This is a genomic window from Streptantibioticus ferralitis (genome assembly GCF_029223525.1).
Taxonomy (GTDB): Bacteria; Actinomycetota; Actinomycetes; order Streptomycetales; family Streptomycetaceae; genus Streptantibioticus_A; species Streptantibioticus_A ferralitis.
Genome location: NZ_JARHTQ010000047.1, coordinates 1 through 45,268, shown reverse-complemented (window position 1 = coordinate 45,268; position 45,268 = coordinate 1). Strand labels below are relative to the sequence as shown.

Genomic DNA, 45,268 nt, shown 5'->3' with positions numbered 1-45,268 from the left:
GAGGCGATGAACGCCTTCGACATCGCCTTCGACGGCCGCCTCTCGGCCGGACGGGTATAGGCCAATCAGATCAACGAGAAACCTCTACGCCAACCGAGTGGTGAACACCGCTTTCGTGATACTCCCTATCGGATGGCGGTCTTCTCGTCGATGCCGAAGACGAGGGCGAGGTGGAGCGGGTCGGCGCCGCGTCAGGCGCGGACGCGGAAGGCGGTGGCGAGGCCGGAGGTGATCGTGGTGACGAGGTGGTCGTGGGAGGTGTCGATGCTGTCCGGGAGGCCGAAGGCGCCTGCCGTCTCCAGGGCGGCGAAGCCGTGCGCCGCTGCCCGCAGGCAGCGGGTGGCGTGCACCAGGTCGGCGTCGGCCAGGCCGTAGCCGCGCAGCGCAGCGAAGATCACCTTCACGACCTCGGCGCCGAGTTCGGCCGCCTGCGGGCCCGCGCCCTGCGGCAGCAGCGCGTAGCGCTCGGGGTGCGCACGGGCGTAGTCGCGGTACGCGTGCAGCACGGCGGCGACCGCGTCGTCGCCGCTGCGCCCCAGCACCGCGTCCCGCAGTTGCTCCGCCAGCTCGCCGAACACCCGCCTCACCAGCATCCACCGCAGCTCCGGCAGCCCCTTGACGTGCTTGTAGAGGGAGGGCACGGCGACCCCGGTGCGGGCGGCGACGGCGGCGAGGGTGAGCGCCGCCGGGCCCTGTTCGTCGACCGTGGCCAGCGCCGCGTCCACGACCGCGGCCGGGCTCAGCCCCGCCCTGGTCCCGGCCTTCCCGGCCCCCGTCCTACTGCGCGGCACCGGCGACCCCTGCCAGGAAGGGCAGCACCGCGTCGGCGGTGGCCCGCGGATCCTCGGCGGCCGGGTAGTGGCCCGAGCCATCGATCATCACCACGTCCCCGCCGGACCGTTCGGCGATCCAGTCGGCCTCGGCACGCGGGTCCGGCTTGAAGTCCGGGTCCTTGCTGCCCATCACGATCCGCACCGGCGGCCCGGCGGCGAGTTCGGCCAGCCGTCGCTCGCTCGCGTCGTGCCCGCCTGCGGACATGGCGCGCAGCGCGGCCATCCGCCCCGGTTCGCGCAGCTGCCCGAGCAACCGGGCGCGGGCCGCGGCGAAGTCGTCCGGCTTTGCACTGGCGAACAGCGTTCCCCAGAAGGCCGTCCAAGCGCGCGGGAAGCGCCCGACGACGGCGATGGCCAGCCGGGCCGCGGCGCCCAGCTGCTTCGGGCTGCGCACGAACGGGCCGGTGAGGACGAGGCCAGCGAACGCCGATGACTCGTCGGCCGCCGCGATCACGGCGGCGCCGGCGGAGTAGGAGTTGGCCACCACGACGGCCGGCCCGGCGTCCAGGTGCCGGACCAGGGCGCGCAGGTCGGCGGCGACCGCGGTGGTGGAGTAGTCGGCGAACGCGGCGTCGGACTCGCCGGCGCCACGCAGGTCGGCGGTGACGACCCGGTAGCCGCGCTCGGCGAGGACCGGGGCAAGGAAGCGATAGGTGGCGCGGTTGTCGCCCATCCCGGGCAGGCAGACCACCAGCGGCCCGTCGCCTCGGGTGTCGTCGTAGGCGATCCGGCCGCCGTCGACGGCGAGGAACTGGGTGGAGTGTGCGGTCCCAACCATGGTGCGAGCCTCCTTGGTTTAGTTCAGTAGCCAATAAGCTAATGTCATTAGCCATTTACCGCAAGAGGGTCTGCGTGGATGGCGAGCCCGTCAGGGCATCAGGGGGTCCGGCCGAGGCAGGCCAGGCCTGGGAAACATCGGGGCCCCAAGGAGAGAGAACGCCCTGGCCAACAGGCCAGCCGATCGTCGGATGCGCCTGCGATCGGCCCTACCGCGATCGGCGTCGCCGCACCCGGCAGCCTGCGGCTGCCATCCCCCGCCATCGCCCCCTTCGCCTGGTCGGCCGCCTCCTCCAGCCCGGCCAGGACGTCCTCGCGCACACCCATCCCGGCCGCGTCGTGGTGCGCGCGAGCCACCGTCGACTCGAAGCGATCGAATCCATGCTCGACGCCCCGAACTCCGGCGGCATCTCCCGCCACTGGCCGCCGGCGCGGAACAGCCAGATCCCCTTCTGACTTCTCGCGCAGGCGCTCCGGGTAGGGACCGGACTGCCCCTGCCACCAGCCATAGCCAGCCGAGAGCCAGTCGTCCGAAACGCCGAACGCCCAGTTCGCAGGTCGTGCAACGTTTTGGAGCGCCATGACCTCAACTCCGTGGCAGCTCAACACTCTTGACCAGCCTCTCAACGCTCATTATCTTTACGTTCATAGAAATCGAGAGAGGGAGTGACGTGATGACAATGGACGTCATCGTGGTCGGCGGCGGTCCGGTGGGGTTGATGACGGCCGCACTGTTGGACGCGGCCGGGGTTCGCGTCGAGGTGTACGAGCGCAACGTGGAACCCAGCGGGGAGTCCCGGGGGACCACCATGCATCCGCGCACCCTGGAGGTGCTCACCATGCTGGACATCGGTGATGGCAGGCGGGTCAGCGATGTCCTTATGGCGCAGGGGAAACGGGTTCGGCACGCGCACTTCGCCACGCTGCGGGACATGCTCGACTACCACGACCTGGACACGCCGTTTCCGTTCGTGCTGATGGTCCCTCAGTGGCGAACCGAACGGGCGCTCGTCGAGTACCTGCGCGCCCGTGCGGTGCCGGTGCACTACGGCGCTGAGGTGACCGACGTCGAGCAGTCCGCGGACGAGGTGCGAATACGTGCCGGCGGGACGCCTCGGGCGGCCCGGTACCTCGTCGGCGCCGACGGCGCGCACAGTATGGTGCGCAGGGCCGCCGGCATCGACTTCCCGGGCGGTGTCCCGACCGTGGTCGGTTTCGTCGCCGACGTGCAACTGGCCGAGCCGGTGCACAGCGCCCAGTACTTCTGGAACCACGTGGCCGGTCACGCCAGCGTGGTGCCCCTCACCGAGACCACGACGCGAGTCTTCGGCGTCGAGGTGACCGACACCGGGCTGACCGCCGACCAGGTGCGGCGCAGGCAAGCCGAACCGCTCACCCCGGAGGATCTGAGCAGGGCGCTGAAAGCGATCTGCGGCACCGACTTCGGTGTGCACAGCCCGTCCTGGATGTCCAGGTCGAGCAACACCAGCAGGCATGCCGCGTGCTACCGCAAAGGTCGGATACTGCTCGCCGGCGATGCCGCGCACGTGCACCTGCCTGCCGGTGGCCAGGGCCTCAACGTGGGCCTCCAGGATGCCACCAACTTGGCCTGGAAACTGGCCGCCGAGGTACACGGCTGGGCGCCCGAGCGGTTGATCACCGGAGAGGCAGGTTACGACAGCGAGCGCCGCCCGGTCGCGGAACGGCTGGTCGCCAGCACACTGGCGCAGGACGCGCTGATGCACAACTTCAGCCGTGCCGGCGAGGCGTTGCGCGAGATGTTCTGCGGATTCATCGAGCGACGCGGTGAGTTGGCCGCGGACCTGTCCGGCTGGCTGTCGGGACTTGCCGTCGGCTACCGGCGGCCGGAAGGAGCCCATTCGCTGGTGGGGACGAGGGCACCGGACCTGGCACTCACACAGGGCACCCTGCTGCGCGCGCTGCGCCCTGACCGGTTCCTGCTCCTGGACTTCGCCGACGAGGCGCCCCTCGCCGGCCTCGGGTCCACGCGGGTGGAGGTGGCGGCCGCGCAACGGCCCACCGGTATGCCGGACCCCGGATGGGACACCGTGTGCGCCGCGCTGATCCGACCGGACGGGCACGTCGCGTACGCCACCGAGTCGGGCTCCGGACTTGCCGACGCGATCGCCGCGTGGACCGGATTCGACCACGAGCCTGTGCCCGCACGGGAGTTGTGATGCCGGTCGCACTGCTCGCGCTGGCCATCGGCGCGTTCGGGATCGGCGCGACCGAGTTCGCCATGATGGGCCTGTTGCCTGCCGTCGCGCACGGCATGCACGTGTCCATACCGCGGGCCGGGTACCTGATCACCGGGTACGCACTCGGTGTCGTGGTCGGCGCCCCGCTGCTCACAGCCGTGTCGGGGCGGTTCACCCGCAAGCGCCTGTTGCTGGCCATGATGGTCGTCTTCACCGTCGGCAACCTGGCGGCGGCGGGCGCGCCCGACTACGGATTCCTGCTGGTCGCACGAGTGTTGACCGCGTTGCCGCACGGCGCGTTCTTCGGGGTCGGCTCGGTGGTCGCGGCCGAGCTGGTCGACGAGCGGCGCAGCGCCCAGGCGATCTCACTGATGTTCACCGGGCTGAGCGTGGCGAACATCATCGGTGTGCCCGCGGCCACCGCGCTGGGCACCGCGTTCGGCTGGCGGCTGGCCTTCGCGCTGATCGGTGCGGCCGGACTGCTGGCAGTGCTCGGAATCGCGGTACTGGTGCCCACCGACCGGACGCACACCCCGGTCCGGCTGCGCACGGAGCTGCGCGCGTTCACCCGGCCGCAGGTCTGGCTCGCGCTCGCCGTGGGCACCCTGGGGTTCGCTGGCGTGTTCGGCACGTACACCTACATCGCGCCCATGCTGAGCACCCTGGCAGGCGCCGGGCCGGCCGGACTGACGGCGGCACTGGCCCTGTTCGGTATCGGCTCGGCGGTGGGCAACCTGCTGGGCGGTCGGCTGGCCGACCGCGCTGTGATGCCCGCGATCTACCTGGCCCTCGGCTTCCTCGCCGCGGTCCTCGCCCTGTTCGCGCTGACCGTGCATGACGAGGCCACCGCGCTGGTGACCGTGTTCGCCATCGGCACGGCCGCTGGGCTGGTGATCCCTCCGGTGCAGTTGCGGACCATGCGAGCGGCCGAGGAGGCCCCGACCATGGCGGCCGCATCGGTGCAGTCGAGTCTCAACATCGCCAACGCCGGAGGCGCCGCGCTCGGCGGCATGGTCATCAGCGCCGGATTCGGTTACGCCGCAGCGAGTCTGGCCGGGGCGGTGCTGGCGCTGGCCGGGCTCGGTCTCGCGCTGGTGTCCGGTCGTCTCGATGGCGTCCCGGCATCCTCCCCCGCCGTGCATGAACGTCAAGATTCTTAACGTTCGTTGTTAGCATGGGAAGATGGCGAACCGTCCGGAGAAACAGGACTACGTGGACAGGCTGATCGAAGTCGTTCCCGATCAGCACGGTCAGGATGTGGTGCAGGCCAAGGCGCTCGCCTACCGGCTGCGTAGGCTGGCCCACCGGCTGGAGACCGAGATCAAACGCGAGCTGGCGCCACACGGCATCGAGTTGTGGGAGCTGGAGCTGCTGGCCTGTCTGATCCGGACCAGGCCGGAACACCGGCTCAGCGCGGGGCAATTGATGGCGCAACTGCAACTCACTTCGGGTGCGGTCACCAACCGGGTCCGCAGGCTGGAGCACAACGGATGGGTGACCAGGGACTTCGACCCGGACGATCGCCGTTCCGTGCTCGTCACCCTGACCCCTGCGGGCGAGGAGCGCGCGCTTGAGGTGTTCGCCGTGAAGACCGAGGCGGAGTACGCACTGCTGTCGGCGCTGTCCTCGACCGCCCAACGCCGTATCAACGGCGATCTCCGCACCGTGCTGCTCTCCCTGGAGGGCCAGGCGTGATCCGGCACCGGCCCCGCGGGCTGTACTTCCTCGACGGCCTCAGCCGAGACGGTCGCGTCTGTCATCAGGCGTCACTTCCTGTTTGAAGATCCACCGTTGACCGTAGGGACCCGGCCGACACGCGCGTCCGGTCCGGGCCATGGCCCCAGGACAGCGGGAGGGCGGTCATGCCGTCGCCGCGTCCTGGGGCGGGTTCACCGGTTCGGATCGGGTCTACCGCCGAGAGGCGGCAGAGTCGTTCAGCGGGTGTACCCCCGTTCGCTGAGCCAGTCGGTGATATGGGCGGCGGCCGTGGAGACGTGCTGGTTGATGAGAGTGAAGTGGTTGCCCGGCGTGGTGCGGGTGGTGGTGATGTGCGGAAGATCGCTCTGCCAGGCGTGCACTCCCGTGTCCGTCCCCGGCGGGACCGGGAGGGGCTCCGATGCCTGTAGGAGCAGAGTCGGGAAGGGGGCGGGGGCCGGGGTCCAGGTGCGCAGGAGTTGTTCGGTCCAGGCGTAGGCGGACAGGGCGGTGGCGGTGTAGCCGCCGGTGAGGTCCCCGCGCTCGTACAGGCCGTGCCACAGGTGGGGAAGGAGCGCGCGGGCGGTGGGAGTTTGCAGGTCGTAGGTGTCCAGGAGGACGACGGCCTGCACGGGGGTGCCGTGGTCGGCGAGGTAGCGGGCGGTTGCGTGGGCGAGGATGCCGCCGGATGAAGTGCCCAGGAGGACCACCGGCTCGGCGGCCACGCTGCCGGTCCCGGCGGTGCTGTCGCTGCTGGTTTCGGCGATCACGGCCTGTGCCAGCCCTGCCACGAGTGCTTCGCGGGTGGCGGGCAGGGCCTCGTCCGTGCCGAAGCCGGGGGGCGTCAGGCAGGATATGACCCAGTGTTCGGGGAGGGCTTGGGCGAGTGCGAAGTAGGTGTCCGGGCCGGTCAGGGGCACGACCGGGGCCACGCAGATCAGGCGGGGGCCCGAGGTGCTGGCGGTGAGCCGGTCCACGGTGGGCGCGAGGGGCCCGGTGCTCTTGGGCCTCAGGGTGGCGAGACTGGACAGCAGGGTGTCGGCGTCGTCCAGGCGGCTGGTCTGTACGGCCTCGCGGTGGAGGCGGGCGACGAGGTCCGTCGGGGCGGTGCCGTGGTCGGGCGTCGGCGGGGTGGCGAGGTGGTCGAGGAGGTGGTCGGCCAGGTGGGCCGGGGTGGGGTGGGTTAGGACGACGGTGCTGGGCAGGGCGGTGCCGGTCGCCATGGCGAGCCGGTTGCGCAGGTCGACCGCCGCGAGGGAATCCATGCCGTTGTCGCGGAATACCGCGTGCTCGGCGACCGCGTCGCCGGATGCGTGGCCGAGGGCTGCCGCGGCCTCGTTGCGTATCAGGTCCAGGAGCAGTCGCCGCTGCTCGGTGGCCGGAAGGCTCCGCAGCCGCGTCGTGAACTCGCCGTCGCCAGCGGTGGCTTCGGGCTCGGTGAGGTCTTGTGCCTCGGGAAGTTCGCTGAAGAAGGGCTTGGGGCCGGCTGTGGTGACGACGGGGAGGTAGCGCTTCCAGTCGACGTCGGCGACCGTCAGCGCGCTCTCCTCCTCGTGGAGTGCTTGGGCGAGGCCGGCCAGGGCCAGGTCGCCATCAAGGAAGGACAGCCCGGTGCGGAGGAGCCGCTCGCTGGCGCGTTCGCCCAGTTGCTCGCGGGCTTCCTCCCAGGGGCCGAAGAAGATCGACGTCGCGCAGGCGCCGCGAGCGCGGCGCTGCGCCGCCAGCGCCTCCAGGTACGCGCCGGCCGCCGCCTGAGCGGCGTGGTCGCCCACGCCCCAGACTCCGGCGACCGACGAGGGCAGGACGAAGGCGTCCAGTTCGCTGGGGTCCAGGAGTTCGTCGAGGTGCGCGGCACCGGTCACCTTGGCGTGCACCGCGTCGGCGACATGGTCGAGACCGGCCGTGGCGAGCGGGCCGAGGGCACGGGTACCGGCCAGGTGGACCACCGAGCGCACCGGGGTGCCCTTTGCTGACAGCTCGTCGAGTACGGCGGCCACCGCGTCCTTGTCGGTCAGGTCGCAGGGCACCGCCTCGGCGGTCGTCCGCTGGGCGTTCAGCTCCGCCAACAGCTCGGCGGCGCCGGGTGCGGCGGGGCCGCGGCGGCTGAGCAGTACCAGGTGTTCGGCACCCTGCCGGGCGAGCCAGCGGGCGGTCCTGCTGCCCAGGGCTCCGGTGCCGCCGGTGATCAAAGTCGTGCCGCGGGGTGTCCAGTCGGCGGGCGAGTCGGCTCGTGCGGGTGCCCTCACCAGGCGCCGGACGAGGACGCCCGAGGAGCGCACCGCCGCCTGGTCCTCCCCCGGGCCCTGCGAGAGCAGCGAGGCGAACCGGTCGGCCGCCTGGGCATCGAGCCGCTCGGGGAGGTCGGCCAGTCCGCCGCGCAGCGAGGGTGCTTCCAGGGTGGCGGTGCGTGCCAGTCCGAGGGTCATGGCCTGGCGCGGGTTGCGTACCGGGTCGGCCGGGCCGGTGGAGACCGCGCCGCGGGTCACCGTCCACAGCGGCACCCGGGTGCCGGAGGTCATGAGGGCCTGGGTCAGGGAGACGGTCAGGGCCAGGCCGGCGGGCAGTGCGGGCTGGTCGGCGTCGGCTTCTTCGGCCGTGCCGAGGAGCGAGAGCACTCCGGCCGTGCGGTCGAGGTCGCCGAGTCGTGCCGTGAGCGTCTCGGGGTCGGTACAGGTCTTGTCGAGGACCACGCGGCGGAATCGGGCGCCGTGTGCGGTCAGGGCGTCCAGTACGTCCGTGTCGTCGGCACCGCTGGTGGTGACGACCAGCCAGGTGCCGGTCAGGGACGGGTCGGCGGGGACGCGCAGGGGTGTCCAGGCCGTCCGGTAGCGGCGGTTGCTGACCAGGGCGTGCTGGTCCTGGCGCTTGCGCCAGGCCGACAGCGCGGGGAGTACCGCGTCGAGGGCGTCCTTGTGTTCGACTTCAAGACCGATGAGCGTGCCGAGGACAGCGGCGTCCTGCTGGTCCACCGCCTCCCACAGCGGCCCGTCGGCGGAGCCGGGCGTGCGGGGCGTCGGGGTGGGCGGGGCGGTCCAGTAGGACTCGTGCTGGAAGGCGTAGGTCGGCAGGTCCACCGCGCGGCCACCGGTCAGCACCGTGGGCCAGTCGACGGGCACGCCGTGGGCGTGGGCCTCCCCCAGCGAGCGCAGGACGCGGTCCCATCCGCCGTCGTCCCGGCGCAGGGTGCCCAGGGTGACCGCGGGGCTGTCCGCGTTCTCGATGATCTCGGTGGTGCCGACCGCGAGCACCGGATGCGGGCTGACCTCGATCATGACGCCGTGCCCCGCGCGCACCAGGCCCGTCATCGTCTCGGCGAAGGACACGGTCTGGCGCAGGTTACGGCACCAGTAGCGGGCGTCCAGCTCCTTCGTGTCCAGGCGGCCTCCGGTCACCGTGGAGTAGAACGGCACCTGGGACGCGCGGGGCCGTACGTCGGCCAGCAGCTCCAGCAGTTCGGGCTCGATCTGGTCGATGTGCGCGGAGTGGGCGGCGAAGTCCACCCCGGGCAGCCGCCAGCGCATGAGCCCGGCAGCGGACAGGCCGCGCTCGACCTCGTTCAGAGCGGCCGGGTCGCCGGAGATCGTCACGATCCGCGGGCCATTGACCGCTGCGATCGACACCGCGCCGCAGACCTGGTCCAGCACCGCCTGGACCTGTTCGCGCGAGGCCATCACCGACATCATCGCGCCGCTCCCGGACAACCGTTCACGGATCAGGCGGCTGCGCAGCGCCACCACCCGGGCACCGTCCTCCAGAGACAGACCGCCGCTGACACAGGCGGCAGCGACCTCACCCTGGGAATGACCGACCACCGCGGCCGGCTCGACCCCCAGCGAACGCCACACGGCGGCGAGCGAGACCATGACCGCCCACAGCACGGGCTGCTGCACGTCGGGCCGCCCCTCCAGCGCAGGCGCACCAGGTTCACCACGCATCACGCCGGTGAGCGACCAGTCGATGTACGGGTCCAGGGCCGCCTGGCACTCGTCGACGCGGGCGGCGAAGACCGGCGAGGCGTCCAGGAGTTCGGCCGCCATTCCCGACCAGGCCGCGTCCTGGCCTGGGAAGACGAAGACCACCGGGCCGCGTTCGGGCGCGGTTCCCCGCAGCACACCGGGATGCGCGGTGCCCTGGGCCAGGGCGGTCAGGCTCTCGTGCAGCGCCGCGCGGTCGTCGCCGACCAGCACCGCCCGGTGCTCGAAGGCGGTACGGGTCGTCGCCAGCGAGTGCCCGACGTCGATGGGCCGCAGCTCGGGGTGGTTCTCCAGGTGGGTGAGGAGTTTGCGGGCTTGGGCGCGTAGTGCGGCGGCGGACTTGCCCGACAGCGGCCAGGCCACCGGGCCGCCCGATGCCTGAGCCACCGTCAGGGGGTGGTCGGCGGGCGCCAGCGCGTCGGTCCCGCGCACGGGCTGGTCGGCGGGCGTGGGGGCCTGTTCCAGGACGGCGTGCGCGTTGGTGCCGCTCATGCTGAATGCCGAGACCGCGCACCGCCGCGGACGCCCGAGAAGGGGCCACGGCACGGTCTCGGTCAGCAGACGGAGCGCGCCCGCATCCCAGTCGATGCGCGAGGACGGTTCGGTGACGTGGAGAGTCTTGGGCAGCAGGCCGTGCTGCATCGCCATCACCATCTTGATGACACCCGCGACACCGGCGGCGGTCTGGGTGTGCCCGATGTTGGATTTGACCGAGCCGACCAGCAGCGGCGGGTTGCCGCCCCGCTCCTGGCCGTAGGTGGCCAGCAGGGCGTGCGCCTCGATCGGATCGCCCAGCGCGGTGCCGGTCCCATGTGCCTCGACGGCATCGACGTCGGACGCGGTCAGTCCGCTGTTGGCCAGGGCCTGCCGGATGACCCGCTGCTGCGCCGGACCGCTGGGCGCGGTCAGCCCGTTGGAGGCACCGTCGGAGTTCACCGCCGACCCGCGGACGACGGCCAGCACCCGGTGACCGTGCCGCACGGCGTCCGAGAGCCTCTCCAGCACCAGCAGGCCCGCGCCTTCGGCGATGCCCATGCCGTCCGCCGACTCGTCGAACGCCTTGCACCGACCGTCCGGCGCCATGACCCGGTGCCGACTCAGCGAGACCAGCACGTCCGGGCCTGCCAGCACCGTCGCACCGCCGGTCAGGGCCAGGCTGCTTTCCCCCGAGCGCAGCGACTGGCACGCCGTGTGGAGCGCGACCAGGGAGGCGGAACAGGCCGTGTCCACCGTCACCGTCGGCCCGGCCAAGTCGAAGAAATAGGCCAGACGGCCCGACAGCACGCTGGGGAGCGTCCCGGTGAGCTGGTATCCGTCGGCGTCCGCCGATGCTCCTGCGCCGTAGGTCTGGGAGAGTGCGGAGACGAACGTGCCGGTCGTGCTTCCCCGCAGGGAGGCCGGGTCGAGCCCGGCGCGTTCGAACGCCTCCCAGGCGAGCTCCAGCAGCATCCGCTGCTGCGGGTCCATCGCAGCCGCCTCACGCGGGGAGATCCCGAAGAATCCCGCATCGAACTCGGCAGCCCCTTCGAGGAAGCCCCCCGCCCTCGCGGAGGTCTTGCCGGCCCGCTCCGGGTCGGGGTGGTACACATCCGGGTCCCAGCCGCGGTCGGCGGGCAGCGGGGAGACGGCGTCCGTGCCCGCCACCAGCAGCTCCCACAGCTCCTCGGGCGAACCCACCCGGCCGGGGAACCGGCAGCTCATTCCGATGATCGCGATCGGCTCGGCGTCGGGCGTCCCGGCCGCCAAGCCGCGCGTCGTGGCCGGGGTCGGCGCGGCGCCCTGGTGTTGCTCGCCGGTCCCGCCGTCCAGCTCGGTCCACAGGTGGGCGGCCAGTGCTTCGGGGGTCGGGTGGTCGTAGACCAGGGTCGACGGCAGGCGCAGGCCCGTGCGTTTCCGCAGTGCGTTCCGCAACTGACTGGCGGCCAGGGAGTCGAAGCCCAGGTCCTTGAACGATCGCCCGGCCCCGACCGCCGCCGTGCCCGCCAGCCCCAGCACCGCGGCTACCTGCTCGCGCAGCAACTCCAGCAGACGGGCACGGGCCTGGTCGCCCGTCAGCCCGGCCAGCAGGCTGGAGGCCCGGTCGGTGGCGGCGGTGCGACGGGCGGGTGCGGCGGGGACCAGGCTCCGGAAGACGGCGGGGACCTCGTCGCGCGCCCGCAGAGCGGCCCGGTCGACCCGTGTCGCCACCACCGACGCCCCGCGGGCCGCGCTCGCGGCGTCGAACCAGGCCAGTCCCTGCTCGACGGAGGACACCGGCAACCCGGCCCGCGCTGTCCTCCCCATCTCTGCGGCGCTCAGCCCGGCGGACGCACCGGCGTCCTGGGGCCACGGCCCCCACCCGATGGACAGGCCCACGAGGCCTTCCGCGGCACGCCGCTGTGCCAGCGCGTCCAGGAACGTGTTCGCCGCGGTGCAGGCGGCCTGTCCTGCGTTGCCCAGGATGCCGAAGGCCGAGGAGCACAGCACGAACGCCGTCAGGTCGTGATTGCGGGTCAGTTCGTGCAGGTGCCAGGCGCCGTCCAGCTTCGGCCGGAAGACCGTCTCCAGCCGATCCGGGGTCAGCGCCGGGATGAGGCCGTCGTCGAGCACGCCGGCGGCGTGCACGATGCCGGTCAGCGGGTGCTCGGCCGGGACATCCGTCAGCAGGGCGGCCAGGGCCGCGCGGTCGGAGACGTCGCAGGCAGCGGCGGTCACCCGCGCCCCCCGCGCGGTCAGCTCGGCCACCAGTTCGCCGGCGCCCTCGGTGTCGGCGCCCCGGCGTCCGGCCAGCAGGAGGTGACGGACCCCGTGTTCGGTGACCAGGTGCCGGGCAACCAGCGCGCCCAGGCCGCCCAGACCACCGGTGACCAGCACGGTGCCCTCGCCGCCCCACACCGGGTGCGGCACTGCCGGGTCCGCCGCCGACGAGCCCGGAGGGTCGACGGGGGCTAGGCGCGGCACGAGCAACTCACCGCCTCGCAGGGCCAGTTGGGGCTCGTCGCAGCCCAGCACAGCGCGTCGCACCTCCGCGGCGGCCGATACCGGATCCCCGCCATCCGCGGGGTCCACATCGAGCAGCACGAAACTGCCGGGGCTCTCCTGCTGGGCCGAACGCACCAGCCCCCACACCGCAGCCGCCACCACATCCGGCACCGTTCCAGGCGCGGTGGCCACCGCCCCGCGGGTCACGAACACCAGCCGGGAAGGCCGCCCGACACCACTCCCGTCGCCGTCCTCGTCGGCCAGGTGCTGCCGTAGTACGTCGAGGACGGAGGTGGTGACGGTACGAACCGCCTCCGGCACCGGCACACCAGCAGGCACGTCGACCGGGACCAGCACCGCTTCCCCGGCCGCAGCAGGGTCGTGCCCGCCGGTTTCCGGCACCGGGGCGGTGTCGAGCACCGGGGCGGTGTCGAGCACCGGGGCGGGCAGCCAGTCCAGGCGCAGCAGCGGCTGACCCCCCACCGGCCGCGGGGTGTCGACGGCCGACGGGCGCAGCGTCAACGAGCGTACGGAGAGCACCGGATCGCCCGCGGCGTCCGCCGCGGTCAGCGTGACGGTGTCCTCACCCGTCCTGCGCAGCCGCACCCGCAGCACCGACGCGCCCACGGCGTGCAGGCTCACTCCGGACCAGGCCGTCGGCGACAGACCGCGGAGTGAGTCGTCGAGACCGCTCAGCGACACCACGTTCAGCGCCGCGTCCAGGAGCGCGGGATGCAGGCCGAAGGCGTCGGCGTCCTCGGCGAGTTGCTCGGGGAGCCCGACCTCGGCCAGCACCTCCTCTCCCACTCGCCAAGCCGTCCGAACAGCCTGCGGCGCCGTCCCATGCACGGATCCGGCAGCGGGCCGGGACTCGTGGAAGGCATCCAGGTCGACCGGTACCGCGCCCTCCGGCGGCCACGCCCGCCCGTCTTCAAGCTCGGCCGCGGGCGCGCCGGGTGCGAGGACGCCGGTGGCGTGCAGCGTCCAGGGCGCGTCGGAGGTGTCGGCGGGCCGCGCGTGAACGCCCAGCGTGCGCCGACCACCGTCGCCGGGGCCGCCGATCGCCACCTGGATCCGCACACCGCTCTCGCCCGCCCCGGACAGCACCAGCGGGGCGGCCAGGGTGAGTTCCTCGACCACGTCGCAGCCGACCTCGCCGCCCGCCCGTACCGCCAGCTCCACGAACCCGGCCCCGGGGAAGACCACATGGTCGGCCAGCCACGGCTGCTCCGTGGCCGACAGCCGCCCGGTGCACAACAGGCCACCGCTGTCGGGCAGTTCCACGACCGCGCCGAGCAGCGGGTGGTCCGCGCGGTCCAGCCCTGCCGAGACGACCCCGGCCGCCGAGCCCGTGGAAGCGATCCAGTACCGGTCGCGCTGGAAGGCGTAGGTCGGCAGCGCGATGCGGCGCGCGCCGGTCCCGGCGAACAACTCGGCCCACCGCACCGGCACACCGCGGACGTACAGCCGGGCAGCCGCCGTCACCGCCGTGGACTCCTCGCCACGGTCCCGGCCCAGCAGCGGCACCGTCTCGACGTCCGCCCCGTCGATCAGGATGTCCTGGGCCAGCGCGGACAGCGTCGCGTCCGGTCCCAGTTCCAGGAAGGTACGGGCTCCGGCCGCGGCCGCCGCGGCGACCGCGTCGGCGAACCGCACGGTCCGCCCGACATGCTCCACCCAGTAGCCGGGGGTGCGGATCCGCTCCGCGTCGATCTCCTCCCCGGTGACGGTCGAGACGATCGGGATACGCGGCTCGCCCAGAGCCAGGCTCTCGACGACCGTGCGGAAGTCGTCCAGCATCGGCGTCATCAGCGGGGAATGGAACGCGTGACTGACCTGCAACCGCGTCGCCTTGCGCCCGTCGGCCGCGAATCGGTCCGCGATCGCCTCGACCACGGCGGTCTCTCCGGAGACCACCACCGACTGCGGGCCGTTGACCGCGGCCAGCCCCACCCGGCCCCCGGAAGCGGCGAGCAGCGGCGCCACCTCGTCCTCGGTGGCCCGCAGCGCGACCATGGCGCCGCCTTCCGGCAGCGCCTGCATCAGGCGTCCGCGGGCGGCGACGAGCGTGCACGCATCCGGCAGGGACAGCACCCCGGCCACGTGTGCCGCCGCAATCTCCCCGACCGAGTGCCCGACCAGCACATCGGGCACCGCCCCCCAGGACTCCACCAGCCGGAAGAGGGCCACCTCCAGCGCGAACAGCGCGGGCTGGGCGTACTCGGTACGGTTCAGCAGCTCCGCGTCGTCGCCGAACACCACCTCGCGCAGCGACCGCTCCAACTGCCCGTCCAGCAGCGTGCAGACCTCGTCCCACGCCGCCGCGAACACCGGGAACCGGGCGTACAGGTCGCGGCCCATGCCCAGCCGCTGCGCGCCCTGGCCCGCGAACAGCAGCGCCACGGAGTCGGCGGCGCCGACCACGGTGCCCTCGGCCACCCGCGCGGCCTGCCAGTCACCGTCCTCCGTGCCGTCCGTGCCGTCCATGCCGTCCATGGCGTCCGTGCCGTCCATGGCGGCGCTGCCCGTCGTGACCAGCAGGACCGCTCGGCACTCCAGCTCGGAGCGTGTCGTCGCCAGCGAGTAGCCGACGTCCGGCGCCGCCGCGCCGGTCTCGGCCACGAAAGCGGCCAGCCGGTCCAGCCCGGCCTCAAGCGCCGCGTCGGTACGGGCCGACACCGGCCACGGCACCACCGCGGGCCCGGCCTGTGCCGGGAGCGCGGCCGGTGCAGGCGCGGCGGGACGACCGGGCCGGTCCTGCGGCGGCTGCTCGATGATCACGTGCGCGTTCGTGCCGCTGATCCCGAACGACGACACACCCGCACGGCGGGGCCGCTCGACCTGCGGCCACGGAACGGACCCGGTGAGCAGCTCCACCGCGCCGGCCGACCAGTCCACCTGCGACGACGGCGCGTCCACGTGCAGCGTCCGAGGCAGCACACCGTGCCGCATCGCCAGGATCATCTTGATGACGCCCGCGACACCAGAGGCGGCCTGGGTGTGCCCGATGTTGGACTTCAGCGACCCCAGCAGCAGCGGACGGTACCGGTCCTGCCCATAGGTGGCCAGCAGCGCCTGGGCCTCGATCGGGTCACCCAGCCGGGTGCCGGTGCCGTGCCCCTCCACCGCGTCCACGTCCGAGGGCACCAGGCCCGCACCGCCCAGGGCCTGGCTGATCAGCTGCCGCTGCGCGATCCCGCTCGGCGCGGTCAGGCCGTTCGACGCCCCGTCGGAGTTGACCGCGGAGCCGCGCAGGACCGCGAGCACATGGTGGCCGTCCCGGATCGCGTCCGAGAGCCGTTGCAGCACCAGGATGCCCACGCCCTCGGACCATCCGGTGCCGTCCGCGGCCTCCGCATACGCCTTGCAGCGGCCGTCGGGCGACAGACCGCCCTGCCGGGCGAACTCCACGAAGATCCCCGGCTCGGACATCACGGTGACACCACCGGCCAGCGCCAGGGAGCACTCGCCGGCCCGCAGCGCCTGCGCTGCGAGATGCAACGCCACCAGCGACGAGGAGCAGGCCGTGTCCACGGTCAGCGCCGGCCCCCGCAACCCCAGGGCGTAGGCGATCCGGCCGGAAAGGACGCTCGGCGAGGTGCCGGTCAGCAGATACCCTTCCACGTCACCGGAGCTGTCCTTCAGCCGCGGACCGTAGTCCTGGGCCATCGCCCCCACGAACACCCCGGTCCGGCTGCCGTGCAGGGACGACGGAGCGATCTCGGCCCGCTCCACCGCCTCCCAGCTCACCTCCAGCGCCAGCCGCTGCTGCGGGTCCATCGCCTGCGCCTCACGCGGCGAGATCCCGAACAACGCCGCATCGAAACGGTCCGCGTCGTGCAGGAACCCGCCCGGCCTGCCGGTCGCCGCCATCTGAGATGTCCACCCACGGCCGGTGGGCAGCTCGGAGATGGCGTCCGTCTCGGCCGAGATCAGGTCCCACAGCTCCTCCGGCGAGGTCACCCCGCCCGGGAAGCGGCAGGCCATGCCCACGATCACCACCGGTTCGTCCGCCTCGACGGCACCAGGCTCCGGCGACACGCCGCCGGTTGCCGGGCCGGTGAACCGAGCGGCCAGATGATCCGCGAACCGGTCCGGCGTGGGGTGGTCGAACAGCACGGTGTTGGCCATCCGCAGTCCGGTCGCGGCCTTCAGACGGGTCACCAGCTCCACCGCCATGGCCGAGTCGAAGCCCAGCTCCCGGAAGGAGTGCGCCGGGTTCATCCGGTCCGCGGAGGAGTGACCGAGCACCACCGCCGTCTCCGTACGCACCAGCCGCGCCAGACCGGCGCGCGTCCACGCGGCGTCGGATCCCACGCGAACCGGCTCCGGACCGGCAGCGTGCCCGTCCACGACGACGGCCGGCCCGGTCCCGGCCACCGCAGCGGCCGCGCCCGCCTCCTGCACCGCGGCACCGTCGGCCGCCTCCGGGAGCCAGTAGCGCTCCCGCTGGAACGCGTACGTCGGCAGGGCCACCCGCCGGGCGCCGGTACCGGCGAACGACCGCGACCAGTCGACCGGCACACCACGGACGTACAACTCCGCCAGACAGGTCAGGAACCGGTCCCTCCCGCCCAGGTCCCGGCGCAGCGTGCCGACGGCCACCGCCCGGGTGTCGGCCGCATCGATGGCCTCCTGGATTCCGCCGGTCAGCACGGGGTGGGAGCTGACCTCGACGAAGAACCGGTAGTCCTGCCCCAGCAACGCCCGTACCGCCGGTTCGAATCCGACGGTCTGCCGCAGGTTGCGGTACCAGTACCCGGCGTCCATACCGGTGGTGTCCAGCCACCCGCCGGTCACCGTGGAGAGGAACGGCACCTGCGTACGGCGCGGACCGATACCCTCCAGCGCGGCCGTCAACTCCTCACGCACCTGCTCGACCTGTGCCGAGTGCGAGGCGTAGTCCACCGCGATACGGCGTACCCGTACGTCGGCGCCCGCGAGTTCCTCGAACAACGCGTCCAGCGCCGCCAGTTCGCCGGAGACCACGACCGAGCCGGGCCCGTTGACCGCGGCGACCGAGATCCGGCCGTCCCAGCGGTCCAGTCGCGCCTCGACCTCGGCCTGCGGCAACGGCACCGACAGCATGCCGCCCTCCCCCGCCAGTCGGCGGGCGATGATCCGGCTGCGCAGCGCCACGACCCGCGCCGCGTCCCGAAGTGACAGCGCACCGGACACGCACGCCGCCGCGATCTCCCCCTGCGAATGCCCCACCACCGCGTCCGGGACCACCCCGTGCGCCTGCCACAGCGCCGCAAGGGACACCATCACCGCCCAGGAGACGGGCTGGACCACATCCACTCGCTCCAGCGACGGCGCCCCCTCGGCCTGCTGCAACACCTCCAGCAGCGACCAGTCCACATGGGGCGCCAGCGCGGCAGCGCACTCGGCCAGCCGCTCGGCGAACACCGGGGACTCCGCCATCAACCGGACACCCATGCCCGCCCACTGCGAACCCTGGCCGGGGAAGACGAACACCGTCTTGCCCTCGACGTCGGCGACTCCCCGCACCACGCCGGGCGCTGACTCACCGTCGGCCAGCGCCGCCAGCGCGCCCAGTCCACCCGTCCGGTCCGGCGCGAGGACGACGGCACGCTGGTCGAAAGCGGTCCGGGTGGTCGACAGGGAGTAACCCACGTCGACCGGTTCGAGGTGCTGGTTCTCCGCCATGTGGCGGGCCAGGTCGGCGGCCTGCGCGCGGAGGGCGTCCCGGGTCCGCCCCGACAGCGGCCACGGCGCAGTGCCGCTGACGGCATCGGCACCCGCGGCCGCAGGCGCGTTCCCGGGCGCCGACTCGGCGGCGGACAGGATCAGGTGACAGTTGGTGCCGCCCATGCCGAACGAGGACACCCCGGCCAGGGCCCGGCCGTCGCGGTAGGGCCAGGGGCGGGTCGCCGTCACCACGTCCAGGCGCCACTCGTCGAAGCGGATCCGCGGGTTGGGCCGTTCGAAGTTCAGGCTCGCCGGCAACTCGCCGTTGCGCAGCGACAGCACGACCTTCACCAGGCCGGTGATGCCCGCGGCGCCCTCCAGGTGCCCCACGTTCGTCTTCGCCGAACCGACCAGCAGCGGGCTGTCCCCGGGGCGGCCCGCCCCGTAGACGGCACCGAGCGCCGCCGCCTCCACCGGGTCACCCACCCGGGTACCGGTCCCGTGCAGCTCCACGTACTGCACCTCGGCCGGGTCCACGCCCGCACGCCGGCACGCCGCCTGCAACACCGCCCGCTGCCCGCGCGGATCGGGCGTCGTCAGACCCTCGGCCGTGCCGTCGTTGTTGACCGCGCTCCCCTCGATGACGCAGTAGATCTCATCGCCGTCAGCCAGTGCCCTGGCCAGCGGCTTGAGCAGCACCATCCCCGCGCCCTCGCCGCGGACGTACCCGTTGGCGCGCTCGTCGAAGGTGAAGCAGCGGCCGTCCGCGGACAGGGCGCCGAGCTGGTCCGCCGCCACCGCGCTGTCCTGTACCAGGTTGAGGTGTACACCGCCGGCCAGCGCCGTCGCCGACTCCCCGCGCCGCAAGCTCTCGCACGCCAGGTGCACCGCCACGAGCGACGACGACTGCCCGGTGTCCACCACCAGGCTCGGCCCTCGCAATCCCAGGAAGTAGGAGATTCGATTCGCGATCACGCTGCGGTTCAGGCCGGTGAGGGTGTGGTGCCCGACCGCTGCCGGTCCCCTGCGCCGGTCCAGTGCGCTGTAGTCGTCCGCGGTCACGCCGACGAACACCCCGGTGTCGCTGCCCCGTACCGCGGCGGGCAGGACGCCCGCGTCCTCCAGGACCTCCCAGCCCAGCTCCAGCGCGAGACGCTGCTGCGGGTCCATCGACCGCGCCTCACGCGGAGAGATCCCGAAGAACTCGGCGTCGAAACGGTCGACTTCGCGCAGGAAGGCACCACGGCCGGTCCTGCCGGAGGCCGCCGCCTCGTTGCTCCACCGACCCGGCGGCACCTGCGCCACCGCGCTCCCCCCGCCTGTCAGCAGCCGCCAGAACCGCTCGGGATCCTCCGCGGACGGCAGCCGGCAGGCCACCCCCACCACCGCGATGGCGTTGTCCGTCGCACGGATGCGCTCAGCAGACATGGGCTCGGATCGGCTCACGGTACCGCTCCCCTAACTCTTCGTCTCAGCAGGCTCGGCAGTGAGAGAGCACGTGCCGCTACACGCCCGTTCTCCAAGAATCCGGCGGCACCGGACCGCCGTTCGAGTCGTGATCAACAAAGCGCGATATTACAGGGGCACCCGCGCCACGCCAATCACTCTCGCTTTGCTCTTCGGGGCGCTCGTTCAACATCTCGCGCTTTGCTAATGCAAACAACCCCTACTCGACCCGACAAGGAATACCCCTATACCCGAGCCCCGATGCATGAAAACCCTTCCCGTTGCATTATCGTTGGGGCCTCGTCGGCCGAATAGGGCCTCCGCAGCCGAGTCGCCCGCCCATGAGACGCCGACAGACACTAGCGAGTTTGAGGGTGAGGAAATGCGGCCCAGGATCGATCCGCAGGACGTGGACGAATTCGCCGTCACACCTGCCGGTCAGGCCTATGCCCGGATGGCGAAAGAGGCGCTGAACGGGCTCCTCGCGGACCGACCCCCGCCGAACGTCCAGCGGACCATCGCCAACCACCCGACGCTGCTGCCCGCGATCCAGCCGCTGATAGCGCACGTGGCCGGTGAAGTCCTCCCGGCACGCGAGCGCGAACTCGTCATCCTGCGCACGGCATGGCGTTCCCAGGCCCCGTACGTCTGGGCCCACCACCACGCCGCGGGACTCCTCGTCGGGCTGAGCGAAACGGAGATCGCCCGGGTCGCCTCGGAGGACACCTCCGAGTGGACACTCTTCGAGGCCGCCCTCCTCGTAGCCGTCGACGAGCTCCACACCAGATCCGTGATCTCGGACAGCACCTGGAAGCAACTCGCCGAGCGCTACGCCGAGGAGGAGTTCCTCGAACTGCTGGCCCTCACCGGGACGTACAAGACGCTGGCCTTCATCCTGAACTCCTCCGTCGCCCCGATCGACCCCTGGCTGGAGCGCCCGGCGGTGCTGCCCGCGGACCCGGGGCAGATGACGTCGGGCAGGCATGCGCGCCCGCAGGGGTCGCGTCCGCCGACGCCGCGCACCGAGGCGTGGAACCGGCGCATCGTGCTGCAGAACGGCGCGGGGCTCTCCCTCCTGACACCGACGACGGCCCACCCCGAACCGCCGCTGCACGAGATCCTCGTCCGTTACCCGGACCTGCTGTCCACGGCCGCGAACGCGCACGACGCGGGCTCCCGGCTGCTGCTGATCCGCAGGAATCCCGCGGATATCATGCCGGACACCGACGGCTACACCTTCAGCGCCACCCATCTGTTCGCCGATTCCAAAGGCGTGCCGACCGTCGTCGAGGTGGTGGAGCCGCACGACACGTGGAATGCGAACGACGCCCTCGGCAAAACACTCGACTATGCGGGCAGCGGGGCTCGGCACTGGCCGCTACACATACTCCAGCGGTCACTCGAGTACACCGCGCAGCTGTATAGCAGCACTGGCGAGCATTTGCTAATGGAAATGGGTTATTCTCTCGACGAGAGCTCGTTTCTTCGCACCCTCGAAGCGAATCTCGCCGTCGGCAGACTCCGTATGGTCATCGTGGCCAGTAAATTTCCGCCGGAATTCAACCGGGTCATCGAGTTCCTCGGCCAGCAGCTCTACCCCGCCGAGGTGTACGGCGTCGAACTGTGCCGCTACTCCGACGGGGCGCACGCCGCGTACGTGCCGACGGTGGTCGGCTGAGCGCGGCCCCCGCGGCGAGCGGAGGAGGAGGCGGCGGTCCGGCAGACCGGGACGGCCCCGGCCGGCCGTTCACTCCTCCGTCCGCTGCTTCTTCCGGATCAGCGTGATGCCGTCCGCCATGGGGACCAGGGACATCTCCACCCGCGGGTCGTCGCGGACCAGCGTGTTGAACGCGCGGATCGCGGTGGTGTCCGGGTCCTGGGCGTCGGGGTCCACGACCTTGCCGAAGAACAGGGTGTTGTCGACCACGATCAGGCCGTGGTCGCCGACGAGAGTCAGCGCCGACTCGTAGTAGTCCGGGTAGCGCTGCTTGTCGGCGTCGATGAAGACGAAGTCGAACGTGCCGGGGCCCTCGTCCGCGACGAGGGCCTTGAGGGTGTCCGCCGCGTCACCGATGCGCAGATCGATCTGCCCGTCGACGCCCGCCTTGGTCCAGTACTCGGCGCCGATCTGCGGCCAGCGGTCGGTGATGTCGCAGGTGACCAGCCGTCCGCCGGGCGCGAGCGCGCGGGCCAGGCACAGGGTGCTGTACCCGGTGTACGTACCGATCTCGAGGATCCTGCGGGCCGGGGTGAGACCGGCCAGCAGCGTCAGCAACTGCCCCTCCTCGGGCATGACCTGCAATGCGCTGCCCGCGGGGAGTTCCGACGTCGTCTCGCGCAGCTGCCGCAGGATCTCGTCCTCACGCAGGGAGGACTCCCGGATGTACTCCGAGAGCCCGGCCGACAGGCCTAGCTGGTTCGCCATGCGTCATCCATCTTCTCTGATCGGACCGGGTCAGGGGCGCGCCCGCGCTCAGGCGCCCTGAAGACTGACGGTGTGCAGCTTCATCGTGGGCGGCGGGGCGCAAGGCGCCGGAAGCAGATGCAGCCGCTGGATGTCTTCCTGAGCGGGCGCGGGCAGCCCGGCCCGGCAGTCGCAGGGCTCGTCGGTGAAGCCGGCGAGGCGGTAGGCGATCTCCATCATCCGGTTGCGCTCGGTGCGCCGGAAGTCGGCGACCAGGTGGACGCCCGCGTGGGCGGCCTGGTCGGCAAGCCAGCCGAGGATCACCGAACCGGCGCCGAACGACACCACGCGGCACGACGTGGCCAGCAGCTTCAGATTCCAGACGCCCGCGTGCTTCTCCAGCAGTTGGAGGCCGACCGCGCCGTGCGGCCCGAACCGGTCGGTGAGCATGGTCACCAGGACCTCGTGCCGTGGATCGGCCAGCAGCGTGCGCAGATCGGAGATGGAGTAGTGCACTCCTGTGGCGTTCATCTGGCTGGTGCGCAGCGTCAGCTCCTCCACGCGGGACAACTCGTCCTCGGTGGCGCGTCCGATGTGCATCTCCAGTTCCAGGGAACGCAGGAAGTCGTCGCTCGGCCCCTGGAACTCCGCCTCGGCCGACTTCCGCAGGAATCCGGCCTGGTACATCTGCCGGCGGCGGCGCGAGTCCACCGTCACCGTCGCCGGGCTGAACTCCGGCAGAGCGGCGAACTCGGGCAACCGCTCGGCGTCGTAGCAGCGGACCTCCGGCAGATGGAACTCGACTTCTGCCCGCTCCGCCGGCTGGTCGTCGACGAAGGCGATGGTGTCGAGCGCGAAGTTGAGCTCGTCGGCGATCTCCCGCACCGAGTCCGACTTCGGGCCCCAGCCGATGCGCGGCAGGACGAAGTACTCGGCGACGCCCAGCGCCTCCAGCTGCTTCCACGCCTGGTCGTGGTCGTTCTTGCTGGCGACCGACTGGAGGATGCCGCGGCTGTCCAGCTCGGTGATGAGCTCGCTGACGGAGTCGGGGAGCTTCACATCGCCGTCCTCCAGCAGCGTGCCCTGCCAGAGGGTGTTGTCGAGGTCCCACACCAGGCACTTCACGATCGAGGTCTGTTCAGCCACTGCTTCTCCTTGACTCATGTCGCCGTCTCATCTCGCCGTCATGGACACCGCGTGGTCGGAAAGGATCAGCTGGCAGATCTCCGTACTGCCCTCGATGAGCTCCATGAGTTTCGCGTCGCGGTACGCGCGCTCGACCGCATGGCCCTCGTGGGCGGCCGCCGAACCCAGGACCTGCACGGCCGCGGCAGCGCCCTGCGCGGCCTGGACGGCGCTCACCTGCTTGGCGAGGACGGAGGCGACGACCATGTCGGGAGAGCCGCTGTCCCAGCACCGGCTGGCGTGTTCGCACATCCGGGTGGCGATCTGCTCACCGGTCAGCAGGTTCGCCAAGTGGCGGCCGACGAGCTGGTGTTGGGCGAGGGGTCTGCCGAACTGCTGCCGGGCCCGGGCGTGATGACGGGCGGCGTCGAGACAGGCCCGGAGGATGCCCACGCAGCCCCAGGCGACCGAGAGACGCCCGTACGCCAGCGCGGTCGTCACCAGGAGCATCAACGGCTGCCCGCCGCCGAGTACCGCACTGGCCGGCAGCCGCACGTCGTCGAGTCGTACGTCCGCGTGGCCCGCCGCCCGGCAGCCGGACGGCCGCGGGACCCTGGTCACGGTGACGCCCGGAGCCGACGCCGGCACCACGACAGCGGCCGCCCCGGAGCCGTAGCGCCCGACGACGACGATCATGTCGGCGTAGTGGGCGGCGGTCGTCCAGACCTTCTGTCCGCGGACTACGACGGCGTCACCGTCGGGTTCGATGGTGGTGGTCATCGCCGACAGATCGCTGCCCGCCGCCGGCTCGCTGAACGCGACGGCGGCGAGTTGGCCACCGGCCAGTTTCGGCAGGTACTCCGCGTGCTGCTGCGGATTGCCCAGGCGCTGGATCGTCCACGCGGCCATGCCCTGCGAGGTCATCACGCTCCGCAGCGAGCTGCACCGGCTGCCGACGTACGCGGTGAACTCGCCGTTCGCCGCGCTGCTCACCCCGAGGCCACCGGAGGCCTGCGGCACCTCCGCGCACAGCAGGCCGCGGGTCGCCAGTGAGCGCAGGACGTCGTCGGGAATCAGGCCTGCCAGGTCCCACTCGGCGGCCCGGTCACCGACCAGGTCGTCGACGAACTCACGGGCGTCTGCGGGCAGTTCAGGCATCGGCGGGCTGCTCGGCACCGTTCAACCGCAGCACGAGGGCGGTCATGGCCTGGACGGAGCGGAAGTTGTCCCGCTTGAGGTCGTCCCCCAGGATCTGCACGGAGAACGCCTGCTCCAGGTGGACGACGAGCTCCATCGCGAACAGCGAGGACACCAGCCCGGACTCGAAGAGGTCCTGGTCGGCGGGGACGTCCGCGCCGACCCGCTTCGAGACGAATGCCGTGACCGCCTGCTCGATCCCCTCGGCGGTTGTTGCCAGGTCCTGGCTCACGAAAGCACCTCTCCGTAATCGTAGAAACCGCGCCCTGTCTTGCGCCCCAGATCACCGCGGCGCACCTTTTCCACAAGGAGTTCGCAGGGCTCGAAGGTGGAATTTCCGGTCCGCTCGGCGAGAAGCCGAAGAGCGTCCGCGAGATTGTCGAGTCCGATCAGATCGGCGGTGCGCAGCGGACCGGTCGGATGACCGAGGCATCCGTGCATCAGCCGGTCCACGGACTCGACGCTCGCGGTGCCCTCGGCCACGATTCTCGCCGCTTCGTTGATCATGGGATGCAGCAGCCTGCTGGTGACGAATCCCGGCGCGTCGCGAACGACGACCGTTTTCTTTCCCAGCCGCTCCAGAAAGGAAAGGACGGCGGCCATGGCGTCGTCGCCGGTCTGCGGGCCGCGGACCACCTCGACCATCTCGATGAGATAGGCCGGATTCATGAAGTGCACCCCGGCCAGTTCCGCGGGTCGTTGCACCGACTTCGCCAGTTCGGCGATGGGGATACCGGATGTGTTGGTGATCAGCGGGATGCCGGCGGGAACCGCGCCGGAGATCTCCGCCATGACCTGCGCCTTGAGCGAGGCGTCCTCGGTAATCGCCTCGATCACCACGGCGGCATCCGCAGCGTCCTTACTCAACAGCGTTGTCGTCAACGTTCCGGGGGTCTGGCCGGCCGGGAAGGCGCCCATGAGTTGCCCGTGCCGCATTTGCTGCGTGATTTCCGCTCGGGCGTCCCGCAGTACATCGTCCGAGACGTCAACCAGTACGACGTCCACCCCGCGGCCCAGCGCCAGTGCGGTGATGCTGCGGCCCATGACCCCTGCACCGAACACAGCAATCGAATCCGATTGCATATTCGCTAACACCTGCCACCAGTCTTCATCTGATTGAGCACGCCCTGCACGAGGACGGCGCCGACGGCTGCGGCCTCCGATCTCGCAGCATCTGACAGGAAAACACTTTACGGATCCCCAACGGGAGAGCCGGTATCCGTCGACCGAATTGGTCAACCTCTCCGGAGAGATTATGGGCGGTCCACCTTCGGGCCAACCCCTAGCCGCCCCAGTAGGCAATTGGGGTCCCCCGCGGCACCAACCTGTGCACGGCCGTTTTGGGGGTGTGGCCACAGACCGCAGGTGGCGACAGTCGCTGAGACCTCTCGGCGCGCCAGCTACCCCACCACCAGCCGCGTCTGCCGCGCCAACAGGTCGGCGTAGTGGTCGTGTCGGACCTCGGACACTTTCTTACGTACACGTCAGGCGCGGGTTGTGACTCAACGGTCACTACCCGCGTTTGCCGTGGTACTCCAGTTGGAATCCGAACTCTTCATAGATCGGGCCCTTCCGCTGTGGCTCGGCAGCCAGCAGCCGGTCGGTCATGTCGCCCAGGGCCGTGATCATGTCGTGGATCTGTTGTGCGGTGAGCACGGCGTGGGTGGCGGAGGCGAGGGCGGCGAGTTGCTGCTGGGCGGCGGTTATCTCGGCGGTTGTCTGAGTGAACCAGCCGGTGACGAGGGTGGGGTCGGATCCGGCGTCGAGGGCGGCGCTGGTGGTGCAGGGGCTTCGTTCGGCGGGCTGGGTCTGGCGGCGGGTGTGGATCCCGGCTTGGGCGGCGGTGAACTCCTCGTGGCTGATGAGGGGTTCGTGGACAGGGGTGGCGGACCAGATCCACTGGTCGGGTTGTTCCGGGTCAGTTTTGGTGCGGTGGCCGAGGGTGACGTCCTCGATGTCGAGGAGGACTTCTTCTTTGCGTTGTTTGTTCCACACTTCGTGGCCGGTGTAGCGGGGGTTGGTCACGATGGCGCGTACCGCGCGCTTGGACCAGGCGGTGGCGTCGCGGTGCCGGTTGCGGGCCGGGGCGTGGGCGGTCCTGGCTGAGCCAGCCTGGTCTGGCCTGCTCGTCCCGGCCGACCGGCGCGGCCTGACCCCGCTGTTCTGGACCCACGTCCGGCCCTACTGTGAGCTGGGCCTGGACAATGCTCAGGCCGACCAACACAACGGTCGACGGCCCAAATTACAAAACGATCGCGAAGAAGCCGAGAAGGTAGGCGACGGCGAAGATGACGGGTACCCACTGCTCGACGTGGGTCAAGGGAAGGTAGCGACGCCAGTCGCGCCCTTCTCCGAGCGCCTTCCATTCCGCGAGGGAGTAGGCGTAGGCGGGAAGCCGTTCCTCAAGTGCGCCGATGACGGCGAATTTGGCCCCGTTGAGCTGACGGTACGAGCGAACGAGGACGTACCAGGCAGCGCACATGGAGATGATGATCACGAGCCCGGGAAGCAACAGCCAGACGGACACTGGGCTGCGCACGTCATGCAGCGTGGTGGTCAGGACGGTGACGATGGCGCTGTTGAGGGTGAGGAAGAACGTGTTCGACAAGTTCCGCCGGGCGCTCACCCGGTCAGCCATCTCGACGCAGAGCTTGTACTGCTCGAACACCGCGCTCTGGTAGTTGGCAGTGTTTCCGTAGTCGGACTGGTCGACGGCGCGGTTCCAAAGCGATTCCCGGATGTCATCCATGCGGGCATCATGCCGGGACAGTCCTCACACCGACATCCCAGGGGGCGTTTCGCGCTCCAAGGTCAGCAGGACCCGCAGGGCTGCACTGGGCGCTGGGCGAGGGCCGACGCGGCCTACGTCACTGGGTTCGCCGCGCTGATCAGCTGCGCGGGGTCCCAGCGGGCACAGCCATATCCCGGCGACGGGGCACTGGGCTAGCGAGCAGGCCACCCTCGAGTTCCAAACCCCGGCGGGTCGTGCGCATCGGCGAGCGACGACCACGGGGCGCCTGGGCCGCCGCGTTCACAGCGGTGCGCGCGCCCCGTTCCCTCACACCGCGTCCTGGGCAAGCCTGTGGGTCTGCCACGCGGTGTTTCGCCTGATGATGAGGATGATCAGCACGCCGGCGACCAGGTAGAGCGCCGTGAGCAGGGTGGACAGGTTCGCGTTTGCCAGCACGTCGTGCTCGGTGGCCTCCTGCGAGGCCATTCGCCATTGGATCGGCCTTACGAGCACGGCGGCCACGAATGACGCCCACCAGGCGTTGATCAGGGTGACGGGGACAGGTCGCCGGGGGGCGCTGGCCTGCCAGATGTCTGAGACGATCTGGTACGGGTACCACAGGTTGGCCACCGGTGTGATCCAGGCGGCGACTACCCAGGCCCGGCCCCGGCGGTGCGCGGCGGCACCGCTCATCAGCTCGGCGTTGATCCGCGCCCGCCACAGCCAGATGAGGAACGCCACGCCGGCCGCGAGCGATATCAGGAACATCAGCCCTGTTGACGCCAACACAGTGAGGGCACCGGAGTCGGCGGACTCCAGGTCCGCTTTCGTCGCTGCCCCGGTCAGGTAGTCGTGGACGACGACGTAGTCGCGCCAGTTTTGCACCGACACTAATATCTCTCGCACGAGTTCTAACGAGATCAGCATGGTCGCGGCGGTGGCTGCGCCGGTCACCGGCCTGTGTGGCTGCATGCCAACTGGACTCGCGCTCGTCGGCGTGCCCTGCTGCGGACTGTCCATTAGCCCCCCCTGAAACTGCTGAACAATCGTTGGGCAGGATGCTACCCACTGCGGCGCGTTGACATGTCCGGGTTTCAGTTTCTTGGTGCGTCTTGTGGGCTGCCACGCCCTGCGACGGCAGCCCGGGCCGACTCGGCTCCAGCCACAGTGTGGCGCTACCAGGCGCCGAACAGCTGCAGTGCCCTGAACACAAGCCAGCCCAGCAGGCCCAGGGCCGTGAGCAGCAGGATGCCTCTCCACAGCGCCGCCTGCGTGGCCAAGTTGCCCCGCAAGACCATCGTCCGTTTGCGGACCCCCACCGACGCCAGTGCGGCCTTCATGGCGCGGACCACGTGGTGCGTGGGCGCGTACGTGGTCATCGACGCCAGACCGGATGCTTTAACGCGGGCCGCAACGCGCGCGAGCCTGCCTCGCCGGGGCGTGGCGCCGGGCACGGTCCCCACCGGGTGCACTTGGGGCGTCCACTCGGGGTCGAAGACGATGACGGCGGAGATCCAGGAGTCGCCCGCGATCACCTTGTCCAGTCGAGACGGCGCGGGCAGGACCTCGTCCAACCGCTCAGCCACGCCCGGTAGCTGGCCTGGCGCCAGCAGGACGAGCTTCCGCGCGGGCTGGGTTGCGCGGGCCTGCTCGACCTCCCACCACAGACCCTCGCCCAAGCCCAGGCGCAACACGATGAGCTGGGACAGCTCCATCAACCTGAGGACCACGGGCTGCCAGTCATCGAGCGGCAGGTAGAACCGCGCCGCCCCCAAGCGCGGCAGTGGTTCCCCGGGTCTGCCCACCGCGATCACGGGGCCGAGGGTGCCCAACGCCCCCGCCAGCTGCTCCTCCCGCGAGTGGATGTTGACCGCCGCCACGTCGTCGACCCGGGCTGCGGAGTCGTCATCGTTGAAGCTGCGCAGGTAGAGCACGGGCCTGCGGCCGTCGGCCAGCAGGGCCTGGACCGCGCCGCCTGCCGAGCGCGGGCGGGTGTAGCGCAGAACCAGGATTCCGGCCCCCAGTGCGGCCAGCCCGCAAGGCAGCAGGAGCACTTGCGCCGCCAGCGTCATTTTGTAGCCCTGTCGTTGGGCCGTACTGACTGCTAAGAACCCCGCCGTGAACAGCCCGTATCCGACGCCGCTGGCCGCCAGGAACACCGGCCGCCGCCACCATGGCTGACGCGGGGCGAACTGGCCGACCACCTCGACGACGTCCGCGGCGCCTGACCGGCGGCGACGCCGCAGCCGCAGCGCCGGCACGACGAGTACCCCAGCGGTCACCGCCAACCACAGCGCGACCGTGTCCGACGAGTTGAGATCCCGGTCGAGCCCCGCCTGTTCCTGCTCGACCTGTACCGCTAGCCCGGCGACACGCTCGCGGGCGAGGGAGACCCTGCCCTCCTGGACGTCGCCGGTGGCGGAGGAGACCGCAGACCGGCTTGCCCCCGAGGGGGCGTTCTCCTCGAACCATGCGTCGACCTCACCGATCTCAGCGCGCGCGGACACGTCCCCACCGGCATAGCGGTCGAGCGCGGCGACGAAGGCGGCGGCCCGCGTCGGGGCCTCGCGAAAGCGGTCGCGGGCTCGCAGATCCATGCCCGCGGTAATCGCCAAGTGCAGCGCCACGTAGGCCATGACAACCGCGACCACCGTGACCAGCCGGGTGAACGTCCGTAAGGCCGAGGTCACCTCAGGCCACCCCCTAACCTCGCCGGAGCACCGCCGTCCGGTGCCGACCGCGTCCCGTAGTACCACCTCGGCCCACAGCCCGTGGCCGGTTTTCCGCCACCCGGAGCATCCCCACCACAAAGGCCGTCCACCGTGGCCGAGGCCATCTTGACCGCGCGTCTTCCGTGAAGGGGTAGGCGTTGTTGCTGTATGGGTACGGCTGTACGTCAAAGGGCCGTCTTCCCCCGCTGAGGACTGAGGGGGAGGCGGCCCCTGCGGTGTGCGTGCTTCTGCTAGAGCAGGCCGGACGCCTTGGCGGAAGGCGTTCCATTCTTCCGCTGTAGCACAGTTCGGGCCGGTGGGGCCTCTTGGAGTCGCGCACGGCGATGCCGCCGCCGGGCAGGTCGATTCCCACGCACTGGTCGAAAGATCACCTGGGGATGCGCAAGCCGTTCACCGGCTGCAATGCGGGCCACACCTTCTTCCACACCGACCCGCACGGGCTGGTGTCCATCGGCAAGATGGGCCGCGACGACCAGATCAGCCTCCCCACCGAGGGGATCGAAGGCCTTTCCCACCTTGGCGAGATCGCGGACCTCCTCATGCTTCGCACCGGTGGACGCTCCGGCTGCCGGCTTTCCGGGTCTTGCACGGTGTGCAGGCCCCTGGCCAAGCACTACCAGGAGGCGAAGGCACCGCTCGCAAGTTACTGCCAGCACGGGATGAAGAAAGCAGGTTGACATGACCGCTGTAGCTGTCGAGATCTCTCCGAAGCGTCCGCTTCCGGATGAGCTGCCGTACGTGACCGGCCCGGTCGAGGCCGCCGCACCGCCGGTCACCGCGATCGCGTCCGTCGCGGATCTGGACACGGTGATGGACAGCGTCAAGTGCTCGTGCAATGCGGGCGACGACAACCCCCCACTGATCACGATCCGGTCAATACGGCTCAGGCCCCGGTGCGTTCGCGCCGGGGCCTGAGCCCGATGCGCCGGCCGAGTAGCGTGATTCCCGTGCAACTGACGCGGGACTGGCTCCTGCCCGTGACGCCTGTGCCGTACGTGCCGACCATCGGCCCTGTCCACCCCGGCGCCCTCGATCCTGCCCTCTTCGCGGACGTCGTCCGCGTCGCCCTGCTCTCCCCGTCAGTCGGCGCCTGACGGTCACGCCGACATGGCCTGCTCGCCGCCTTCGGCGTCTTCCGCGCAGGCGGCGGCCAGGTCATCGAGTGACAGATTCAGGGCGCGGGCCAGGGCTGCCACGGTGAAGAAGGCCGGGGTCGGGGCTCGGCCGGTCTCGATCTTGCGGAGGGTTTCAGCGGACACCCCGGCGGCTGCTGCCACGTCGACCATGCTGCGGTCACCGCGGGCCTGGCGAAGCAGGATCCCGAAGCGCTCTCCGCGTTGCCGCTCTTGCGGACTCAAAGGAACTCTCACCATATCCGTGATACTAATACCGGTATAAGTATTGGGTAGCGTCGCATGGCATGGAGTCACGACACATGGTGGAGATCAAGACCGACACGGCACGGGAGGCGATGCGAGAAGCTGGACGCGTCGTGGCCCACGCACTCGCAGCCGGCCGCACGGCGGCAGCTGTGGGAGTTCGCCTGCGCGAACTCGACGAAGCCGCCCGTACCGTTCTCACCAAGGCCGGAGCACGTTCTCCCTTCCTGGGCTACCAGCCCGCCTTCGCCCCCACCCCCTTCCCCGCCGTGCTCTGCGCCTCCGTCAACGACGCCGTCTCGCACGGCATCCCCGACGACTACCGCCTGCGCGACGGCGACCTGGTCAGCATCGACTGCGGAGCCGAACTCGACGGCTGGACCGGCGACGCCGCGATCAGCTTCACCGTCGGCACCCCTCGCCCCGCCGACCTCGAACTCATCGCCGCCACCCAGCAGGCCCTGGACGCCGGCATCGCCGCCGCCACCGTCGGCCACCGGATCGACGACATCTCCCATGCCATCAGCACGGTCGCCCGCAAGGCCGACTGCGGCATGCCCACCGACTTCGGCGGCCACGGCATCGGCCGCCAGATGCACGAAGACCCCCACGTCCCCAACCACGGACGACCCAACCGCGGCTTCCCCCTGCGCCACGGCCTCACCCTCGCGCCGCTACCAACATCTTCACCCTGCTACGTCTCCTGCCGATGAGCGACCACAACAAAACATCGAGATCCTTGCCCTGCGGCACCAACTACTCGTCCTGCAACGCCAGGTCGCCAAGCCCACGTTCACCGACACCGACCGCGCTGTCCTCGCCGGCCTGCTCCACCACCTCCCGACGGAGAAGCTGCGCCAACTCCTGCTGCTGGTACGCCCGGACACGATCATGCGGTGGCACCGCAGCATGCTCAAGAGACGCCGCGCTGCGACCTGCGTGCCCAAGCGCCGCGGGCGTCCGCCCACCGTTCGCTCCATCCGCGCCCCGGTTCTACACCTGGCACGCGAGAACAGCTCGTGGGGATATCGCCGGATCCACGGCGAGCTCACGGCCCTCGGCATCAGGGGCGCCGCTTCGACCGTCTGGGAGATCCTCCGCGAGCACGGCATCCCACCCGCGCCCGAACGGCAGAGCACGACCTGGATCGACTTCCTGCGCAGCCAGGCTGCCGCGCTGCTCGCCTGCGATCTCTTCGAGACCCGCACGCTGACCGGGGCGCGCCTGTACGTCTTCGCCGTCATCGGGCACTCCACGAGGCGCGTCCGGATTCCGGGCGCAACGGCCCACCCGACGGCGGAGTGAATCGTGCAGCTCAGCCGCAATCTCCTCATGGATCTGGAGGACGCGGGCAGCAGGGCCAAGTTCCTCATCCGAGACCGAGACTCGAAGTTCACCGCCGCCTTCGACGCACTGCTGGCCGACGCCGGGCTGAAGGTCGTCACCACCGGCATCCAGATACCCCGGATGAACTCCCTCATGGAGCGCTGGATACAGACCTGCCAGCGCGAACTCCTCGACCGCACCTTGATCTGGAACCAGAGCCACCTGCTGTACGCGCTCCGCGAGTTCGAAAGCTTCTACAACGAGCACCGACCGCACCGAACGCTGACGCAAGCCGCGCCGCTTCGCCCACTGCCCAAACCGATCAATGTGCCAGCGCACATCAGACACCTGGACGTCCGCCGTCGAGACCAACTCGGCGGAACCCTTCACGAGTACCGACATGCCGCTTGACCAGGCCGGATGATTAGTCGGCACCCGCACAGTCGACGCCCGCACCGTGAGCCGCCGGCTCATCCGTTGATGTCGAGGACAGCACTCACTCGTGGGTGACGTTCGCCGTGATCAGACGGAGCAGTTGTTTGGCGGTGGCGTCCTGCTCCGGGGTCAGGTTCATGGCGTCACCGATGGCGAGCGGGACGGTGCGCGCCTTCTTTCGAAGGTCCGCACCCGCCTCGGTGAGACGGATGGCGACGGAGCGCTCGTCGTCCGCACGCCGCTCACGAAGGATCAGCCCGTTTGCTTCGAGTCGCTTGAGGAGGGGGGAGAGGGTGCTGGACTCCAGCTTGAGCGCGGTGCCCAGGTCGCGTACGGAGACGGAGTCCTGCTCCCAGAGGGCGAGCATCACCAGGTACTGGGGGTAGGTCAGTCCGAGTTCGTCCAGCAGGGGCCGGTAGCGCACCGTGACCGCACGCGAGGCCGCATAGAGGGCGAAGCAGAGCTGGTCCTTCAGCAGGAGCGAGCCCCGTTCCGGGTTCCCGGCCACTGCTTCTTCCATGGTCCTCGCCCTCTACTTCGCCTGTTCGGCTGTTCCGCCTGCCAGATCTCCGGCTTTCCGCCCTGCCGGTTCCCCGGCTACCACCCTACCGTTCGAAGCGCCCGCAACCATAGCGTGCTCGATAAAGTTGCACACGACTTAATCGAGCGCTAGTTTTCTGGTGTGCCTTCCGGACGGCGGGCACGACGAACGTCGGGGCCGCCCTGCCCCGACGCCAATCTGGGGAGCTCGACATGACTGAGAAGAGTGCTCGTCCGGTCCTGGAACCCGCCGCGGCCGCGTTCGCCGAGGTGACCGCCAAGCCGCCGTTCCTGTTCCAGATCCCGCCGACCGAGGGCCGTAAGGCCGTCGACGAGGTGCAATCCGGGGAGATCACCAAGCTCGCGGTCGACGAGGAGTGGGTGACCGTCCCCGGCGGCCCGACCGGCGAGGTCCGTGCCCGCCTCGTGCGCCCTGCGGGTGCCGAGGGCCCGCTGCCCGTGATCCTCTACATCCACGGCGCGGGCTGGGTGTTCGGCAACGCGCACACCCACGACCGGCTGGTGCGGGAGCTGGCCGTCGGCGCGCGGGCGGCGGTCGTCTTCCCCGAGTACGACCTCTCCCCCGAGCACCGCTACCCGGTAGCCATCGAGCAGAGCTGGACCATCGCCCGCTGGGTGGTCACCGACGGCGCCGCCAAAGGCCTGGACGGCACCCGGATCGCGGTGGCCGGGGACTCCGTCGGCGGCAACATGAGCGCCGCCCTGACCCTGATGGCCAAGGAACGCGGCGGTCTGAACCTGCGTCAGCAGGTGCTGTTCTACCCGGTCACCGATGCCGCCTTCGACACCGGTTCCTACCACCAGTTCGCCGAAGGCTACTTCCTGCGCCGCGACGGCATGCAGTGGTTCTGGGACCAGTACACCACCGACGAGACCGAACGGGCCCAGCTCACCGCCTCGCCGCTGCGCGCCACCACCGAACAGCTCACCGGCCTGCCCCCGGCCCTGGTGATCACCGCCGAGGCCGACGTCCTGCGCGACGAGGGCGAGGCGTACGCGAACAAGCTCCGCGCTGCCGGGGTGCCCGTCGTCGCCACCCGCTACCAGGGCATCATCCACGACTTCGTGATGCTCAACGCCCTGCGCGAGACCCATGCCGCCGAGGCCGCCATCGCCCAGGCCATCGGCACCCTGCGCAGCGCGCTCGGCACCGTCTGAGGCGATCTCGCCCGTCCCACGTGCTCGGGTCGCCCTTCGCTACGGACAAGGAACGCGACGAGGGGCGACCCGCCAGGGCGGGCAGAGTCGGCATCATGAGCCAGCGCACCTGCGCGACCCTGGTGGCGAATTACTCAGCGTGGTCAAACGACGTTGAGATCCTGGCTCTCCGCCATCAGATAATGGTGCTGGAGCGTCAACTCGGCAAGGGGAAGGTCAGATTCACCGCGAGCGATCGGGCGTTCCTGGCGGCGCTGCTGCATCGGCTGCCGCTGGAGGTCCTGTGTAGGTTGCGGCTGCTGGTGCGTCCGGACACGGTGCTGCGCTGGCACACTACGCCCGTCACTTCAACGGCCACCGACCTCACCGCGCACGCAACCAACTCGTGCCACTGGACGACAGCGCGGGCCGCCGGGCCGCATGGCTGCGGGCCGAGCAGGACAGGGTTTAGAGTCGCCGCGGAAGGCCGATATGCCCATCCTGACGACGCCCAGGAAGGGAAACCGATCATGGGAACGTTCGTGCTCGTACACGGCGCCTGGCACGGTGCCTGGTGCTGGGAACGGGTGAGCGAGTACCTGACCGCGCGCGGTCACCAGGTGGTGACGCCGGAGCTGCCGTCCGATGCCGCCGGGGCCGGGCGGGCCGAGTACCTCGCCTCCATCGAGGATGGACTCGAGTCCCGATCCGAGGTCGTTCTCGTCGCGCACTCCATGAGCGGACTGGTGGCACCGCTGGCGACAGGCAACCCCGCCGTCAGCTCCCTCGTCCTGCTCGCGGCCCTGGTACCGCGGCCCGAGGTTGCCTGGCAGGCCAACGGACTAGAGCCGTTTCCCGAACCGACGCGAGGACTCCTCGCCCGGATGAAGTACGACGAGCTAGGCCGATCAACCCTGCCCCCCGCCGACGCGACCGAGATCTTCTACCACGACTGCACCCCAGCCGATTCCGCGGACGCCGTCGCCCAACTGCGCTCGGACGCGAGCATGATCTACCAACAGACCTGTCCCGCCCTGCCAGAGCGTCGCGTGCCAACCACCTACGTGTCATGCCGCCAGGACCGAGCGGTGGACGGCGAGTGGAATGCGGCCGTTGCCCGAGACGTGCTCGGGGCCGACGTTCAGGAACTCGACGCCGGCCACTCGCCGTTCTGGTCGATGCCACAGCGGTTGGGCGGCCTGCTCACCGAACTGACTTAACATGCTGACCGGCTACTGCGGCTCCCACCGTCATGCGGGCGCACCCCTCGGATCGTACGGCGGGGCGCGGCACCACGAGCGGACGCGGTCGGCGCCGGGTGCCCCTGTGTGTTTCAAACTGGTGGGCCGGTACCACGTGGAAGAACCGCCCGGCACCCTGGCTGGCGTGGGAGTCAATCCGGCGGTTCGACAGTTTGCTCATGAGGGCATTGCGGGTGCCCGGCGCGGGGTTGCAGCATCCGGCGGTTCTTCTGACGCAGACGGCAGTTCCTCCACTGTGGCGTGTAGGTGCCCGAAACTCAGCCACCCCTGTTGTCCTGGGCTTGTGCTTGGGGGCGGCCGGCGGAGGAGCATGGCTCATGGCTGTCCGGCTGCTGTGGCACATCCGCCGCCGGGCGAAGAAGCACAGAGTCGAGTTGTGCTTCACCCCGACCTACGCCTCGTGGGCGAACCCGATCGAAGCGCACTTCGGCCCGCTGCGACAGTTCACCATCGCCAACTCGAACCACCCCAATTACACTGTGAAGACAAGAGCCCTGCAGGTCTACCCGCGCTGGTGCAACGCCACCGCCCGGCCACCGCAACGTCCTGCCGCCGAACGCAAGGAACGCGCCCGCATCTGAAGCGAGAAAGGTATCCACTGGAGCGGACGCCCCCTCAAAACCTCAGCCTGAACACCCCGTCAAACCTACCCGGCCACAGCACAAGTTGGACCGACCGGCTAGTAGGCACTCGCGCCAAGTGTCCGAGCAGGCTGTGGGTCAGGTGATGGGACGAGCGTCCCACGCGTTCCGGAGAGCTGACTGCACGTCTTCCCCAAGAACGAGGTGCGTCATCCCGCCTGGCAGGGTGGGCAGCTCAGCCCAGTGAGTCACAGTTTCAGCACTGTTAAGGCCGTAGGGCAAACGCACAATCCCGTCGGAGTCGACGAAGCAGTCTCTGTGCTCTGCCCCGTCCTCACTCCAGTGCAGAGTCGTGAAGTACATCGGCCTCACTAGCCAAAATTCCTCACCCAACGCCGTATCGGACTCAGTGGCGCTGTCAGCCGGATACCGGCCAGTGATCGCTGCTGCCACCGGTGTACCGCTCTGAGGCAGTCTTTCGCGTACGTCGACCCACGTCACCACGGTGTTCGGATTCGTCATCTCCACCCTCACTCAGGCACTCGGCAAGTCGTCATCTGTCCGTATGCCGGCGTGTCGGCAAGCGCACTGCCTCGACCTCGGCATCTGGTAGGACTGCCCGGCGCTTGCGAAGGTTGCTTGAGCCGGAACGAGCACGGCACCGAGCGATCCGCGACTACCTCCCTCCCCCTCCCCTCCGCCCTCCAGACTTACACGCCTCCAGCGGTCAGACCGGACATCACCACACACCCCATCGCCATGACCGCCAAGTCGGCGAACCCATGTAGTCACAGCACTAGCCAAGTTGTCCTGCCGGAAGTCACCTTGTCGGATTCCTTACCGCCGTACGGGCATATGGGGCGCCGGAGGCGGCTGGCGTGGTGTTGTCCTGAGGGTGCACTCGCCCGAGACTGCCAGCCTCCTGGGGTAGCGTGACCGCGCGCTCTTCAGGGGTAAGGGCGGCCCGTTCGGAAGGTGGCGGCGGCCGCAGTGACGAGGGTGTCCAACCGGGGCAGGCCGGATATCTGCGGGTGCCGCAGGTGCCGCTCGCCGCCGTACACGTGCGGCGTGAACGTCTCCGGGCCCGGACCTCGCTGCAGCTGTGGTGAAGCAGGCAATCAGCCGTCACGCCGATTGCGGTCGGGCTGGCGTGGGCGGACGAGGCTGGCGAGGCCGCCCACGACCGCCCGGATGTGAGCCGGTTCACGCCGGATGTTCCCGCCCGCACACCACCAGGAGAGCTGCCCCTCCGCCTCACGCGGATGCATGCCGTGGTCGTGCTCGTCGCACACAGGCCATGCCTGCCAGAGACACTCGGTGACAGTTTCCTGTGCGGCGTCGGTGATGGCCGTCAGGGCGAGGACAGGGTTGTCCGCCGAGTCCGGATCCACGACGTTGCCGTGCCACTCGCCGTTGGCCAGGGCTACGCAGACGTACTCGGCCACGCCCTCGTTGCATGAGGGAAGCCCCAGCAATTGCAGAAGTCCTTGGCCTGGCAAGGTAACCGAAAGGTCCCGGTTGACAAGGGCAAGAGCCTCGTCCCACAGGGGGTACTCGCCGAGCAAAACCCGACGGGGCTCGGGGAGACCGAAGAGGGCACTCATGGAGACCATCCTGTACGACGCGGGGCAGACGGCGCTGCTGAGGTTGTTGCCGTGATGTTGTCAGGGTGGGCCGGTTTTAACGAGACATCCATCGATGAGGTTGCTGCGGTACTGGATCTCGCGGAGGCCCTGCCGAAGGGCGCGCATCAGGTGATCAGGGTCGGTGAAAGCGGTGTTGGCCTTGCTGCTGCGTCGCAGCGGTGACCAGACGTTCCGCCCTGCTCCCACGCCTGGCGCTACCGCTGTACCGACCGCACGCTGACACGTAACTGCTTGGCGATGGCGGCATTGTCGTGTTCCAGGGCGAACAACTCGGCCGCCTGCATACGGATGTGCTCCGGTCGGTCAGCAGCAACATCCCCGGCTCGAGCCGCTCCAACACAGCTGGGACCAGGCGCTGTTCATGCAGCGGGCACGGTCCCATCGCCGCGACGAACAGCGCATGCGTCCCGCACTCCACCAGCACGGCAAGGGCGCACCTGCGGATACGCACTACGCTACTGCCCGCGACCCGATCCCGGACGGCCGAAGAACACTGCGTTGTCCTGCGTACCGGGCACATCGAATGTGGTGCCGTCCACTGCTACCAGCCGCCATCGGCGGTACCAGGAACCTGTTGTCTCCGGCACCGCCACCGGACGGCACACCCGCTCGAACAGCACCTTCAACGGCTGTGGCCCCAACCGACGGCGGGCCTTGCCGATCGCAGCCTTGGTCGGCACCTGCCACCGCCGCACCCGCTCCAGGCCATGCGCCAACAGCCGGGCGAACTCTTCGTAGCCGTGGCCGGAGAACAGGCACATCACCAGCACGAAGTACACCGCCACCCGTGCCGGCAGCAGCCGCGAACGCTGGTCCACCCGCCCGCACCCAGCCACCACCTCATCCACCAACTCCGGTGGAAGGACCCGCGTCAGCCAGCACAAAGTCACTGGTATTGGGCCTAGATCTCGACGTCGAGCCAGCCCCGCGTGTCGGGGAAGCGGCCATGGGTCAGTGCGTTGAAGCGTTCTTGAATCCTCGAGGTCACCGGCCCGAGGGCGCCGGTGCCGATCTTATGTCCGTCGATCTCCGGGACGGGCAGCAGTTCGGAGGCCGTGCCGGTGGTGAACACCTCGTCGGCTCGGTACAGTTCGTCGACCGTGAGGTCACGTTCGGCCACCGCATATCCGAGGTCGTCGCCGGCGATCTTCAGCACCGCGTCGCGCGTGATGCCCATGAGGATGGGACTGGCTGACGAGGGCGTGCAGACGACGTCATCGATGACGGCGAAGACGTTCTCTCCGGTCGACTCGGCGACCAGTCCGTTCTCATCGCAGAAGATCGCCTGACCGTACCCGCGACGGCGCGCGTCACTGTATGCCGTCACCGACAGGACGTAGTGCCCACACGCCTTCGCCTTGTAGAACGAGGCCAGAGCGGCGGGCCGCGGGTAGGGGGAGACCGTCGCGGTGGTTCCAGCCGCCCGGTCGCGGTCGGAATATCCCGTCCAGGGAAACGCGATCATCGCGACATGGGTGGTGTTGAGCCAGTGGGCGAAGATGACGTTGGGTTCGCCCGAGTAGACGAGCGGACGCAGATAGGCGTCGGCGAGTTCGTTGGCTCGTACCGCCTCGGCTCCGGCCGCGACCAACTGGTCCAGGTCATTCGGCGCCTCCATCCCGAGCGCGGCGGCCGATTCCAGGAGCCGCCGCATGTGATCCCGGCCACGGAACATCCGGACGCTGCCGTCGTCGAGCCGGTAGCAACGGATCCCCTCGAGCACGCCGAAGCCGGTGTGGAGAGTGTGAGTCAGCAGATGTGCTCCGGTGGTTGACGGGACCAACGCCCCGTCCAGCCAGAATGATCCCGAAGGCTCGATCATCACTGTTCTCCAGTCCGTATGGTTACCTCGACACCATCCCCCAGCGGTAGCGTCTGCGACCAGGCGCCGGGAACGGACCGCACATGCTTGACGTACTCCCCCATGAGGCCGCGGGTGGCCTGGGGCACAAGGATGTTGTCGGCCACGACGACACCTCCCACAGCGACCTGCTTCCAGGCCAGATCGAAGTCGGGGATGTACAGGTCCTTCCAGTGGTCGATGATCACGACGTCGTAGGGCCCTGGCAATCGCGGCAGAACATCGGCGGCGGTGCCCTCGATGACCTCGACGTACTCCGCCAGCCCGGCTTCCGCGAGATTGTCCCGCGCCTGGGCGACCTTGCCGGTGTCGGGTTCGATGGAGTGGACCCGGCCACCGGCGGCGCGAACCGCATCAGCCAGCCAGATCGTCGAATAGCCGACTGAACTCCCCACCTCGACGACAGTGGGATTGGTGCGGCACCGTACCAGCATGGCGAGCAGGCGGCCGACGTCGGGGCCGACGTCCAGCATGAGCTGCCCCGCGGCGGCCCTGGTGTGGCCGGCGCCTGCGGCGTTGAGCCGTTCCAGCTCCGCCCGTTCACCTTCCGACCGGTGTTCCAGACGGGCGAGTACTCGTGACATCTCTGGCGTCATCCCACATCCTTGGGTCATGCGAATAGGGGTCATGCATTCACGGCTCGGTACCGAACTGGCTGAACGCCTAGCCGACGCGCTGACCGACGTGCAGGTCGAATCGGTCGACGAAGGCGAATTCCCCGATTGCGAAATCCTCGTGGCGAACACGCTGCCATCCGGTCTGTTGCGCTGCAGCCCGCGCCTGCGCTGGCTGCAGCTGACCAGCGTCGGCACCGACCAGCTCGCCGTGGCCGGGCCGCCGCCCGACGACCTGCTGGTGACGAACGCAGGGGACGTCCCGTCGCGGGCGGTCGCCGAGTTCGTGCTCATGGGCATGCTGGCTCTTGCCAAGGACGCGCCGGGACTCGTCCGCCGGCAGCACGAGCACAGGTGGCAGCCCAACTACGCGGCGCGACTCCTCGCCGGGGAGACGTTGCTTCTGCTTGGGCTGGGCAGCGTCGGACGAGCGGTCGCCGTACGAGCCAGAGCGTTCGGGATGCGGGTGGTGGCGGTGACCCGCACCGGCCGCGCCGACGACGCCGCGGACCTGGTGATCAGCCGGGAGCGCCTGCTCGAGGTGGCCAAGGAATCGCTCTTTCTGGTCGCCGCTGTGCCCGGCACCGAGGAGACCACCAACCTGGTCTCCCGTCAGGTGCTTCGCGCACTGCCCGATGGAGCCTTCGTGATCAACGTGGGCCGTCCCACCGTGCTCGAAACCGAGGCGCTTGTTGCGGAGCTCAGCAGGCTCGGGGGCGCCATGCTCGACGTCCACGATGAGGAACCGCTCCCTTCTTCCAGCGGTCTCTGGAGGGCCGACCGGCTCTGGGTCACCCCCCACACCGCGTTCGGCTATCCCGGCGAGGGGGCTGATCTGGCCGATTTGATCTGCGACAACTACTCCCGGTTTCGCGCCGGCACGCCACTGCGCAACCTCGTGCGCGCGGGAAGTTCCGCCGTGGCGAACACGACACCGCCCATGGTCACGGCCGCGCCCACAAGCTGCCAGCCGGAGAGCGACTCTCCGAAGATCGGTACGGCGAGCGCCGCGCCCAAGACCGGTACGAGATAGAGGTACACGTTGGTACGGGAGACGCCGATACGGGTGAAGCAGTAGTACCAGGCGATGATGTTGTAGACGAAGCCGATCAGACCCCCGAACAGCACTCCTAGCCAGCTCGCCAAGGGGGCGGCCGTCAGGTGCTCCGGATGTGAGATCAGGCCGGGCGCCGCCAGGAGCACCAGCGGCACAGCCCCGAACAGGCATCCCCAGGCCGCCACCGCCGGCGGCGGCAGGCGACGCATGGCGAGCTTGCTCGTGACGCCGTACACCGCGAAGATCAGGACGGCGATCGTCATGAGCAGCTCGCCGCGCCAGTCACCAGCGGATTGCGCCGCCGCCGCGTTGGGCGGAAGGATCTTCATCAGCCAGACGATGCCGAGCCAGCCGACCGCTATCCCCACAACCTGGCGCCGCGACACCCTCTCATGGAGGATCAGCCAGGCCAGCACCAGCGATGCCACCGGAATGATCATTTCGATGAGTCCGGCTTCCGCGGCCGGGATCAGCCTCAGCGCCTCGAAGAACAGCACGTTGTATACGCAGATGCCGAGCACGCCGGTCGCCGCGAGCCACGGCAGATCACTTCGGACCGGCCGAGGCCAGCGCCCTACGAACGGCAGCAGTGCTGCCATAGCCAGCAGGTAGCGTAGGGCGTTGGCCTCCTCCGGAGTGAACCCTTCGAGTGCGTACCGGGCGGCAATGAGGTTGCCCGCTGCGGTCAGTGGGACCGACAGGAGCAGAAATTGGAGCCGGAGCGTCATTTGGTGATTGTCTCCCAAGCGGGGTGCCGCTTGAGACAGATTTCCCGGTAAAGACCCCACTGGTAGACGCGACGGGCCTGGATCGATCGCCAGATCGCCAGTCGGATCCGCTGCTGCAGCTCGGCGCCGATCGCGTACTTGCGCAGCAGGTTCGCAGCTTCCCCCGCGTGCTTGTCGTCGCCGCCGTAGTTGAGTTCGAGCCGCTCGTCGCCAGCGTGGATGCGGAAGACCTCCAGCGCCTCGTCATCCAGGTCGAACTGCTCCCGCAGCGCCGCGGCGATCCGCCGGAACCGGCCCGGGATGGTCAGCTCGATCGCGAAGCTGCCCGCGGCCAACCCCTCCAACCAGTGGTAGTCACGGACCAGGTGCTGGCGGTACTCCACGTAGAGCAGAGTCTCCGGGTACGGCTCGGCGAATTCCAGCTCCTCGTCGGAGACGCCGAGCGCTCGGCCGAGCTGCCGTACGGTGACCGGGTGCTCCCTCGCCGGGTTGAACTCGCCTAATTCCTCGGCGAGGTTGGCGCCCATGTACTGACGGGCGTCGTAGAAGTAGTAGGAGTTCGCGGCGATCTGTGCGATCACGGAGGGGAAGATGCGAGAGTCGATGTACCACTGCTTGACCCACTCGCGTGCCCCTTCGATCGGGACCTTCTTGGCGATGAGCTGCTCGTAGAACGGACCGATGTTGGCCGCGGCCGAGTTCATCACCTCGTTGGTGAGCTCCTTGACGAAGTCGTCCGGGGACAACTCGGCGGGCAGCGCCTCGCCCAGCCTGGTCTGCGGCTTTCCGATCGGCGCGTGATCGAGGTTGGAATCGAACTCGGACTCGTGCTCGGTGCGGGTTTCACGTACGTTCGCCACGCGAGTCATTCCTTTCATGATGGATCGTTGCGGCGCTCTCCTCGGCCAACCGTTCGGCGGCCTGATGAGCGGTGATCCGGGTGGCGGCGGCGTGCTCGGCCACCCTGTGGTAGGCCGCGCGGATGCGGTGCGCGACCTCAGCATGGAGGTGTTCGGCGAGGCTCTTCGCGTCAGGAGTCCTGCGCTGCTGCCCGGGATGGGCGTCAGGAGCCGACGTGTGCCGCGAAAGCCATTCGGTGCGGACGAGCCCGGTGGCGATCGCGCCCCCGGCGTTGGCGACGATCCCCGGGACCACTTCGACCCCGCGGCTTGCGAGAGCGGCGAGGGCAGGCTCGGTACAGGGCCCGTTGGCGCCTTCGACCACCAGGCCGGCGCGGATCAGGTCGACGTTCTTCTCGTGCACGGCCTCCGCAACCGCCGCGAGCACCAGTACATCGGCCTCGGCGGAGAACACCGCAGTGGGGTCGTCGACGCACCGCACACCGGCGGGGAGCCGTGTCCGGTCCACGACACCCGTGGAGTCGGTGGCCGCCGCGGTCTCGGCCATCGGTAAACCCTGCGGGTGGCTTATCGTACCGAGTTGGTCGGCGACGGCAACGATGAGATGCCCCCGCTCAGACAAATGCGCGGCCGTGCCGCGTCCTACCGTGCCGAAGCCGTGGACTGCGATCCTCCGGCGCTCCCCAGCGCTCGGGGCCTTCGTCGCCTCGACGGCTTCGGCGACTCCGAACCCAGTGACAGAGGCACAGTGGTCCCACAGTTCCGCCCAGGAACAAGCGCCACCGGGCAGCGGCACTTCATACTCCGCGGAGGAGAAGATGAGGTCCCGGTCCCGCAGATCGATGCCCTGATCGAGTCCAAGGTAGATGCCGCCGTGCAGAAGCGGACGGGCCGCACGGCCGAAGGCCGCCAGCACCTCGTCGCGTTCGCGGCCACGGGGCAGGCCGCAGACGATGCCGCCCTTCGCCCCGCCGATCGGGAGCCGGTGGAGCGCGAGCTTCAAGGTCATCTGCCGAGCCAGCACCTCGAGGGTTCGCGGGGTGACGCCGGGGGTCATGCGCAAACCGCCCATAGCCTTCCCGCCAACAAGCGAGTCAGTGATCACATAGGCCGTGAGGTCGGTCGTGGAGTCTTGAAAGGCGGCTGCTAAGAGAGGTGCCATGATTCTCCCGTGCGCGAGATTGTCGCCTGGCAATTGATACATGGCTGCCGGCTGGCAGCGTGATCGAACTCTGTCCTCCGGCTGCACAATTCCACATGAGCGATCAGACTTCGTCAAGGCTCGATCACCCGCAAGTTCGGACTTGCACGGGTCGTTACACTTCCTACTCGCCCATGACGCCCGTCAGCGGGTTGAGTACGTCCTCACGGCAGGGGCAGCGTAAGGGCCTTGAACAGGAAGACCTGCCGGAATTCTCGGCCGGGGGTCGCAGTCGTGGCGTGCACCGGGGCGTGTGCAGATACTCGGGGCGCTGTGTGACGCATTGCCAATAGTGTGGCTGCTGTGGCATATAGCCATGGTCATATGGCTGAGGTCTGTGGTGGGTGAGTTGTCGACCGAGGTGACCGTCAATGCCAGAGGATTTATGGAGTCGCCATCTGTTTCGGTGCGGCATGACCTGACCGCCAAGAACCCCGACCCGTATGGACGTTCAGCCGGTTACGGCACCCGCTCCGGTTGTCGGTTCGCCACCGGGTCGATGGCCGTCTGCTGATCCCGATGAGCGTTCGCCCATGCCGGTGGCCGCAAGGGTGACGGCGCATGACCTGCCCGGAAACAGCTGGAGCGTCTTGGACGAGCGGGCGTGGCAAACTGGGATATCCGGACCGACGACTCTACGCGCGGCACCGCCACTTCGGCCGACTGGATGCCGAAGCCGAGGGGACCGTCGACAAGGCCTCTGCTCTGGCAGTTGCAGTTGGTTCGCCCCTGCCCGCCAGGCAGGTGTGGAGTTCCCCCACTGATCTGGACAGCCTGATACTGGGACGGATGAGTCCCGGAGGAAGCAGTCCAGGTAGTGAGTAGCAAGAGCAACATGAGCAAGCGGTACTCGGCGGAGTTCAAGCGTGATGCC

General features: G+C 69.8%; 33 protein-coding genes and 4 pseudogenes. 14 read left to right on the top strand and 23 right to left on the bottom strand.

Annotated features, from left to right (window positions below):
• Nucleotides 1–191: 191 nt before the first annotated feature.
• The 3 genes from P2L57_RS36965 to P2L57_RS36955 form a co-directional block, all read right to left on the bottom strand.
• Nucleotides 192–791 carry a TetR/AcrR family transcriptional regulator gene (locus P2L57_RS36965; protein WP_275822391.1) on the bottom strand — a complete coding sequence of 200 codons (600 nt, stop codon included), beginning with the start codon at nucleotides 789–791 and terminating at the stop codon, nucleotides 192–194.
• Nucleotides 778–1,611 carry an alpha/beta fold hydrolase gene (locus tag P2L57_RS36960; protein WP_275822389.1) on the bottom strand — a complete coding sequence of 278 codons (834 nt, stop codon included), beginning with the start codon at nucleotides 1,609–1,611 and terminating at the stop codon, nucleotides 778–780. Before P2L57_RS36960 ends, P2L57_RS36965 begins: the two co-directional genes overlap by 14 nt.
• 98 nt (nucleotides 1,612–1,709) lie before the next feature.
• Nucleotides 1,710–2,192, bottom strand: coding sequence for a hypothetical protein (locus P2L57_RS36955; protein ID WP_275822387.1), 483 nt, complete (start codon nucleotides 2,190–2,192; stop codon nucleotides 1,710–1,712).
• Nucleotides 2,193–2,284: 92 nt separating this feature from the next.
• On the opposite strand from P2L57_RS36955, the gene P2L57_RS36950 reads away from it, so the two are divergent.
• The 3 genes from P2L57_RS36950 to P2L57_RS36940 are packed head-to-tail and all read left to right on the top strand — an operon-like array spanning nucleotide 2,285 to nucleotide 5,524.
• Nucleotides 2,285–3,808, top strand: coding sequence for an FAD-dependent monooxygenase (locus P2L57_RS36950; RefSeq protein ID WP_275822385.1), 1,524 nt, complete (start codon nucleotides 2,285–2,287; stop codon nucleotides 3,806–3,808).
• Nucleotides 3,808–4,989 carry an MFS transporter gene (locus P2L57_RS36945; protein WP_275822383.1) on the top strand — a complete coding sequence of 394 codons (1,182 nt, stop codon included), beginning with the start codon at nucleotides 3,808–3,810 and terminating at the stop codon, nucleotides 4,987–4,989. Before P2L57_RS36950 ends, P2L57_RS36945 begins: the two co-directional genes overlap by 1 nt.
• A gap of 22 nt (nucleotides 4,990–5,011) precedes the next feature.
• The gene (locus P2L57_RS36940; RefSeq protein WP_275822381.1) at nucleotides 5,012–5,524 is read left to right on the top strand and encodes a MarR family winged helix-turn-helix transcriptional regulator; all 513 of its coding nucleotides are present in this window, start codon (nucleotides 5,012–5,014) and stop codon (nucleotides 5,522–5,524) included.
• A gap of 239 nt (nucleotides 5,525–5,763) precedes the next feature.
• On the opposite strand, the gene P2L57_RS36935 is transcribed toward P2L57_RS36940, so the two are convergent.
• On the bottom strand, nucleotides 5,764–19,539 hold the full coding sequence (locus tag P2L57_RS36935; RefSeq protein ID WP_303657103.1) for a type I polyketide synthase: 13,776 nt from the start codon (nucleotides 19,537–19,539) through the stop codon (nucleotides 5,764–5,766).
• A gap of 400 nt (nucleotides 19,540–19,939) precedes the next feature.
• Here P2L57_RS36935 and P2L57_RS36930 point away from each other — a divergent pair, with 400 nt between their 5' ends.
• Complete coding sequence (locus P2L57_RS36930) at nucleotides 19,940–21,235, top strand: carboxymuconolactone decarboxylase family protein (RefSeq protein WP_275822377.1); 1,296 nt, start codon at nucleotides 19,940–19,942, stop codon at nucleotides 21,233–21,235.
• A gap of 69 nt (nucleotides 21,236–21,304) precedes the next feature.
• On the opposite strand, the gene P2L57_RS36925 is transcribed toward P2L57_RS36930, so the two are convergent.
• From P2L57_RS36925 to P2L57_RS36885, 9 genes are all read right to left on the bottom strand, one after another.
• Entirely contained in the window at nucleotides 21,305–21,982 is a 678-nt protein-coding gene (locus P2L57_RS36925; RefSeq protein WP_275822375.1) for an O-methyltransferase, read from the bottom strand.
• Between the two features lie 48 nt (nucleotides 21,983–22,030).
• Nucleotides 22,031–23,125: an HAD-IIIC family phosphatase gene (locus P2L57_RS36920; protein ID WP_303657097.1), complete on the bottom strand. Its 1,095-nt coding sequence runs from the start codon at nucleotides 23,123–23,125 to the stop codon at nucleotides 22,031–22,033.
• 9 nt (nucleotides 23,126–23,134) lie between these two features.
• Complete coding sequence (locus P2L57_RS36915) at nucleotides 23,135–24,244, bottom strand: acyl-CoA dehydrogenase family protein (protein ID WP_275822371.1); 1,110 nt, start codon at nucleotides 24,242–24,244, stop codon at nucleotides 23,135–23,137.
• The gene (locus tag P2L57_RS36910; protein WP_275822369.1) at nucleotides 24,237–24,515 is read right to left on the bottom strand and encodes an acyl carrier protein; all 279 of its coding nucleotides are present in this window, start codon (nucleotides 24,513–24,515) and stop codon (nucleotides 24,237–24,239) included. Before P2L57_RS36910 ends, P2L57_RS36915 begins: the two co-directional genes overlap by 8 nt.
• On the bottom strand, nucleotides 24,512–25,366 hold the full coding sequence (locus P2L57_RS36905) for a 3-hydroxyacyl-CoA dehydrogenase family protein (RefSeq protein WP_275822395.1): 855 nt from the start codon (nucleotides 25,364–25,366) through the stop codon (nucleotides 24,512–24,514). The genes P2L57_RS36910 and P2L57_RS36905 overlap by 4 nt, the downstream gene beginning before the upstream one ends.
• A 429-nt stretch (nucleotides 25,367–25,795) precedes the next feature.
• Entirely contained in the window at nucleotides 25,796–26,308 is a 513-nt protein-coding gene (locus tag P2L57_RS36900; RefSeq protein WP_275822367.1) for a recombinase family protein, read from the bottom strand.
• 217 nt (nucleotides 26,309–26,525) lie between these two features.
• Nucleotides 26,526–27,032, bottom strand: a complete 507-nt coding sequence (locus tag P2L57_RS36895) for a RipA family octameric membrane protein (protein ID WP_275822365.1) — start codon at nucleotides 27,030–27,032, stop codon at nucleotides 26,526–26,528.
• A gap of 309 nt (nucleotides 27,033–27,341) precedes the next feature.
• Nucleotides 27,342–27,941 (bottom strand): DUF4328 domain-containing protein, encoded by a 600-nt coding sequence (locus P2L57_RS36890; RefSeq protein WP_275822363.1) that lies wholly within the window; start codon nucleotides 27,939–27,941, stop codon nucleotides 27,342–27,344.
• A 248-nt stretch (nucleotides 27,942–28,189) separates the two neighbouring features.
• Nucleotides 28,190–29,704 (bottom strand): transferase, encoded by a 1,515-nt coding sequence (locus tag P2L57_RS36885; protein WP_275822361.1) that lies wholly within the window; start codon nucleotides 29,702–29,704, stop codon nucleotides 28,190–28,192.
• A gap of 401 nt (nucleotides 29,705–30,105) precedes the next feature.
• Here P2L57_RS36885 and P2L57_RS36880 point away from each other — a divergent pair.
• From P2L57_RS36880 to P2L57_RS36870, 3 genes and pseudogenes are all read left to right on the top strand, one after another.
• Nucleotides 30,106–30,423: pseudogene (locus tag P2L57_RS36880) on the top strand (radical SAM protein); the annotation flags it as partial.
• Between the two features lies 1 nt (nucleotide 30,424).
• Nucleotides 30,425–30,661, top strand: coding sequence for a hypothetical protein (locus tag P2L57_RS36875; RefSeq protein ID WP_275822359.1), 237 nt, complete (start codon nucleotides 30,425–30,427; stop codon nucleotides 30,659–30,661).
• Nucleotides 30,662–30,693: 32 nt separating this feature from the next.
• A complete protein-coding gene (locus tag P2L57_RS36870) occupies nucleotides 30,694–30,840 on the top strand; it encodes a hypothetical protein (RefSeq protein ID WP_275822357.1) in 147 nt (48 codons plus the stop codon).
• A 3-nt stretch (nucleotides 30,841–30,843) separates the two neighbouring features.
• Here the strand turns inward: P2L57_RS36870 and P2L57_RS36865 are convergent, their stop codons facing one another.
• The gene (locus P2L57_RS36865; protein WP_275822355.1) at nucleotides 30,844–31,119 is read right to left on the bottom strand and encodes a helix-turn-helix domain-containing protein; all 276 of its coding nucleotides are present in this window, start codon (nucleotides 31,117–31,119) and stop codon (nucleotides 30,844–30,846) included.
• Between the two features lie 62 nt (nucleotides 31,120–31,181).
• Here P2L57_RS36865 and map point away from each other — a divergent pair, with 62 nt between their 5' ends.
• Together map and P2L57_RS36855 are read left to right on the top strand one after the other, a co-directional pair.
• Nucleotides 31,182–31,838: a type I methionyl aminopeptidase gene (map, locus tag P2L57_RS36860; protein WP_275822393.1), complete on the top strand. Its 657-nt coding sequence runs from the start codon at nucleotides 31,182–31,184 to the stop codon at nucleotides 31,836–31,838.
• A pseudogene (locus tag P2L57_RS36855) lies at nucleotides 31,835–32,862 on the top strand (integrase core domain-containing protein). Before map ends, P2L57_RS36855 begins: the two are co-directional and overlap by 4 nt.
• 85 nt (nucleotides 32,863–32,947) lie before the next feature.
• Here P2L57_RS36855 and P2L57_RS36850 read toward each other — a convergent pair.
• Nucleotides 32,948–33,406, bottom strand: a complete 459-nt coding sequence (locus tag P2L57_RS36850) for a MarR family winged helix-turn-helix transcriptional regulator (RefSeq protein WP_275822353.1) — start codon at nucleotides 33,404–33,406, stop codon at nucleotides 32,948–32,950.
• Nucleotides 33,407–33,639: 233 nt separating this feature from the next.
• Between P2L57_RS36850 and P2L57_RS36845 the strand changes: the two genes are divergently transcribed.
• The 3 genes and pseudogenes from P2L57_RS36845 to P2L57_RS36835 form a co-directional block, all read left to right on the top strand.
• Entirely contained in the window at nucleotides 33,640–34,605 is a 966-nt protein-coding gene (locus P2L57_RS36845) for an alpha/beta hydrolase (RefSeq protein WP_275822351.1), read from the top strand.
• A gap of 95 nt (nucleotides 34,606–34,700) precedes the next feature.
• Nucleotides 34,701–35,804, top strand: a complete 1,104-nt coding sequence (locus tag P2L57_RS36840) for an alpha/beta fold hydrolase (protein WP_275822349.1) — start codon at nucleotides 34,701–34,703, stop codon at nucleotides 35,802–35,804.
• A gap of 383 nt (nucleotides 35,805–36,187) precedes the next feature.
• Nucleotides 36,188–36,427: pseudogene (locus tag P2L57_RS36835) on the top strand (IS630 family transposase); the annotation flags it as partial.
• A 138-nt stretch (nucleotides 36,428–36,565) separates the two neighbouring features.
• Here P2L57_RS36835 and P2L57_RS36830 read toward each other — a convergent pair.
• Entirely contained in the window at nucleotides 36,566–36,949 is a 384-nt protein-coding gene (locus P2L57_RS36830; RefSeq protein ID WP_275822347.1) for an AQJ64_40280 family protein, read from the bottom strand.
• Between the two features lie 596 nt (nucleotides 36,950–37,545).
• Nucleotides 37,546–37,902: a hypothetical protein gene (locus tag P2L57_RS36825; RefSeq protein WP_275822345.1), complete on the bottom strand. Its 357-nt coding sequence runs from the start codon at nucleotides 37,900–37,902 to the stop codon at nucleotides 37,546–37,548.
• Here P2L57_RS36825 and P2L57_RS36820 point away from each other — a divergent pair, their 5' ends adjacent.
• Nucleotides 37,903–38,235 (top strand): hypothetical protein, encoded by a 333-nt coding sequence (locus P2L57_RS36820; RefSeq protein WP_275822343.1) that lies wholly within the window; start codon nucleotides 37,903–37,905, stop codon nucleotides 38,233–38,235.
• Nucleotides 38,236–38,528: 293 nt separating this feature from the next.
• On the opposite strand, the gene P2L57_RS36815 is transcribed toward P2L57_RS36820, so the two are convergent.
• From P2L57_RS36815 to P2L57_RS36805, 3 genes are all read right to left on the bottom strand, one after another.
• A complete protein-coding gene (locus P2L57_RS36815; RefSeq protein ID WP_275822341.1) occupies nucleotides 38,529–38,909 on the bottom strand; it encodes a transposase domain-containing protein in 381 nt (126 codons plus the stop codon).
• 65 nt (nucleotides 38,910–38,974) lie between these two features.
• Nucleotides 38,975–39,895 (bottom strand): branched-chain amino acid transaminase, encoded by a 921-nt coding sequence (locus tag P2L57_RS36810; protein WP_275822339.1) that lies wholly within the window; start codon nucleotides 39,893–39,895, stop codon nucleotides 38,975–38,977.
• Nucleotides 39,895–40,530: an O-methyltransferase gene (locus tag P2L57_RS36805; RefSeq protein ID WP_275822337.1), complete on the bottom strand. Its 636-nt coding sequence runs from the start codon at nucleotides 40,528–40,530 to the stop codon at nucleotides 39,895–39,897. The genes P2L57_RS36810 and P2L57_RS36805 overlap by 1 nt, the downstream gene beginning before the upstream one ends.
• A 16-nt stretch (nucleotides 40,531–40,546) precedes the next feature.
• On the opposite strand from P2L57_RS36805, the pseudogene P2L57_RS36800 reads away from it, so the two are divergent.
• Nucleotides 40,547–41,344: pseudogene (locus P2L57_RS36800) on the top strand (NAD(P)-dependent oxidoreductase); the annotation flags it as partial.
• A gap of 62 nt (nucleotides 41,345–41,406) precedes the next feature.
• Here the strand turns inward: P2L57_RS36800 and P2L57_RS36795 are convergent.
• From P2L57_RS36795 to P2L57_RS36785, 3 genes are read right to left on the bottom strand one after another with little or no spacing between them, the layout of a single operon-like run.
• Entirely contained in the window at nucleotides 41,407–42,333 is a 927-nt protein-coding gene (locus P2L57_RS36795) for a DMT family transporter (RefSeq protein WP_275822335.1), read from the bottom strand.
• The gene (locus P2L57_RS36790) at nucleotides 42,330–43,193 is read right to left on the bottom strand and encodes an iron-containing redox enzyme family protein (RefSeq protein WP_275822333.1); all 864 of its coding nucleotides are present in this window, start codon (nucleotides 43,191–43,193) and stop codon (nucleotides 42,330–42,332) included. Before P2L57_RS36790 ends, P2L57_RS36795 begins: the two co-directional genes overlap by 4 nt.
• A complete protein-coding gene (locus P2L57_RS36785; RefSeq protein WP_275822331.1) occupies nucleotides 43,177–44,442 on the bottom strand; it encodes a Glu/Leu/Phe/Val dehydrogenase dimerization domain-containing protein in 1,266 nt (421 codons plus the stop codon). The genes P2L57_RS36790 and P2L57_RS36785 overlap by 17 nt, the downstream gene beginning before the upstream one ends.
• Between the last annotated feature and the right edge of the window lie 826 nt (nucleotides 44,443–45,268).

What these genes read in the sequence shown, in the direction of transcription:
- P2L57_RS36960 (WP_275822389.1), bottom strand. Translation starts at nt 1,611, where the DNA reads ATGGTTGGGACCGCACACTCCACCCAGTTCCTCGCCGTCGACGGCGGC.
- P2L57_RS36955 (WP_275822387.1), bottom strand. Translation starts at nt 2,192, where the DNA reads ATGGCGCTCCAAAACGTTGCACGACCTGCGAACTGGGCGTTCGGCGTT.
- P2L57_RS36950 (WP_275822385.1), top strand. Translation starts at nt 2,285, where the DNA reads ATGACAATGGACGTCATCGTGGTCGGCGGCGGTCCGGTGGGGTTGATG.
- P2L57_RS36945 (WP_275822383.1), top strand. Translation starts at nt 3,808, where the DNA reads ATGCCGGTCGCACTGCTCGCGCTGGCCATCGGCGCGTTCGGGATCGGC.
- P2L57_RS36940 (WP_275822381.1), top strand. Translation starts at nt 5,012, where the DNA reads ATGGCGAACCGTCCGGAGAAACAGGACTACGTGGACAGGCTGATCGAA.
- P2L57_RS36935 (WP_303657103.1), bottom strand. Translation starts at nt 19,539, where the DNA reads ATGTCTGCTGAGCGCATCCGTGCGACGGACAACGCCATCGCGGTGGTG.
- P2L57_RS36930 (WP_275822377.1), top strand. Translation starts at nt 19,940, where the DNA reads ATGCGGCCCAGGATCGATCCGCAGGACGTGGACGAATTCGCCGTCACA.
- P2L57_RS36925 (WP_275822375.1), bottom strand. Translation starts at nt 21,982, where the DNA reads ATGGCGAACCAGCTAGGCCTGTCGGCCGGGCTCTCGGAGTACATCCGG.
- P2L57_RS36920 (WP_303657097.1), bottom strand. Translation starts at nt 23,125, where the DNA reads ATGAGTCAAGGAGAAGCAGTGGCTGAACAGACCTCGATCGTGAAGTGC.
- P2L57_RS36915 (WP_275822371.1), bottom strand. Translation starts at nt 24,244, where the DNA reads ATGCCTGAACTGCCCGCAGACGCCCGTGAGTTCGTCGACGACCTGGTC.
- P2L57_RS36905 (WP_275822395.1), bottom strand. Translation starts at nt 25,366, where the DNA reads ATGCAATCGGATTCGATTGCTGTGTTCGGTGCAGGGGTCATGGGCCGC.
- P2L57_RS36895 (WP_275822365.1), bottom strand. Translation starts at nt 27,032, where the DNA reads ATGGATGACATCCGGGAATCGCTTTGGAACCGCGCCGTCGACCAGTCC.
- P2L57_RS36890 (WP_275822363.1), bottom strand. Translation starts at nt 27,941, where the DNA reads ATGCTGATCTCGTTAGAACTCGTGCGAGAGATATTAGTGTCGGTGCAA.
- P2L57_RS36875 (WP_275822359.1), top strand. Translation starts at nt 30,425, where the DNA reads ATGACCGCTGTAGCTGTCGAGATCTCTCCGAAGCGTCCGCTTCCGGAT.
- P2L57_RS36865 (WP_275822355.1), bottom strand. Translation starts at nt 31,119, where the DNA reads ATGGTGAGAGTTCCTTTGAGTCCGCAAGAGCGGCAACGCGGAGAGCGC.
- map (WP_275822393.1), top strand. Translation starts at nt 31,182, where the DNA reads ATGGTGGAGATCAAGACCGACACGGCACGGGAGGCGATGCGAGAAGCT.
- P2L57_RS36850 (WP_275822353.1), bottom strand. Translation starts at nt 33,406, where the DNA reads ATGGAAGAAGCAGTGGCCGGGAACCCGGAACGGGGCTCGCTCCTGCTG.
- P2L57_RS36845 (WP_275822351.1), top strand. Translation starts at nt 33,640, where the DNA reads ATGACTGAGAAGAGTGCTCGTCCGGTCCTGGAACCCGCCGCGGCCGCG.
- P2L57_RS36840 (WP_275822349.1), top strand. Translation starts at nt 34,701, where the DNA reads ATGAGCCAGCGCACCTGCGCGACCCTGGTGGCGAATTACTCAGCGTGG.
- P2L57_RS36830 (WP_275822347.1), bottom strand. Translation starts at nt 36,949, where the DNA reads ATGACGAATCCGAACACCGTGGTGACGTGGGTCGACGTACGCGAAAGA.
- P2L57_RS36810 (WP_275822339.1), bottom strand. Translation starts at nt 39,895, where the DNA reads ATGATCGAGCCTTCGGGATCATTCTGGCTGGACGGGGCGTTGGTCCCG.
- P2L57_RS36805 (WP_275822337.1), bottom strand. Translation starts at nt 40,530, where the DNA reads ATGACGCCAGAGATGTCACGAGTACTCGCCCGTCTGGAACACCGGTCG.
- P2L57_RS36795 (WP_275822335.1), bottom strand. Translation starts at nt 42,333, where the DNA reads ATGACGCTCCGGCTCCAATTTCTGCTCCTGTCGGTCCCACTGACCGCA.